Raw genomic sequence first — 56,913 nt, forward strand, 5'->3', positions numbered from 1 at the left:
TGTTTGTCTCGGCCGCGGCCGGCGGTGTGGGCACGGCCATCGGACGGCTCGCCCGGCTGATGGGCGCGGGACGGCTGGTCGGCAGCGCGGGCCGGCCAGCGAAGGCCGCCTACCTGACCGAACACGTCGGCTACGACCAGGTCTTCGACTACCATTCGGGCCCGGCGGCCGAACTGCTCGCCGAGATAGCGCCCGACGGAATCGACCTCTACATGGACAATGTCGGCGGCGAGCACCTCGAAGCGGCGATCTCCTCGCTGCGTGAGTACGGACGGATCGTGCGGATCGGCACGATCGCCCAATACAACAGCACCGGCACGCCCTACGCCCTACGCAACCTTCCTGACATTGTCGAGAAGAGCCTACGCATGGAGGGCTTCTTGGTCCGCAACTACCGTGACGTTCAGGAGGAGTTGTACGAGTTCGTCGTGCCGCACCTGCAGAGCGGGCGTGTCATGCTCGATGAGACCATGGTCGATGGCTTCGGCGGCATCGTGGACGGATTCCTCGGGATGCTGCGAGGCGAGAACCAGGGAAAGATCATCGTGCGGGCGGTCGGGGCAGACGTCTGAGGGACCAGTGTCGTAGACGCGGTTGGTGGTGATGGCCGCGTGCTGACGCGCCACATCCGCGTCGGGAACCTGCCGCTGCCGCAAGCCCTAGCGGGCCAGGCACGTTGGGAGGGACGCCTTCAGTACGAGGACGACGGTGCCCATGCCGTGCGCGCCTGCGATGGCGCGTACCGCGGAGCGGCGCTCGATCTGGCAGTGGGCTCCGTCCACGATCCCCGACCTCCCGACAACGCAGTGACCGTCGCGTTCCGCCCACGCAGCCGCCAGTGCCCGCTCGCCGACCGGTTCGGTGCCGGTGTCGCCGTCGGTGAGGCGCTGGTGGCTGTCGTAGGAGACGACCACGGCGCCGGCCGCCGCGGCGAGCCGTGTGGCGAGGGTGGACTTGCCCGACCCGCTGGCACCCATAAGCAGGACACAGCAGCCCGGCCGCATCTAGCGGACCACGGCGGCTAGTTCCCGGGAGGAGATGCTCATGCCCCGCAGCTTCGCGTGGCCGTGTAGTGCTTGTGTCGCGCGGCAGATGACCAACGCTTCCCGCTCGCTGCCGACCGCTTCCCCGTCGGCCGCACCGCGTTCGTCAAGGAGAGCCGGTCACCACCAGGGCCCCGTCCTTCTCCCGCCGGGTCTCCCTCACGACCAGCTGCGGCGACGGGTAGAACCGCGCGCCATCGCGGGAGCGGTCGTACCGGAACGAGCTGGCCTGCTCCAGGTCACGGCGCTGCTGGGGGTCGGCGCCCGGCAGGGTGAGCTCAACGCATCCGCGGCCGTCGCGCAGGACGCCCTGGGACGTGATCGTCCCGGTGAAGGTCGTCGAGGCCGTGTCAGTCGTGATCCGGACGCTGTCGCCGTGAATCGGGCGAGGTCCGGGAAAGCCGTCGCTCATGCTGCCGCTGCTCCTGTGAGGGAACTTCAGCGATCGGGTTCCACATGATCTGTTCGCCGTCGTGCCACTGTTCCACGAGGTGCAGCCGGTCCACGACCGAGGTCTGGGACAACGGTTGCGCGATGTCGGCCAGTTGGGCCCGTAGTCCGGGCAGTGTGCGGGTCTGCGCCGCTCCTCCGGTCCGGCGCTACGCAGCGGCAGCGGCTGCGTCGGCCGCCCATCCGGTCAGAAGATCGACGGCCGCGGCCGGGTGGCCAGGTGCGATACCGCGGATCATGCCGTCATGACGACGGGTGCGCAGCGAGGGGAGGCCGTCGATGTCGTCGGGTACCGGTGGGGGCCACAGGCGCGTCAGCGACAGCCAGGTGGCGAGCTGAGGATCACCGGCGACCGGGACTCCGGCTTCGAGGTCGGCGTCGATGCTGTGCGGCAGCTGCTCGCCGACCAGGGGCACAGCAAGGTCCGACACATGTGCTGGACCTTGCTCGCAGTGCGAGAAGAGCGCCTCCAGGGGCACATCCTGGGGGCTGTGGCTGGCTTAGTGGGCGAGCGCCTGGAGGACGACGGCGAGGATTCCCCGGATACCGACGTAGTCCCAGTGCCGCTCGGTGCACAGGGCGGGAGGCTGGCGGGACGCCGTGATCGGCCCGGCCCGGGCCAGTGCCTGGGTCCGCCCTTCGTCGGTGTGCGGGGACGCCATGCCCAGGAACGCTACCGGGTCGGCCTCCTGGGCTTGGGCAGAAGGGTAAGGCTGATCTCACCTGCAGTGGTCTTGAGAGTGAAGGTGTTCTCCCTGCGGCCGATAGCGCGGTCGATTTTCTTGATCTCTGTCCAGTTGAATACGCGAGCCCACCAGTATCAACCCCCAGATCCGTAGGCGAGGTCGAGGCCGAGTCGCGTCGGGTGGTGGTGGACCGTCTGGCCGTTCCGGGTGGTGGCAATGAGCCCGGAGTCGCGCAGGACGGACGCGTGTCGTGATGCAGCAGCGGGGGAGACGCCGAGGGTGACCGCGAGCCGGCCGGTGGTCAGGGCGGGTGTCCGGGCCACGGCAACCAGTGCTGCTGCTCGGGTCGGGCCGAGCAGCGACTGCAGCGCCGCATGTGGCGTGTGGAGTTCGGGGTCCCGGGTGAGAGGGGCCGGGGCTGCGGGATAGCTGACGATCACCTCATCGGCTAGGGGGTTGAAGGTGATCCGTGTGGCCAGGGCAGAGGGCTGGAAGACCAAGGGCCGTCCATCGAGGGATTCCACGGCGTCGACCATGGTGTTGAGGCGCAAGTGCTGTCCGTCCCAGCTGACGGACGGGTGCACCGAGCTCAGTAGGCGGTCGGAGCCGCCCAGTTCGGCCTGGGTTTGTGCGTACGCGGCCGCGGTGGCGACGAGGGAGGTGATGCGTCGCCGGTAGGGGTCCAGGGCTGTTGCCCGCAGACCGGCGAGTACCCGGTCGAGGGTGGTGGCCGCGCGGGGGTGGCCCTCGGCGAGCCCGCGTGTGAAGGGGGTCAATGCCTGGGATCGGGCCAGGTCCCGCAGGTGGGCGACCGCCGGTGGAGAGCCCGGGTCGATCGGTGTTGGCGCGGGTTGGGTGGCCGCGTCGAAGAACGCGGGCAGGTAGAGATCCGTGTACAGATCGAACAGTCTGCTGTGGTACGGGTTCCAGGTGGAGGCGACCTCGTGTCGCCAAGTCAACAGCTGGCGGTCCGGAACTGGGCTGGCCAGGTGTGCTCCGCCCAGGGCGAGTTCGTAACCGAAGTCCGGTGTGTCGGCGACCCGCGTCCGTTCGAGGTCGTCGCTGGTCAGACGGATCCGTATCAAGACGGCGTCCCCCCGGCGCGTCCCCTGACGGTGCTGGTCGTGGAGCTTTTGCATGCTCGCGCAAAAGCCTAGCCGCCACATGTCTCCCAGTCCATCGTGTAGTCGCGGCTTGGCCCCGGAACTCCTACCTCTGCTCCCAGCCGCAAGACAAATTCGTGAAACGCCATGCCAGCGCCGTGGAGAGGGCGCAGCCCCCGGCCAGGGGGTCCGGTCCAGCGGGGACGGGCCTTGACCCGTGGCCCGCGATTTCCAGGAGGGGAATTCCTTGAATTTCAAGCTCACGAAAAGACGTTCTATCGCCGCTACGCTCGGCGTGGTCGCCGCACTCGTCGCCGCACCCGTCAGCGCTCACGCCGACAGCTCGCTCGGCACCTTCAAGATCCAAAACTCCGGCTGGACCGGAGGCACTCGCAAGGCCATGTGTCTGTGGGGAGCCGGGGGGAACGGAGCCCGCACCTACATCCAGCAGTGCTCAAGCGACAACCACGACAAGTGGACCTTCTACCCCGAAGGCGGCGGTGGAGCGTCCGGCAGCTGGTACGAGCTGGTGAACGACGCCACCGGCCTGTGCCTGGACGCCGATGCCAACAACCTCACCGGCGGTGCGGTCGTGCAAGCCTGGGGGTGCAACCAGTCCTACCAGCAGCGGTGGCGGTTCACCCCGCGCACCAACTACTACCAGCGGGTCGCGAACCTGGCCGCCGACGCGGCCAACAAGTGGGCTAATGACCGCTTCTACCTGGACATGGACGAGAACTACCAGCGTCTGTGGTCGTCCGACTCCAGCGACAACCAGTTCTGGAGCATGTTCCCGGCGTAGGCGTGAGCTTGACGTCTATGGTCCGGTGCCGACCGCGGCTCGAACTTGATCGGCGCTTTCGCAGTTCAGCGGACATGAAGGCGGCCTTCGTCTGATCCCTTGCTCCGTCACAGAGTGGATCAGCGCGAAGGCCGTGTCGTGAGTCTGGTGCATCAGGGTGTCCTGCGGGATGCGTTCGCGGAAGTGTCAGGCTTCCGGACGGAGTAGTACGCGTGTCCGACCGCGCGGGGCGACGCGCTGTTCGAGTTGTGCGACGCGTTGCTGTGCACGGACGGGCCGGTGCGGACACTGGTCGACCTGGCACTGCTGAGACGACCCGTCCTCAGCACCCTGGCGGTTTCGGTGGCAGCGGCTGAACCACCGTGCCGGTGCCATCGTCCGACGCAGCGCAGTGAGAACTGCGTCCGTAGGCGGCTTGGACTGCGGCGATGGCCTGCTCGTACGTGTCGGTGGCCGTGTCGATCGTCAGCTGCGCACCCGTGCCGTCGGTCCGGTCGATCCGCTCCGCGATCCTGGCTGCCTCAGCACGGCCGACGAGCGGGGACAAGCCGCGGATCCTGCGGTGGAAATCCCTGGTGGCGGTGCGCAGGGCCGGTGCCCCGTTCCACTCGTCGCGGTAGCGGTAGCCGTGCTCGCTCTCGGGTGAGCGCCCCGAGCGCACCAGTTGCCCGGCGACCTCGGCGACCGCCGCGGGGGTGGGCACGACCGCTGCGGAACGGCATGAGGACGCCGTACACGAGGACCTCGCGGTCCGTATCGAGGACGGCATAGGACCAGCCTCTGCGCTCGCTCCAGGACAGCCGGATCTCGTACCGGCCGCCGCCGCGGCTGCGGTCCCACTCCAGCGTCAATGTAGAGGGTGTGGCCGCGCCGCGGGCTGCGGCAGTCGGCCCGAACGATCCCCGGCGCGATCCCCCGCTCGCCGAGCGCCTGGTCGACGGCCTGGACGTAGGGCCAGTGCGGCAGGGACTGGGCGCGACCGGGCATCCCGGCGGATCCCAGCAGCATGAGCCTCGCCTCCCGGCAGAGAGTTCGGAGAGAACAACGGTTGGGTGAGGGTCAGGAGGCGCGGCGGCGCAGTGCGTCGGCGGGGCCGATCACGCGCGCCCCGTACTTCGCCCGGATGCGGTCGCTGACGTGTTCGGCGAGCAGGCGGGCTTCCCGCCCGGTGTCGAAGCTGATCTGCTGCGCAACCCGGCCGGAGTCGACGAGGTCGTCGGCCCTGAGGACCAGGCGGGTCAGCCGGCCGCGCTGGAGGGCGGCGGCGTCCATCAGCTGGTATGCGAGCAGGCGCAGGTCGTCGTCGTGCGCGGAGGGGGCCGTCAGCCGCCGGGTCTTCTCCCAGGTGGCGTCGCCCGCGAACCGCAGGGTCAGGGTGAGGCCGCGCGCGGCCTGCTCGCCGCAGCGCAGCTGCACTCCGAGGCGGACCACCAGGCCGAGGAGGGCGGCACGGACCTCGGCGCCGTCCAGGGTGTGGCGGGGGAAATGGCAGCGGACCGCCGCGGAGGCGGGCAGCGCCCGGGGGATCACGGGGCGGGGGTCGATGCCGCGGGCACGGTCGGCGGCCAGGCGCCCGGCCCTGGCGCCCAGCAGGCGCTGCACGGTGGCCGGCGGGAGGGCGGCCAGCAGACCGACGCAGTGAACGCCGTACTCGACCAGTATCCTGGCCTGGCCCCGGCCGATCCCGTGCAGGGCACCGACAGGCAGCGGCCCCAGCCACTCCTGCATCCGGCCGGGCCCGATGGGTCCGAGGAGACGTGGCTCCACCGGCAGCCACACGGCCAGGGGGAAGCCAAAGAGGACGTACCACAGGGCACGCCGCCACCAGGGGCTGGCGTTCCGCACCCGATCACGCAGACGCGCCAGGGCCTGCAGGGGCCACACGCGCACCGACTGCCGCCGAATCGACTGCCCGTTTCCCGCAGCCCCCGCGTCGCTCATGATCGCTTCAATCTCGGCGCCGAGCGCGGCAACCGCCGCCGTATTGCGATGGCGGATCGTCAAGGACGCGTCGGCCTGCGCCTCCTCGAAGAGGCCCACGGCCGACGCCTACCGCACCAAGAACCACCACATCACCCTGTGCCGTACGCCCGACGGCCAGGTTCGGGGTTGAGGTGTTCGTGGCCGATCGTGGTGCCGTTCTGAGTGACGGTGACCTCGTCGTGCCGTCCCCGAGCTGACTCAGGTCCGTGGGTACCCAATGGGAGGAACACCCACCAAGGGACAACTGCTCGATCGACAAGAGCCACGCACTCTCCGAGGCAAGGTGCGTCCGGATCGTCGCCGACAGGAAATCCTCAAGAACACCGAACGCAAGCAACCGTGGAGGCCCCTCGACTACCTGTGCGAGGGCGCCCCCTCGTCGTTCCATCCCAACGCATCGCCTAGCACAGCTCTGGCCTGGGCATGTACTGCTGGGTCCTGGAAGCAGCGATGGCGCCGCTGTACTGGTTCCGCCGCCTGCGCAACCACTGGGATCCGCGACGGATACCAGTCCCTTGACGCGGAAGGTGACAGTGCAACGCTCTGCGCCCCGTGCTTCCGCAACGTCACACACACTCAGACATGTCTCCAGGTCAACGCACTCGCCCGCACGGTCTCAACCCCACAGGCGGCAACTCCGGCGCGGATCACCGTCGTTCCCCTACACCGCGCCGAACCGCCACCCTTCCGTCCAGTCCAGACGCGTCCGTACGATCTCCCGCTGGGACCGTCCGATCCGTTTCCAGAGCGATCGGATCGGGCTTCACCGCGACCGTCACACAGCTGCCCAGAGGCCAGCGTCAAGGATGAGCGCAGCCTTGCTGATGCTGCCCGGCATTAGGTGCCTATAGGTGCGGTAGGTTTCCTCGATAGACCTATGCCCCATCCATTCCGCCACATCGGTGATCGGTATGCCGTTTCGGAGCGCGTTCGAGGCAAAGTAGTGCCGGAAGCCATACATGGTGAGCCCGTCCTCAGCATGGAGGTTCTTGAAGAGCGCTCCCGCACGGCGGCGCTCCATCGGCTCTGTGTAGTAGCCGCTCGGCCCGCGCAACAAATAGCCTTCCCTCGTAGCGCCGTGTGTCTTCTCGTAGCATTCGATCGCTTCACGCACCGACAGCGGAAGCGGCACCTCCCGAAACTCGCCCACCTTGCGATGCTTCAGCTTCGCCGGCTTGTGCGTGTTGGAGTGGATCTGCTCGTGCACCCTGTAGACGTTGTCGGCCACCAGGTTGTTGATGTTGACGGCCCGGGCCTCGCCGTTACGCAGCCCGCATCCGGCCATCATGACGATCTCCAGCATGAGGTCGTCAGCCGCGAGGGCCAGAGCCCGCTTCAGGCACTCAAGGGTCGGGATGACCACTTTCTCACGGACGTACTCCGGTTCCTGCACACCCTTCACCGGGTCCTCCGCCATCGCCCCCTTGTCATAGGCATCACGCAGAATTGCCTTCAAGGTGCGGAAGATGTTGACCTGGTTCCCCCGTCCGACCCCGTCGGCCTCAAGCTCGTCCAGGAAACGCTCCACCACCACCGGTGTGACGGTGTTCAGCTTCCGTGAACCCACGCGGGGAACGATGTGCACGTTGATGGAGCTGTCGACATGCTCAGCGGTGGAGTACTCGGTCATCTTCCGCTGCCGGGGACGCCACTGCTTCGCATGTTCTTCCACGGTCTTCCGACCCAATTCGCGGCGGGCTTCGGCGACGGAAGACGCCGTGCGCTTCCTCTCCGCGTAGATGAGCGTGAGGCGCTCGATCGCGTCGTCCTGGGTGGAGAAGCCGCTCTCCTCGGTCTGCTTCCCCAGCCCGTTCCGGAAACGGATCGTGTATGCGTGCGGACACTTAGTCGGCTTGGCACAGCCGCAGTCCTTGAAAAACGACCCCATGCCGCGGGCGAGCTGTCGAACCACGAAGTGAAACCTTCCGAACGGGAGCCAGGTATCCGTGCCCAGGCCACACCTCGGCGGTCGCCAGGTCAGCAGGCTGGACGCCTGTGCGTCCGATGCTGACCCTTTGCTGAGCCGGACCTACCCATCATGGGCCTGACCTGCACGGATGACCAAGCGTTAGATCTTGGACTTGAACATGGTGCGCAGCATCGGACACTCCCGGGGATCGGCTCCCTGCCCGCAGGCGCGGGTCAAGGGCGTCCCATCACCGTAGCCGTTGCGGTTGCCGAGCCCCCGGCGGGGGATAAATGTGGCCACAGAGGCTGGATCAGCACCTGGGAGGCACCGTGACCACCGGCTCAGAGCCCCGGGTGTCGGGGCTGGAGATACGTTCCATCGACTACGTCCCCCTCGACGAGCGCCACGGCAAGCTGTGGCATCTAGGCCCCCTGTGGTTCATGTCGAACGCGCAGATCGCCACGCTGGCGGTCGGTCTGATCAGCATCACCGAGGGCGGCAACCTCGTCTGGTCGCTCATCGCGATCGTCGCCGGCACACTGCTCGGCACCTTCTTCATGGCCTTCCACTCGGCGCAGGGCCCCCAGCTGGGTCTGCCGCAGATGATCCAGTCACGCCCCCAATTCGGTTATGTCGGGGCCCTGTTGGTGTGGCTGTTCGCGTATGTCCAGTACGCGGGCTTCAACGTCTTCAACACGATCCTGGCCGGTGAGGCCCTGCACACCACGGTGCACGGCAACACCAAGATGTGGGTGGCCGTGGTCACCGTGGTCGGCTTCGTGATCGCGCTCGTCGGCTACGACGTGATCCACAAGGCGGAGCAGTTCCTGACGTACACCTTCCTGGTCGTCTTCGGGATCTTCACCGTGGGTGTGCTGGCGACCCTGCACTACCCGGCGGGCTCCTTCGACCTCGGCGGCTTCTCCTGGACGCCGTTCCTGGCCCAGTTCGGTGTGGTCGCCGGCTACCAGATCAGCTGGGCGATCTACGTCTCGGACTACTCGCGCTACCTCCCGCCGGACGTGACCGTCCGCAAGACCTTCTACTGGACCTACTTCGGCTCGGCGCTCGGCGGGGTCTGGCTGATGACGCTGGGCGCGCTGCTCGCCGCCTGGGCGGGCAAGGACTTCGACACGATCCGCTCGATCGACGCGGCGGGCGACAAGGTGTTCAGCGGCTTCGGGGCGATCGTGCTGCTCTTCGCCACGCTCGGTCTGGTGTCCGTCACCGCGCTGAACATGTACGGCGGTTCGCTCACCCTGATCAGCGCGATCGACTCGCTCAAGCAGGTCCGGCCGACGGTCGGCGTAAGGGCGTTGACGATCGGGCTGACCGCCGCGCTCTCGCTGGTCGGCGCGTTCGCCGCGACCTCGAACTTCCTCACCAACTTCAACAACTTCCTGCTGCTGGTGCTCTATCTGTTCATCCCGTGGACCGCGGTCAACCTGATGGACTACTACGTGGTGCGCCGCGGCCACTACGCCATCGCGGAGATCTTCAACCCCCGTGGCATCTACGGCCGTTGGGGCTGGCACGGGATCATCTCCTACCTGGTGGGCTTCGGCGTGATGATCCCGTTCTTCTCCGTCGGCACGCTGTACGTGGGCCCCGTCGCGCACGCCATGGACGGCGCCGACCTCTCCCTGTTCGTCGGCCTGCCGGTCGCCGGGCTCCTGTACTGGTGGCTCAGCCGCTCGATCGACGTGGCGGCCGAGATCCGGGTGGCGGAGGCCGAGGCGGCGGAGTTGGAGACGGCGGCGCACGAACATCGTGAGCCGTGACGCCGGCCCCTACCCGATCACGTCCGGTACCGCCTGCTTCTCGAACTGTGTGCGGTACAGCTCGGCGTAGCGCCCCTCGGCGGCGAGGAGTTCGTCGTGCGTGCCGCGTTCCGCGATCAGGCCCGCCTCGACGACGAGGATCTGGTCGGCTGAGCGCACGGTGGACAGCCGGTGGGCGATCACCACGGCCGTCCGGTCCTGCAACGCCTCGGTGAGGGCCTCCTGCACGGCCGCCTCGGAGGTGTTGTCCAGGTGCGCGGTCGCCTCGTCGAGGATGACCACGCGCTGGCGGGCCAGCAACAGGCGGGCGATGGTGAGGCGTTGGCGTTCGCCTCCGGAGAGGCGGTAGCCGCGTTCGCCGACGACCGTGTCCAGGCCGTCGGGCAGGGACCGTACGAGGTCGTCGAGGCGGGAGCGGCGCAGCGCGTCCCACAACTCGTCCTCGGTGGCGGCCGGTTGGGCAAGCAGCAGGTTGGCGCGGACGGAGTCGTGGAAGAGGTGGCCGTCCTGGGTGACCATGCCGAGGGTGGCCCGCAGGGAGGCGAAGGTGAGGTCGCGGACGTCGGTGCCGCCGATGCGGACGGCGCCTTCGTCGACGTCGTAGAGGCGGGGCAGGAGTTGGGCGATGGTGGACTTGCCGGCGCCGGAGGAGCCGACGAGGGCGATGGTCTGGCCGGGTTCGGCGCGGAAGGAGATGCCGTGCAGGACCTCGGCGCCGCCGCGGGTGTCGAGGGAGGCGACCTCTTCGAGTGAGGCGAGGGAGACCTTGTCGGCGGCGGGGTAGCCGAAGCGGACCTCGTCGAACTCGACCGCGACCGGGCCCTCGGGGACCTCGCGGGCGTCCGTTTTCTCCTCGATCAGCGGTTTCAGGTCCAGCACCTCGAAGACGCGCTCGAAGCTGACCAGCGCGCTCATCACCTCGACGCGGGCTCCGGCGAGCGCGGTGAGCGGGGCGTAGAGGCGGGTCAGAAGCAGTGCGAGGGAGACGACGGCGCCGGGTTCGAGGGTGCCGTGCAGGGCGAACCAGCCGCCGAGGCCGTAGACGAGGGCGAGGGCCAGGGCGGAGACAAGGGTCAGGGAAGTGATGAACACCGACTGGGCGGTGGCCGTGCGGACGCCGATGTCGCGGACCCGGCTCGCCCGCTCGGCGAACTCCACGGACTCCTCCTCGGGGCGGCCGAAGAGTTTGACGAGGGTGGCGCCGGGGGCGGAGAAGCGTTCGGTCATCCGGGTGCTCATCGCGGCGTTGAGGGTCGCCGCCTCGCGCTGCATGCGGGCCATGCGGCTGCCCATCCTGCGGGCCGGGATCACGAAGACCGGGAGCAGCACGAGCGCGAGGAGGGTGATCTGCCAGGACAGGGTGAGCATGACGGCCAGCGTGAGGAGCAGGGTGACGACGTTGCTGACCACTCCGGACAGGGTGTTGCTGAAGGCGCGCTGCGCGCCGATGACGTCGTTGTTGAGTCGGGAGACGAGCGCTCCCGTACGGGTACGTGTGAAGAACGCGACCGGCATGCGCTGCACATGATCGAAGACGGCTGTCCGCAGATCGAGGATGAGTCCCTCCCCGAGCGCCGAGGAAAGGCGCCGGCCCAGAATGCCCAGCGCCGCTTCCGCGACCGCGATCAGGGCGATGAGCAGGGCGAGTCGTACGACGGTGCCGTCGTCGCCGCCCGACACGATCGCGTCGACGACGTGCCCGGCCAGTACGGGGGTCGCGACGGCGAGCAGGGCGGTGAGCACCCCGAGCAGGACGAAGCGGGCGATCGGGCGGCGGTGCGGTCGCGCGAACTCCGCGATGCGGCGCAGTGTGGCGCGGGCGAACGGGCGGCGCTCCTGTTCCGCGGTCATGACACTGTGCAGCTGGGTCCAGGCGGTGCTCTCCATGCTCATGGGAGAGACCGTAGGACCTCAAGCGGCGTTGAGGTCAACGGATGCTCCGGTTCGCCGGCCGAGGCCGCGTGTAACGCCCCGCGTAAGGAACTGTCCGTGCTGCCGCAACCCGCAGTTGTCGTGACGCGGAGAACCTCCAGTGATGTGAGACACATCCGCGTCCGGCAGATCCTGTGCCTGCTTCCGCTGCTCCTGGTCGCCGTCGTCGCCGTACAGCACCGGTCCGTTCTCGTCGCTGGCTTCGGCCAGTTGCGGTCGGCGGAGTGGCCCTGGCTGGTGGCGGCGGCCGGTGCCACCTGTCTGACCTGGGTCGCCGCCGCGTTCACCCGGCAGGGTGCCGTGGTCGAACGACTGCCCGCGCGGCGGCTGTTGGCCACGCAGTTCGCGGCGGGCGCCGCGAATCACCTGCTGCCCACGGGACTTGGCGCGGGGGCGGTGAACCTGCGGTTCCTGACCGTGTGCGGGCTGCCGCTGGCCCGTTCGTCGGCGGCGCTGGCCCTGTTCCTGCTCGCCGAGTCGATAGCCCGGCTGACCCTGCTGACCGCTCTGCTGATCGCCTTCCCGGACGCGCTGCGCCTGGGAACTCTCCTTCCGGCGGGGGCACTTGGCCCGCTGCTCATGGTCCTCGGCGGGGTGCTGTGCGTGGCGGTCGTGGTGCTTGTGCTGGTGCGCGCGCTGCGTACGGCGATCCTGTCGTTCCTGCGCACCGCGCTGAGCGAGGCCCGTTCCGTGCACACCCGGCCGGCCCGGGCGCTGGCGCTGTGGGGCGGCTCGCTGGCGTTCCCCGCGCTCCAGGCGGCCGGGCTCGTGGCCGTGGGGCAGGCCCTGGACCTGCCGGTACCGCCCGCGCAGATGGCTCTCGCCTATCTGGCGGCGACGGTGGCCGTCGCGCTGGTGCCCACGCCGGGCGGGATCGGCTCGGTGGAGGCCGCGCTGATCGTGGCACTGGTCGCGGCGGGCGGTCCGGTCGCGGTGGCCACGGCGGTGGTGCTGGCGTACCGGATCATCACGGTCTGGATCCCGATCATTCCGGGCGCGTTGACGCTCGGCGCGCTGGTCCGGCTGAGAGTCATCTGATTCGCGGTCCAGCCACGACAAGCTTGTAAAGCTCCATCAGCCCTGGCCATGGCATTGGCCAGGGCTGATGTGCGTTTGCCTCAACCCCCTTGTTTTACTTTTTACTTGACTACACATGACAGCGCGAGTTGACTGAAGAGCGTTGATTTGTCAGCCGAGGAGGCAGGACTGTCATGGGGGACGAGACGTTAGGCATCATCCTGGCGGGAGGCCGCGGCGAACGCGCCAAGCCGCTCACCCTCGCCTCGTCCGACTACATCCGCAGCAAGGCCCTCATCCCGTTCGTCGGCCGCTCCGTCGTCGAATGGCTCGTCGAGTCCTGCCGCGACCAGGGCATCCGGCGCTTCTACGTGATCGCCCAGGGCGCCGAGAACCACAGCCAGATCAAGCTCGTGCTCGGCCACGGCGAGCGGTTCGGCGTGGAGATCCACTACTCCCGCGCCCGGCTCGACCGCTACAACGTCGGCTCCGGCGCCGCCACCCTGCACAACCTCGAACAGTGGGACCTGACGGGCCGCGCCCTGGTGCTGCCCGTCGACTCCGTCTTCGAGTTCGACCTCGCTGTGCTGCTCGACACGCACGACGCCGCCGACGCCGTCGTGACCGTCGCCTCGGTGGGCCGTACCCCCGAGGAGATCGCCGGAAAGTACGGCGTGATGCAGACCTCCCCGGACGGACTGGTCGCGGGATTCCTGGAGAAGCCCGACCTGGAGCGTGTCCACCGCGTCTTCCCCGAGACCTCGCTGCCCGCCGCCCGCGCCACCCTGCCCACCAACGCCGGGATGTACCTGGTCGACTGCGGCCGGCTGCGGCTGGCCGCGCGCAACCCGGAGATGATCCGGCTCGCCCAGCAGCGCCTGGACTGGGGCGGCGATCTGCTGCCCTGGCTGGTCCGGCGCGGGCTGCCGGTCGCGGTCGCCCCCATCGACCGGCTCGGCGACCTCGGCAGCATCCCCGACTACCTCGCCACCCTCGGCGACGTGCTCGGCGGCCACTACCGCCGGATGAACCGGGCCCTGGGCGAACCGACCAGCACCGACCCGCGCTACTGGATCCACGAGTCCAGCCTGCGCACCAAGGACAGCGCGACCGGCACCACCCTGGCCCAGAAGATCTCCGAGGGCAGTGTCGTCATCGGCCCCGCCGTCCGCATCGGGCGCAACGCCGAGATCGGACCGGGCGTGAAGCTGCGGTTCAGCGACATCGGCGACGGCGTCGACGTGGACGAGGGCGCCCGGCTGAGCCGGACGGCGATCGGCGACGGCGCGGTCGTGGGGCCGTACGCCCGGGTCACCGACTCGTACGTCGGGCCGCTGGCGCGGGTGCACTCCGAACGCGAGAACCCGGTCCGGCTGTTGCACTCCGCGATCGGCGAGGCCGCCGACCTGCGGCCCGGCACCCGGCTGACCGGGGTGAGCGTGTATCCGCGACTGCGGGTGCCCGCCGTCACCGGTCTGCCCACCGGCACCCATCTGACCAGCTCCGACGACATCCTGCACTGGATCTGAGCGCGCCCCGCCCCTCCCCCCTTCCGGCTCTTCCGCAGCCCCGTGGAGATCTCGATGGACAGCCCGATCGCAGTCATAGGAGGAACCGGCCGCGTAGGCCGGCTCGTCGCCCGTCAACTGCTCGCCCGTGGCGAGAGCGTGCGGGTCATCGGCCGCAGCACGCAGCGCGCCCGGCGGCACAATCCGCCCCGGGCCCAGTTCTTCGCGGCCGACGTACGCGCCCCCGCCACCGTCCGCACACCCCTGCACGGCTGTTCGGCGGTCGTCTACATCGTGGAGCCGGGCACCGACGACGCCGGTCCCGACAGCCCCGAGACCACCCTGCACACCGGGGTCCGCCATGTCCTGGACGTCCTGCTCGACGCCGCAGGCAGCCCGCACTTCGTGCTGGTCAGCCAGCGCCATGTGACCCGCCGCGACCACCCGATGAACGCCTACGGCCGGATGCTGGACTGGCGGCTGGCCGGCGAGAACGCGGTCCGCTCCTCCGGGCTGCCATACACGGTGATCCGGCCGGGCTGGCTGACGGACGAGCCCGGTCACGGCCAACTCCACCTGGAACAGGGCGATGTGGGCGACGGCCGGGTGGCCCGCCCGCATGTGGCCGACGCCTGTGTCGAGGCGCTGTACTCGCCGGCCGCGCGCGGCCTGACCTTCGAGATGCGCAGCGAGGCGGGACCGGGCACCGGCTCCCCGTCCTGGGACGAACTCTTCACCGGCCTGCGCGCCGACACTCCGACCGCGGCCCGGGCCGCACTCGCCTGAGGGTGACCACCGATGCGCACACTCCGACCGACCCTGCGACAGACACCATGACAGAACAGATGACCTTACGACCCGACCCGGCCGCCGACAGCCACGACGGCCGCCCATCCGACGTCACCCCCGGCCGCCCGCAGCCGCTGGGGACCACCGTCGACAGCGACGGTGTCAACTTCTCGCTCTTCTCCGAACACGCCACCCGCGTCGATCTGTTGCTCTTCGAGCACTGCGACAGCCCGCGGCCCCACCGCACGATCCCGCTGCTGCCCGACCGCCACCGCAGCTTCCACTTCTGGCACTGCCACGTCAGCGGGATCGGCGCCGGCCAGGTCTACGCCTTCCGCATCGACGGACCGCGCGACCTCAGCACCCTGGGCAGCCGGTTCGACCAGCGCAAGGTGCTGATCGACCCGTACGCGCGGGCCAACGTCAACAGCCGCTGGGAGCGCACCCATGCCATCGGCCCCGGGGACAACGTCGAGCACTGCATGCGCAGTCTGGTCGTCGACCTCGACGACTACGACTGGGAGGGCGACACCCCGCTGCACACCCCGATGGCCCAGACCGTCGTCTACGAGATGCACGTCCGCGGGCTGACCGCCTCCCCGACCTCGGAGTGCGCCCGGCCCGGCACCTTCTCCGCCGTCCTCGACAAGATCCCGCATCTACGTGAACTCGGCGTCACCGCCGTGGAGTTGCTGCCGGTCTTCGACTTCGACGAGACCCAGGTGCTGCGCACCGGACCGGACGGCACCCCGCTGCGCAACTACTGGGGCTACGACCCCTACGGCTTCTTCGCCCCGCACACGGGCTACTGCTCAAGTCCCCATCTCGCCACGCACATCACCGAGTTCCGCGACATGGTGAAGGCGTTCCACAAAGCGGGCATCGAGGTCATCCTCGACGTGGTCTTCAACCACACCAGCGAGGGCAACGAGTTCGGGCCGACGATCAGCTTCCGGGGCGCGGCCAACGAGGCGTACTACCACCTGTGGCCGCAGGACCGCTCGCACTACATGGACTTCACCGGCTGCGGCAACGCTGTCAACGCCAACCATCCGATGGTCACCAAGTTCATCGTGGAGTGCCTTGAGTACTGGGTGACCGAGCACCACGTCGACGGCTTCCGCTTCGACCTCGCCTCCGAACTGTCCCGCGGCCCCCTCGGCTACGAGATGGCGGTACCGCCCGCCCTGTGGGCGATCGAGCTGTCGCAGGTGCTGGCCGAGACGAAGATCATCGCGGAGCCGTGGGACGGCGGCGGCCTGTACCAGGTCGGCCGGTTCCCCGGGAAGCGCTGGGCGCAGTGGAACGGCCCGTTCCGTGACGACGTACGGCGGTTCGTGCGCGGCGACGCCGGCCTGGTCGGCGAGGTCGCCTCCCGGCTCGGCGGCTCCGCCGACCTGTTCGCCGCCCAGGGCGAACTCCCCACCAACAGCATCAACTTCATCACCTGCCACGACGGCTTCACCCTCAACGACCTGGTCAGCTACAACACGAAGCACAACCACGCCAACGGTGAGGCGGGCGCCGACGGAGCGGACGAGAACTACAGCTGGAACTGCGGGGTCGAGGGACCCACCGACGACAGCGACATCGAGGGCCTGCGGGTCCGGCAGATCAAGAACCTGCTCTCGCTGCTCATGCTCAGCCGCGGGGTGCCGATGCTGCTGGCCGGCGACGAGTTCCGCAACAGCCAGTCCGGCAACAACAACGGCTACTGCCAGGACAACCAGACCTCCTGGCTCGACTGGAACCAGGCCAGGAAGGAGAAGGAGACCACCGACTTCACCCGGCGCGTCGTCGAGCTCCGCAGGCGCTACCGCGCCCTGCGCGAACCGCAGTTCTTCTCCGAGCGCCTCAACTCCCGCTCCCGGCCCGACATCACCTGGCACGGCACCCGGCTCCACCAACCCGGCTGGGACGACCCCAACGCCCGGGTGCTGGCCTGCACGTACGGCGGTTTCGACGGTGACCCGGACCTGCATCTGATCCTCAACATGTACCACCTGGGGCTCGACTTCGAACTCCCCGACGCCCCCGGCCACCACTGGCACCGCGTCCTCGACACGGCCCGCCCCGGCCCCTACGACATCCTTCCGCCCGGAGAAGAGGAGCTGGTCGCCGGTCCGACCCACCACGCCCAGGGCCGCAGCGTCGTCCTGCTCGCGGCCCTGCCCGACGAGAAGGGCACCTGAGATGAGCGCATCCACGCAACGACGCATCAACTCCGACACGCTCGCCGGCTACGTCACCTACTACAGCCCGACCGGCCGCCGCTTCGGCCTGCGCACCTCGGACGAACGGGAGTTCACGGTCCACCTGCCCGCGAACGCCGTCTCGCGCATCGTCCGCAACCTCGGCGACGACTACCGCGACACCACCGCCGACACCGTCGACATGCTGGCCGAGGGCCGCTACGTCTTCGCGTACGGCATCCGCTACGAGTGGGAGGGCGGCTCCCGGTTCGAGGCCAAGGAGATCACCTTCCCGGAGGAGACCCGCGGCCAGTACGTCTTCGAGCACCCGAACTGGTGGGTCCAACAGGCCGCCGCCATCGCCGACTTCTATCTGCGCGGGCACTTCCCCGACGGCGTGTACGACTGGCGCGGGTTCCGCACGCATCTCACGCTCAGCGGCACCCATCTGCCGGACTTCGCCGGCGCGGACGTACGCCAGGAGACCGACACCATCTCCCGGCTGGTCTACGGCCTGGCCACCGCGTATCTGCTGACCGGCAAGGACCGCTTCCTGGCGGCGGCCGAGGCCGGTACCGAGTACCTGCGCGAGCACATGCGGGTGGACGACACCGCCGACGGCATCACCTACTGGTACCACGGCATCGACATCACCTCCTCGGGCCACCGCCCGGTGTTCGCCTCGGAGTTCGGCGACGACTTCGACGCGATCCCCATGTACGAGCAGATCTACGCGCTGGCCGGTCCCACCCAGACGTTCCGCGTCACCGGCGACCCGCGGATCCTCCAGGACATCGACCGGACGGTCGCGCTGTTCCAGAAGTACTTCCGCGACCCCGTGCGCGGCGGGTTCTTCTCGCACCTCGACCCGATCACGCTGGACCCGAACGCCGACTCGCTGGGCCGCAACCGGTCCCGCAAGAACTGGAACTCGGTCGGCGACCACGCCCCGGCGTATCTCATCAACGCCTATCTGGCGACCGGCCGTTCGGACTTCGCCGCGCTGCTGGAGGAGACCGCGGACACCATCGTGGAGCGCTTCCCCGACGAGCCGAACAGCCCCTTCGTGCAGGAGCGCTTCCACGCCGACTGGAGTCCGGACCGCACCTGGGGCTGGCAGCAGGACCGGGCGGTCGTCGGCCACAACCTGAAGATCGCCTGGAACCTGACCCGCATCAAGTCCCTGCACGACAAGCCCGAGTACGCCACGACCGCCGAGCGGATCGCCGAGATCATGCCGCCGGTGGGCAGCGACGGGCTGCGCGGCGGCTGGTACGACGTGGTCGAGCGGCAGCCCGACCCGGACAGCGGCATCCACCGCATGGTGTGGCACGACCGCAAGGCCTGGTGGCAGCAGGAGCAGGCGATCCTCGCCTATCTGATCCTGGCCGGCACCACCGGGGACCCGGAGCAGCTGCGGCTGGCCCGCGAGGCGGCGGCGTTCTACAACGCCTTCTTCCTCGACTACCAGGACGGCGGCGTCTACTTCAACGTGCTGGCGAACGGCATCCCGTACCTGCTGGGCACCGAGCGGCTCAAGGGCAGCCACGCGATGGCCGGTTACCACGCGCTGGAGCTGTGCTACCTGTCGGCCGCCTACACCGGGCTGCTACTCAGCGACGACCCGGTCACCCTGCACTTCAAACCGCGCCCCGACGATCTGCCGGGCCGGGTGCTGCGGGTGGCGCCGGACCTGCTGCCGGCCGGCGCGGTGGAGCTGACCCGGGTGTGGGTCGACGACCAGCCCTACCACACCTTCGGCAGCAAGGACCTGACGGTCGTGCTGCCGCCCGGCGACCGGCCGGTGCGTGTGCGGGTCGAGCTGGAGCCCGCCACGATGCGGCTGCGGATGCGCACCTCGTTCGACGGCGGCACCGCCCACGTCAGCTGCCACGGCGTGATCGACGCGACCGAACTGGGCAAGTTCCGCCGCGTCCTGGCCGAGGTCATGGCGGCGGCACCGCAGCGCGTGGAGTTCCATCTGTGCGAGGTCGGGGGCATGTCCCGGCCCGCCATCAACGAGCTGCTGTTCCAGCGCACCAAGGCGGGCCTGGACGTCGACTTCGTCATCGTGGGCTGCGCGCTGCCCGACGTGGCGGACGCCCTGCTCGCGACGGACGCCTTCCTGCTGGCTGGGGGTGACGAGTGCCACCATGACTGACCTCGCGACCATCACCCTGCCCTTACCCGCGATGCGCACCCCGGGGGCACCGCCGGGCGCCGCCGCCGGGCTCCCCGCCTACTGCCGCGAGCTGTTCGGCGACTTCACCCGCGCCGACCAGCGGCGCTGGGGCGAGGTGTACGTACGCGGGCTGCTGGACGTGCCCGGACGCAAGACCCCCGCCCGGATCTCCGAGCAGGTGCTCGGCCGGCGGGCCGTGCAGCAGATCCAGCAGTTCGTGAACCAGAGTCCGTGGGCGTCCGCTCCCGTGCGGGGGCGGCTCGCCCGGCAGGTGGTGCGGGCCTTCCGCGCCGAGGCCTGGTCCGTCGACGAGGTCGTCTTCGCCAAGAACGGCGACCGGTCGGTGGGCGTGGCCCGCCAGTACGCGGCCTCCCAGGAGCGCACGGTGAACTGCCAACTGGCGCTCGCCGCCTCGCTGGTGGGCCAGGCGGGCGGGGTCCCGGTGAACTGGCGGCTGCTGCTGCCGGCCCGCTGGGACCGCGACGAGCGGCTGCGCGGCGCGGCCCATGTACCGGCCCAGGAACGCTGCCGGCCGCGCTGGAGCTACGTGCTCGAAGCACTCGACGAGATGCTCGACGAGTGGTCGCTGGAACCGCTGCCGGTGCTGGCCGACTGGCGCTGCGAGAGCGACCCGGACCCGCTGCTGCGCGGTCTGGAGGCACGCGGCCTGGGCTATCTCGTCCAGGCGGCGCCGCTCACCCCCGTGCTGCTCCCCCGGCGGCAGGCCGCCGCCCCCGGAACGCGCGGCACGCTCGCCGAACTCGCCGCGCACGCGGCCCGCCACGGTGAGCGGGCCTCGGTGACCTGGCACGACCCGGTGACCGAACGCATGCGGCACTCGGAGTTCGTGACCGGCCCGGTGCTGCTGCGCACCGACCCGGCCACGGCCCCCCGGCCGCGCCTGCTGCTCGCCGACTGGCCCTACGGCGGCTCCCGGCCGCGCGCCTACTGGCTGACGAACCTCCCGGCCCGCCGGCTCGCGGAGATCGTGCCGCTGGCGCGGTTGCGGCGGTTCGCGCAGGGGGCGCTGGGCCGGATGCACGAGGAGTTCGGGCTCGGCGACTTCGAGGGCCGCTCCTTCCGGGGCTGGCACCACCATGTGACGCTGGCCTCGGCCGCGCTCGGCTACGACATGGTGCGCCAGCAGGCGGACGAGAGAGCCCTGAGCCACCCGCGTGGCTGACCCCGCACCCCCCGGCGGCCCCGTACGGACACGTCCGTACGGGGCCGCCGTGCGCTCACTTCTGCCAGCCCACCCGGCTGAAGTCGATGTCACCGAGTCCTGGCACCCCGTAGTTGGCCAGGCCCTTGCGGACGGCGAGGATCTGGGGGCGCTGGTAGAGCTCGATGTCGTGGCCGAGCCGCCAGATCTCGGCGTCCGCGCGGTCGTAGAGCCGCTGGGCGGCGCGTTCGTCGAGGGTGCCGACGGCCTGGCCGAGGAGCTGGTCCACGCGCGTCGAACCGACCCGGCCGTAGTTCTGGAAGGGCTGTCCCGCCTCGGGGCGGCGGTAGATGGCGTAGGCGGAGCTGGGGTAGGTGAGGCCGGTGAAGCGGAAGATGGCGAGGTCGAAGTTGCCCTTCTCCAGGTACTGCGGCGCGTAGGAGGAGGCGGGCACCTGCTGGATGTCGACCCGGACGCCGGCCTGGGCGAGCATGTGCTGGACGAGCTGGGCGAGGTCCTCGCCGAGCCGGTTGGTGCCCTCGCTGAGCACGAAGCGGAGGGTGAGGCCGCGGCCGTTCCTGACCCGGGTCCTCCCGGGCCCCGGGCTCTTCCAGCCGGCCGCGTCCAGGGCCTTCTCGGCGGCCTTGAGGTCGTAGGTGCCGTAGGGCCGGGAGTCGTCGGTGTAGCCGGGCTGGTTGGTCATGAAGAAGTGGTTGCCGAGCAACGGCACCTTCACCGGGAGGCCTTCGGCCGCGACCTCGGCCAACGCGGTGCGGTCCACGGCCTGTTGGACCGCGTTGCGGACGGCCCGGTCGGCGAGCGGGCCGCCCGCTCCGTTGAGGGTGATGTGCACCTCGTCCCAGGCGGAACCGATCCGGATCTCGCTGTCGTGGGCGTTCTTCAGCTGTGCGTAGGCCTCGCTGGTGGCCGCGTTGACCACGTCGACCTCGCCGTTCAGATAGGCCTGGAGGGCCGCGTCGGCGTCGAGGACGCGGAAGACGATCCGGTCGAGGCGCGGCTTGCGGCCCCACCAGCGGGGGTCGGGGACGAGGGTGAGGGTCTGCGCGGTCCTGTCGACCGAGGCGAGTCTGAACGGGCCCGCGCTGATGGGCATGCCGTTCTGCCAGCCGGAGTTGAAGCGCTGCGGGGTGTCGTAGGCGGCGGCCGGGAAGAGCGGCGTGAACAGCCTGCGCCAGTCGGCGTACGGCTGCTTGAAGGTGACCCGTACCTCGTGCGCGTCGGCGCCCCGGCGTACGTCGGCGATCCGGTCGTAGCCGCTGGTGTCGGCGACCAGGTAGCGCTGGTCGGTGCCGCCGAGCGCGTGCCACTGGGCGGCGAAGTCCCGCCAGCCCAGGGCCGTTCCGTCGGACCAGCGGGCCTTCGGATTGAGCCGGTAGGTGACGACCTGGGGCGAGGTGGCGGTGACGGACGCCGAGCGCAGGTACTCCGGTACCGCGTGCGGGACGCCCTTGGCGTCGCGGGCGAAGAGCCGGGGCTCGGTCATGCTGTCGATCGTCCATACGTCGTCCAGGGCGCCGTCGACGTGGTCGAAGTTGAACTGCGTGACCATCTGCGCCATCGGCAGGGTCAGCGTGCCGCCCGCGCGCAGCGCGTCCGAGGGGCGGGTGTTCATGTCGTAGGTGCCGTAGGTCGGCAGCGCCGGACGGCGGGGCGGGCCGGGGGAACCGGAGCAGCCGGCGAACGCGAGGAGGACGAGCGCGCACAGCAGCGAGCGTGCGAGCCGGCTCCGTAATCGCTCCACCCAGCGGCCCTCCCAGTACGGACGAACCGTCAACTGCCCGAACTGTCCTGCGCATTGCGGATCCGGAGCTTAACATCACGATGTGTCACCCACATGAAGCGGAACGAGGGCCCATGCTCTCCCTGGTCGTCAGGCGCCTGGTCCACTGCACGATCCTCTTCCTCACCTCCGTCGTCCTCACCTACGCGCTCGCCTCGACCGCGCTCGATCCGCGCGCCTACTTCGAGGGCCGTCAACCGCCGCCGCCCGCCCGGGTCGTGGACGCCGAGCTGTCCCGGCTGGGGATGGACGACCGCGCTCCGCTGCCGGAGCGCTTCGCGCACTGGGCGGGGCGGGCCGTCCGCGGCGACCTGGGGCGGACCATCGACGGGGAGTCCGTGAACGCGGAGTTCGGCCGCCGGGTCGGGGTGTCGGTGCGGCTGCTGCTGATCGGCACCGTGGTGGGGACGGCGGTGGGGGTGCTGGCCGGGGTGTGGGGTGCCGTCCGCCAAGGGCGGCCCGGCGACCGGCTGTTGACGGTGCTCTCGTTCGCGGTGCTGTGCGTGCCCACGTTCGTGCTGGCGCTGCTGCTGAAGACCGGGGCGCTGGCGGTCAACCGGGCCGCCGGACGCCGGGTCGTCCTCTACACGGGCGAGCACACACCCGGTCTGCAAGGCGGCTGGACGGCCCAACTACGCGACACGGCAGCCCACTTGCTGCTCCCGGCGCTCTGTGTGGCGATCCCCGCCGTCGCCTTCTACAGCCGCTACCAGCGCGCCGCCACCCTCGACGTGCTCGGCGCCGACCACCTGCGCACCGCCCGCGCCAAGGGCCTCACCCCGCACCGCGCGCTGCTGCGGCACGGACTGCGGATCTCGCTCGTCCCGGTGTCGGTGTTCTTCTCCTTCGGCATGCTGACCCTGTTCACCGGGGCCGTGTTCACCGAGGCGGTCTTCGGCTGGCCCGGCATGGGCAGTTGGCTCGTCGACTCGGTGCAGAAGGGCGACGTGAACTCGGTGGTGGCCGTCAACATCTTCGCCGCCGCCGTCGTCCTGCTCGCCGGCCTGCTCGCCGACGTCCTGCACGCACTGCTCGACCCCCGGGTACGGCGGCCATGAGGGCGGGCGGACGGGGGCGCGCGGTACTGCGCCGGACGGTACGGCGGCCCGGGGCGCTGTGCGGGCTCGCGATCCTGCTGGTCCTGTTCGCGCTGGCGTTCCTGGGGCCGTATCTCAGCCCGTGGACGCACACGGACGTCGACTACTCGGCGCTGCGGCAGCCGCCGGACGCACGGCACTGGATGGGCACCAACCGGATCGGACAGGACGTCTTCGCCCAGGTGGTGCGGGGACTGCGGAAGTCGCTGCTGATCGGGCTGCTGGTCGCGGTGTTCTCGACCGGGCTCGCGGCGGTGGTGGGCGCCTGCGCGGGCTACTTCGGGGGCTGGACCGACCGGCTGCTGATGTTCGTGGTGGACCTGATGCTCGTCCTGCCCGCCTTCCTCGTGCTGTCCGTGGCCGCGCCCCGGCTGCGCGACCGGAGCTGGCTCGCGCTGGTCGGGCTGCTGGCGCTGCTGGGCTGGATGATCACCGCGCGGGCGGTGCGCGGTCTGACCCGATCCCTGAAAGAGCGTCAGTTCGTGGTGGTGGCACGGCTGATGGGGGTCTCGCCGGTACGGATCCTGTGGCGGCACGTGCTGCCGCACACGGCGTCCTTCCTCATCACGGACGCGACACTGGCCGTGGGCGCGGCGGTGATCAGCGAGACCGGGCTGTCGTACTTCGGCCTGGGCGTCCAGCCCCCGGACGTGTCGCTCGGCACGCTGATCGCGGACGCGACGGATGTGGCGCTGGTGTATCCGTGGATGTTCTTCTTCCCCACGGGGCTGCTGATCGCGTTCGTGCTGGCCGTGAATCTCGTCGGCGGCGCGCTGCGGGACGCGCTCGATCCGACGACCGAGGCGGGCACGGGCTCCCGTACGGCGGTGTCGGGGATGTCCCGGTGAAGCCCGTGCTGGAGGTCCGCGGTCTGACGGTCGCGGTCGGCTCCGGGAGACGGCCGCCGGTGCCCGTGGTCCGGGGCGTCGATCTGACTCTGCGCCGCGGTGAAGTCCTGGGCCTGGTGGGCGAGTCGGGGACGGGCAAGACCCTCACCGCGCTCTCCCTCATGGGGCTGGCGCCGCCGGGCGCGGTGGTGGGCGGCTCGGTACGGCTGCTGGGCGAGGAGCTGCTCGGGCTGGCGGAGCGGGAGTTGGCGCGGGTGCGTGGGCGCCGGATCGCCATGGTCTTCCAGGACCCGCTGCATGCCTTCACCCCGGTGCTGCGGATCGGCGACCAGCTGGCGGAGGCGGTCCGCATCCACCAACGGCCGCGCCCGCGCCGGGAGTCGGCGCTGCGCCGGGCGGTGGAGCTGCTGGACTTCGTGGGGGTGGCGGAGCCGTCGCGGGCGGCGCGGGCCTATCCGCACGAGCTGTCCGGGGGGATGCTGCAACGGGCGATGATCGCGATGGCGATGGCCAACGGCCCCGACGTGCTGGTCGCGGACGAGCCCACCAGCGCGCTCGACGTGACCGTGCAGGCCCAGGTGCTGGACGCGCTGGCCGACGCCCGCCGGGAGACCGGGGCCGCCCTGCTGCTGGTCACGCACGACCTCGGGGTGGTGGCGGGCACGGCGGACCGGGTCGCCGTGCTGTACGCGGGCCGGGTGGTGGAGACGGGCCCGGTCGAGCCGGTGCTCACCCGCCCCCGGATGCCGTACACCGTGGGACTCGTCGGCTCGGTACCGCGAGCCGACGCCCGTGTCCCCCTCGCTCCGATACCGGGGACGGCCCCGCCGCCGGGCGCGCCGGGCCCCGGTTGCGCCTTCGCGCCCCGCTGTCCCCTCTCCCAGCCGGAGTGCGAGACCTCCGACATCCCCCTCCTGGGCGTGGACAGCCTTTCGCGCGCGGGCCTCGCGGGCGCCGCCGCGCACGAAGCGGCGTGCCGCCGGATACCGCTGGTCATCCATCGGGGGGCCACGGGGCTCTTCCCGGCGGGCGGGGCACGGGCCGGCGGGGGCGGGAGACACGCGCTCCCACGCACCCAGGCGCCGGCCCTGTCTCCCCTGTCCCGTCCCGGCCCGCCCGCCCCCGACGTCGTCCTCCGCGTCTCCGGGCTCGCCCGGACCTATGTGCCCGGCACCGGTCGGCGGCGGCGCGAGCGGGCCGTACGGGCGGTCGAGGACGTGGAGTTGGAGGTGCGGCGCGGGGAGACGCTCGCGTTGGTCGGTGAGTCCGGGGCCGGGAAGTCGACGACCCTGATGGAGATCGTGTCGCTCGGTGTCCCGGAGGCGGGCACCGTCGAGATTCTCGGGCAGGACGTCGCGCGGCTGTCCCGGCGGACCGCGCGGCTGCTGCGCGGTGCCGTGCAGATCGTGCCGCAGGACCCCCTGTCGAGTCTCGATCCGCGGATGCCGGTGGGCGACATCGTCGCCGAGCCGCTGTACGCGCGGCGGGTGCCGCGGGACGTCGTGGCGGCGCGGGTCGCGCGGCTGCTCACTCAGGTGGGGCTGGTTCCGGGGGACGCGGAGCGCTATCCGCATCAGTTCTCCGGCGGTCAGCGGCAGCGGGTCGCCATCGCGCGCGCCCTGGCGGTGGAGCCCGCGCTGCTGCTGCTCGACGAGCCGGTGTCCGCGCTGGACGTGTCCGTGCAGGCGCAGATCCTGGACCTGTTGCTGCGGCTGAAGCGGGAGTTGGGGCCGGCGTATCTGCTGGTGTCGCACGATCTGGCGGTGGTCCGGCAGATCGCCGACCGGGTGTGTGTGATGTACGCGGGGCGGGTCGTGGAGACCGGGCCCGTCGCGGAGGTGTTCGACGGGCCCCGCCATCCCTACGCGCGGGCGCTGCTGTCGGCCGTCCCGCTGCCGGACCCGGTCGCCGAGCGCGCCCGGCGCCGGATCGTGCTCCCCGGTGAGCCCCCGCTCGGCGCGCCGCCGGTCTCAGGGTGCCGTTTCCTGGCCCGCTGTCCGGTCGCCGCGGCCCTCCCGGCCGCCGGGCGGACTCGCTGCGCGACCGAGATCCCGCGCCCCGCCCAGGCGACCTCGGCCGGCACCCATACGGTGGCGTGCCACTTCCCGCACCGGGGACTGCCCTGGGAGCGGACACGGACGGACCGGGGGGCGACCGGCCGGCCCTGGAACGAGCCGCCGGACCGTCCTCCGGTCCGCTGAGCCTCGTGTGCCGTGGTCCGCGGGGGCCACCTCAGCAGCAGGCCCCGCTCGCACCGCTCGACTGGGCGATGCCCTCGCGCAGCGGGTGCGTGGCGGCACCCGAACCGTTGAACCAGAGTCCGCTCGTCACAAGCCCACCGACGAAGACGACGATCGCGATGAGCGTGAATATCTTGATGCTCATGAAAATCTCCTCTCCGAGCATTTACGGATGACGCATTGACAAGATGAGTCAACAAGAACTTACTCAATGAGTCAAGTATTAATCTCGCAAAAGACGATCTCGAAAAACGGAATGCCCGCACCCAAATGAAGTTTGAATAAACGCCAATTCCTGAAATCCCAGCCCAGATGACTTCGCGCCAGCGAATAGATCAAGCGGAGCGCATTGGATCGCAGACGACTTACTGGTAACGTTGATCTGTCATCCCGGTGGTCAAAGCCACCTCCTAGGAGCCCCACATGGACCCTCTCGAAAACACGACGACCGCAGGGCTGGGCGACCGCATCCGGCTCCTGCGCGGCAAACGTGGCCTCAAACAGCAGGACCTGGCGTCCAGCGAGATTTCGGCGAGCTACATCTCCTTGATCGAATCCGGCAAGCGCGCACCGTCGGACGCGGTGCTCGCCGCCCTCGCGGAGCGCCTCGGCTGTTCCGCCGAGTACCTGCGCAGCGGACGGGACGACCACGAGCTGGAAGAGGCACGCCTGCGGCTGGCCTTCGGCGAGATGGCCCTGCGCAACGGCAGCAACGGCGAGGCCCTGCAAACTCTCAGCGAACTGCTCGCGAAGCCCACCCTCCTGGACGCGTCCATGACCCGGCGGGCGCGCATGGGGCAGGCCTCCGCGCTGGAGAAGCTCGACCGGACCGAGGCCGCCATCGCGGTCCTGGAGGAGTTGCAGCGCGACCCCGACCTGGCGCCGGGCTCCGCCGAGTGGTGCCAGATCGCGGTGGCCCTGTGCCGCTGCTATCGCAACGCCGGCGACATCACGCTCAGCATCGAGATCGGCGAGCGCGCGATGGCCCGGCTGGACGCCCTCGGACTGGACGTCACGGTCGACCACGTCCAGCTCGGTGCCACGCTCATGGGCTCGTTCCACATGCGCGGCGACCTCATCCACGCCCAGCTGATGGGCGGCAAGCTGCTGGACGCCGCCGAGAAGCAGGGCGCCCGGGCGGCGCGCGGCGCCGTCTACTGGAACGCCGGGCTCGTGGCCCGCTCCCGGGGCCAGCTCAACGAGGCCCTCGCCCTGGTGGAGCGGGCGCTCGCGCTGATGTCGGAGGACGACAACCTGCGCCACCTCGCCATGCTCAAGATGAACTACGGCTCCCTGCTGCTCCAGGTCGACGAGCCCGAGCCGGCGCGCGGCAAGCAGCTGTTGGAGGAGGCGCAGCAGCTCCTGGCCGAGGTGGGCAACGCCCCGGAGCTGGCCCAGTGCGAGATCGGCCTCGCCGACGCCGACGCGATGCTCGGGCAGTGGGACGAGGCCGCGGCGCACGCCGAGCGGGCCCTCGGGCTGACCGGCAGCGAGTCCCGCATCCAGGCCGTCGGCGCGCGCGGCACCCTCGCCGAGATCCAGCTGATGCGCGGCAACTTCGAGCAGGCCGCGCAGTACCTACAGGCCGCCACCCGGCAGCTGCGCCAGTTCCGGCCCTCGCACCAGGTGGCCCTCAACTGGCGTTACCTGGGCGACCTGTGGAAGCGCCAGGGCAACACCACCGAGGCCCTCAAGGCGTACGACCGGGCGCTGTCGGCCGCCGGTATGGCACCGCACCGCGACCCCGGCCAGATCCTCTCCGAGCAGCACCGCGCCTGAACGGCCGCCGCAATTGCCGATTCCGGTACGTACCTTGGGCCGCCGCCCCGGTAAAGGCACGGACCTTTCACCGTCGCGCGGTCCCACGGGGCAGGCGACCCGGTTCCGTTTCCGGCCGGATCCGATCCCTCCGAACCCCCCGCCTGGAAGAGTGTCCGGGGCGGGGGGTTCGCCGTGTCTCCGTTCGACGCGCCGCGTGGAAAGGACGTCCGCCGGTGAATTCCGCCCGGCTTTTCGCCACCGGAATTCGCGTCGCCGTCCCGCGTGAATTCCCTTGTACGGTACGGGAGTTCGCATTCCGTGAAACGGCCGTGAATGCGGCGGAGTTCAGCGGGCGGTGTGCGCGAGCCGGTGCACGGCGGCGAGCGGGATCCGCAGCCGGTCGGGGCGCAGGCGGGACTCGTATACGGCCTCGTACACGGCCTTGTCCGCCTCGAAGGCGCGCAGTGCCACCGGCTGGCAGCGCGGGTCCTCCCGCCCGGCCGAGGCGTAGCCCTCGACGAACGCCCGCCGGTTGCGCACCGCCCAGGCATAGGCGCGGCGGCGCCGGCGCAGCCGCCGCGCGGGCGAGCCGTCCTGGCCGGGATCGCCGGACTCACGCTCGGCCAGCGCGGTGCGGGCCGCGTAGTCGAAGGACCGCAGCATGCCCGCCACGTCCCGCAACACCGGCTGCGGGCGGGCGCGTTCGGCGGCGGGCCGGGCCGGTTCGCCCTCGAAGTCGACGATCCGCCAGCCGTCCGCGGTGCGCAGCGCCTGGCCCAGGTGCAGATCGCCGTGGGTGCGCTGGGCGAAGACGGGGCTGCCGCGCCCGGCGACCCGGGCGTAGTCGTCGAAGAGGGCGCCGAGCCGGGTGGTGTAGCGGGCGAGTGCCGGTACCTCCTCGGCGGCCTCCTTGAGCCGCATGTTCATGCGGGCCGCCTCCTCGGCGACGTCCGGTGCCGCCAGCCGGCCGCGGCCGAACGCCTTGCCCAGCGCGCCGTGCACGTCCGCCACGGCGCGCCCGAGACCGTGCGCGTGCGGGGTGAAGCCGCCGGTGTCCGGGGCGGTACGGCCGGTGCCGTCCATGCAGTCGCCCGCCTGCCGCACCGCCTCCTCCCAGCCGTCCCGGGCGTCGGGCAGGAACTCCTCGATCAGGCCCAGCACCAGCCCCTCCGCGCCGGGGGCGTCGCTGTGCAGCGACCCGTAGAGATGGGGGGTGCGGGCGCAGTGCTGCCGGGTGAGCGCGTGCAGGGCCTCGACCTCCGTGTGCGGTCCCGGTTCGGGGCGGCGGAAGATCTTGAGGAGGATCCGGCCGCCGTACGCCACGGCCGTGTTGCTCATCTCGCCGGACAGCGGGTGGGGTACCAGGCCCACCGGGAGCGGATAGCGGCCGGTGCGTTCCAGACGCGGTCCGGAGTCGGTGCCGGGGCCCGCGAGGGTGCGCAGCAGCAGTCCCAGCAGGGCGCCGTCGGCGAGCGCGTCGTAGACCTGCCAGCCCTGGAAGGGGCCGGCGGGGACGGTGGCGACGGCGGCCGGCGCGAGGCGGGCGGGGAGGTGGGGGCGCAGGCCGAGCAGGAGTTGGTAGTCGAGGACGGAGCGGTCCTCGCGCCGGGCCGAGACCACGGCGTGCAGCAGCAGGGGCGGTTCGGTGCCGAGCACGGTGGCGGCCCTGGCGTGCAGCCGGGCTCCGCCGTAGCGGGCGTCGAACCAGCGGCGGCCCTCCAGCCATGGTGCGAGGGCCGGCAGCAGCGGTTCGAGGATGCCGTCGCTCATGATCCCTCCGCGGGTGTGAGCACATGCGCGACCTGGTGGGCCGGATCGAGGCGTACGTAGGTGGACTCGCCCCAGGAGTAGGTCTCCCCGGTGAGTTCGTCGCGCAGCTTGCGGGTGCCGTCGGCGGGCAGGCCGAGGACGGCCGGGTCGCAGGTGACGGTGGCCTCGTGGGCGTGGTGCGGGTCGAGGTTGACGATCACCAGCACCAAGTCGGTCGTTCCGTCGGGGAGTTCGACGTGTTTGGTGTAGGCGAGGACCTGGTCGCTGTCGGTGTGCTGGAGGCGCAGGTTGCGCAGCTCCTGGAGGGCGGGGTGGAGTCGGCGGAGCCGGTTGAGGAGGGTGATCAGCGGGGTGATGGTGCGGCCCTCGGCCTCCGCCGACGCCCAGTCGCGGGGCCGGAGTTGGTACTTCTCGGAGGCGAGGTAGTCCTCGGTGCCCGGTGCCAGCGGGGTGTTCTCGCAGAGTTCGTAGCCGGCGTAGACGCCCCAGCTCGGCGCGGCGGTCGCGGCGAGCACGGCGCGCACCTCGAAGGCGGGTCTGCCGCCGTGCTGGAGGTAGGCGTGCAGGATGTCGGGGGTGTTCACGAAGAGGTTGGGCCGCAGGAAGTCCGCGCTGTCCCGGGCGAGTTCGGGCAGGTACTGGGTCAACTCCTCCTTGGTGTTCTTCCAGGTGAAGTAGGTGTACGACTGCTGGAAGCCGGCCTGTGCCAGCGCGTGGACCATGGCCCGCCGGGTGAACGCCTCGGCGAGGAACAGCACATCGGGGTCGGTGGCGTCCACCTCGGCGATCAGCCACTCCCAGAACTGCACCGGTTTGGTGTGCGGGTTGTCGACGCGGAAGATCCGCACGCCCAGGTCCGTCCAGTGCCGCACGATCCGCAGCGCCTCGGCGTACAGGCCCTCGGGGTCGCCGTCGAAGTCGAGCGGGTGGATGTCCTCGTAGGTCTTGGGCGGGTTCTCGGCGTAGGCGACGGAGCCGTCGGCGCGGTGGTGGAACCACTCGGGGTGCTCGGTGAGCCAGGGGTGGTCCGGGGAGCACTGGAGGGCGAGGTCCAGGGCGACTTCGAGCCCCGACTCCCTCGCCGCGGACACGAAGTGGCGGAAGTCGTCCTCGGTGCCGAGGCCGGGGTGGAGGGCGTCGTGGCCGCCGTGCCGGGAGCCGATGGCCCAGGGCGAGCCGACGTCGTCGGGGCCGGCGTGGAGGGTGTTGTTCGCGCCCTTGCGGTGGGTGGCGCCGATGGGGTGGACGGGTGGCAGGTAGACGACGTCGAAGCCCATGGCGGCGACGGCGGGCAGCCGTTCGGCGGCCGTCCGCAGGGTGCCGCCGACCGGGCGCCCGTCGGCCCCCGTCGTCGCGCCCTCCGAGCGGGGGAAGAGTTCGTACCAGGACCCGACGAGGGCGCGCCGGCGTTCGACGCGCAGGGGCAGGGGCCGGGAGGCGGTGACGAGGTCACGCAGCGCGTAGCGCCCCAGGGCGGCCGTCACCTCGGGGGCGGTGACGGCGGACAGCCGGGCCGGAGGGGAGCCCAGGGTGTCGCGGAGCGCGGCCACGGCCGCGGTGACCGCCTCCCGGCGGTCCGAGGAGGTGAGGCCGAGCGCCGCCCGCTCGTACAGCAACGCGCCTTCGGTCAGGGTGAGTTCGGTGTCCACGCCGGCCGCCGCCTTGAGCGCGGCGTCGTGCCGCCAGCTCTCCAGCGGGTCGGCCCAGGCCTCGACCCGGAAGGTCCACAGGCCCTCGGTGTCGGGGACGACGCTCGCCCGCCAGCGGTCGGCGTCCTCGTCGACGAGGGTCATCGGGACCCGCTGGGCCGGGCGGCCGGCCGGGTCGTGCAGGACGACGTCCGCGGCGACGACGCCGTGGCCCTCGCGGAAGACGGTGGCCGTGATGTCGAGGTGTTCCCCCGTCACGGCCTTGGCGGGCACCTCCCCGTCCCGTACCCGTGGTCGGACGTCGAGGACGGGGATGCGCCCGGTCACCGGTGTCATGGTCGGCTCCTCCCCGTTCGGATCCCGTCAGCGCGGCCCGGTCGGGGCCGGCGTCCGGGATGCGAGCAGGTCGATGATGGTCCGTGCGAACAGGTGGCAGTGGTTGCCGGTGCGGCCGGTGACCAGATCGTCGTGGACCACGACGTCCTGGTCGACGTACTCGCCGCCCATGTTGCGCAGGTCGCCCAGCAGGTTGTTGTGGACGACCGCGCGCCTGCCGTGCATCAGCCCCGCGATGGGTGCGGCCAGCCACATGCCGTGGCAGATGATGCCCTTGACGATCGCCGGGTCGGCGAACGCCCGGCGCAGGAACTGCGAGGCGGGCGGCAGGAGTTGGGGATCCTCGGTGTAGCGCAGCCGGTCGGCGACCATCCCGGAGGGGACGATCACCGCCGAGTACTCCTTCAGCGCGAACTCGTCGAGGTCCTCGAAGGACTCGTCGACCTCGAAGGGCATGCGGTGCTCGTGCCCCTGGAAGGTGATCGTGTCGTTGCCCCACAGGCGGGACAGGAAGTGGATCTCGGCTCCCTCCTCGGGGAAGCGGTAGCGGTAGTAGAGGATCTCGGGCTCGTAGAAGTCGCTCTCCATCAGGACGGCGATCTTGTGACCGGACAGTCGCACGGCGGCTACCCCTTCCCCTTGGCGGTCACCAGGTCGATGAGGAACGGCCCGCGGTGGGCGAGCGCCTGCGCGACGGCCTCCGCGGCCTGCCCAGGCTTCTCGACCCGTACGGCGGCCACGCCGAGCGAGCCGGCGAGGGAGACGAAGTCGATCGCGGGGCTGCTCAGGTCGAAGATCTCGGGCTGTTCGTGGGCGGGGATCAGCTGCTCCCGCCAGTACTCCTCGATGTTGTTCTCCAGGAGTCTGTAGCTGCCGTTGTTGCAGATGACGAACTTGGTGGGGAGGCCGTAGCGGGCCGCCGTCCACAGCGCCTGGAAGGTGTACATGCTGCCGCCGTCGCCGGTGAAGCCGACCACCGTGCGGTCGGGGTGGGCGAGTTGGGCGCCCAGCGCGCCGGGGATGCCGACGCCGAGGGAGCCGCCGCGGGTCTGCATCCACTGGCCCGGCACGGTCGGCGCGAGCCGGCGGAAGATCTCCGGGGAGGCCGTGAGCGCCTCGTCGAAGAGGATCGCGTCCGGCGGCAGCCGGCGCGCGAACTCCTGGGCGAGCGCGATGGTGGGCAGTTCCAGGGCGGTGGCCGTGGCCTCCTCCCGCGCGTCGGCGGCGGCGAGCGCGGCGGCGCGCTGGGCGGCGCGGCGGCGCAGCCGCTCGACCGCCGCCGTCCGCCGCCCGAGGCCCATCTCCCGGCCGAGCGCGTCGGCGAGCAGGCCGAGGGTGGCCTTCGGGTCGGCGACGATGCCGAGGTCGACGGGGTGGTTCTTGGCTATCGCGCCGGCGTCGAGGTCGATGTGCACGACCGGGACACCGGCCCCGAAGACGCCGTCGAGGGCCGGGTACACCTCGGGCAGCGCATAGGTGCCCACGATCAGGACACCGTCGGCCGCGCCGGTGACCTTCCGGCTCTGCTCGCCGAACATGTGGCCCAACTGGCCCGCGTAGGCGGGGTGTTCGACGGACAGGTTGACCTCGGCCCAGTCGGCGCCGTACACATCGGCGCCCCACACCTCGGCCAGCCGCCCCAACTCGGCCTGGGCACCGGCGAAATGGACGCCGTCACCGGCGACGACGAGCGGGTTGCGGGCGTCGGCGAGCAGCGCGGCGGCCCGCGCCACGGTGTCGGGGGCGGGCAGGCCGCGGGTCTCCGGGTAGGAGACGGGCACCACCGGTTCGGCGGTGTCGCGGTCCATGACGTCGGCGGGCAGCACGACCAGCACCGGGCCGTACGGCGGGGTCGCGGCGACCTTGAAGGCGCGCCGCAGTACGCGCAGCGTGGAGTCCGGATCGACCACGCGGGTGGCCCACTTGGTCACCGGCTTCGCCATGCCGACCAGGTCGGCGGCCATCTGCGCGTCCATGCTGTCGTAGCGCAGCCCGGCCTCGCCGACCAGGGTGACGATCGGGGCGTGGCCGCGCATCGCCTGGTAGAGCATGCCGATGCCGTTGCCGAGCCCCACTCCGGAGTGGAGTTGCAGGACCGCCGGGGTGCGGGTGGCGCGGGCGTGGCCGTCGGCCATGCCCACGGCGACGCACTCCTGGAGGGCCAGGATGTACTGGATCGAGGGGAAGGAGCGCAGTTCGTCGAGGAACCCCTGCTCGACCGTGCCGGGGTTGCCGAACATGAACCGGACCCCTTCGGCCGTCAGTTGTTCGAGCAGCGCGATCCGCGCGGGCCTGCTGTCCATCGTGTGCTCACCTCTCGTCGGGGCGAAGGAGCGTGGGACGGTCGCCGTGGTCAGGCGCCCGCCCTGAACCCCCATTGCCGCAGGCCCTGTTCGAGGACCTCGACGGTCTTCTGTCCGGTCAGGTAGGAGTCGGGCGTCGAACGGCCCGTGATGAACGGGTAGTCGACGATGACGGAGGTCTCCTTGCCGAAGTTCCCGTGGTAGGCGCCGCCGGGTGCGGTGGCGTCGCGCAGGATGTACTCCAGCGGGTAGGGCGGCGGCCCCATCACGAAGTCGGTGCCGAGGAACCCGGTGCCGTCCTTGTAGTCGTACTCGATGCAGTGCCCGGTGACGTGCTTGCCCCGGATCAGGGACTCGCGGGTCTCCTGGTCGCGGGCGAAGGCGAGGCAGGCGACGCCGTAGCACTCGGCGGCGATCGGCCGGTCCAGGGCGTGGAAGGCGAGGATCAGGTCGTGGACCCGCCAGTTGTTGGCGAGGTCGACGATCGGTCCGCTGCCGCCGACGATCAGCAGCGCGTCGTAGCGGTCGGCGATCTGTGAACGCACCTGCTCCAGGCGGGTGTTGTAGGCCTCCCAGTCGCGCAGGAAGTACGGCTTGGAGCGGTAGGGCCGGTCGGGCAGCCAGGACGACAGGTCGAGCGGGTTGTCCAGCCGGTCGGAGTCCTCGACCTTGCGGACCTTGGCGGCGGTCTCGGGGGTGGTGACGGAGCGGCCGAGCGGCGGGTCGACGTACTCGGGGTCCATGCTCGGCGGCAGCGCCTGCGGGCGCTTGCCGGTGGGGGTGGCGAAGGTGAGGTGGTAGCCGGCCTGGTCGAAGGTCTCCAGGGGGCCGATCAACTCCTCGCCCCAGTAGCCGTGTTCGGACAGGACGACCAGAATGCGCCTGCTCATGGGGTTCCTCCCGTTCGGCGGGACGGTGCCAACTGGCGGATTCCTGTCTACGTCGGCGCCGTTCGCCCCGGCCGCCGGCGCCGCCCGGGTCGCGGCACATCCTCAAGTGGCCGAACGCACTACGGCATGTCGTGGCCATCGGTCCCCGCTCTGTGAACCCACCGGCGTACGCCGGGAGTTGCCGCAGCTCGGGCCGCGACTTCGCACAGTGCGGACCGGGCGCGCGCACGAGCGGACCGGGCGGGCGCGGCTGTGGGGTGATCGGACCCGTACCGCCTCCGGACCCCGGGGGCGGAACCCCGATGAGCGGAGACACACATGCCGAGCGAACAGACCGGCTCCGACCGGGAGATCGCCGGGTTCGTGCAGCGCTGGTACGACCTGCTGAGCGAGCACGCGCCGGTCGAGGAGCTGCTGCCCTTCGTCGCCGACCGGGGCCTGGTGATGGCCTTCCCGGAGCGGACCCTGTACGGCCACGCGGACTTCCGCGACTGGTACACGGCCGTCGGCGAGGCCTACAGCGACCAGAGCCACACCGTCGAGGAGGTCACCGCGCACGAGGACGGCACCCGGGTCGACGTCGACGTCACGGTGGTGTGGACCGCCAAGTCGACGGCGGACGGGGCCGTTTCGTCCTTCCGGATCAAGCAGAAGTGGCAGCTGGAGCGGCCCGCGCCGGGCGCCCGTCCGCTGATCGTCGACTACCGGGTCGGCGAACCCGCCGCGATCTGATTCCCCGTCACCTTTTGGAGGCTGTCATGCCGTCGAAGTCGCTGCCCCTCGGGGCCGACCACATCGTCGTCGGCGCCGGCTCCGCGGGCTGCGCGGTCGCGGCCCGGCTGAGCGAGGACCCGTCCACGACCGTGGTGCTGCTGGAGGCGGGCGGCTGGGACGAGCGCCCCGAGATCCACCGGGCCGACGCGGCCTCGGTCCTCTCGCTGCTCACCGCCGAGTGGCGGAGCGAGATCGACTGGGGCTACGTCACCGAGCCCGAGGCGGGCATGGAGGGCCGCCGGGTCCCCGTGGCCCGCGGCAAGGTGGTCGGCGGGTGCAGTTCCGTCAACGCCCTGATGTGGGTGCGCGGCAGCCGCCACGACTACACCCGCTGGGTCGCCGAGGGCGCCACCGGCTGGTCGTACGACGAGGTCCTGCCGTACTTCAAGCTGGCCGAGGACTACTCGGGCGGCGCGGACGCGTTCCGCGGCGCGGGCGGTCCGGTCCGGGTGCGGCAGCTCGACCGGCCCTCCCCGATCGCGCGGGCGTTCGTAGCAGGTGCCGGTGAACTCGGATACGCCGCGGACCCCGACGGCGACTACAACGGCGCCCGGCAGGAGGGCTTCGGCTTTCTGTACCAGACGTTCCGCGACGACGCGGGCGGCCGGTGCAGCACCGCCGACGCCTATCTGCGCCCGGCCCTCCAGCGCCCCAACCTGACCGTGCTCACGGACACCCTGGCCACCCGGCTGCTGCTCGCCGGGACACGGGTCACGGGCGTCGAGTACGTCCGGGACGGCACCCTGCACGAACTGCGCGCCGACCGTGAAGTCATCGTGTGCGCCGGGGCGTTCGAGTCGCCGAAGCTGCTGATGCTGTCCGGGATCGGTCCCGCCGCGCACCTTCGGGAGCACGGCATCCGCTGTGTCCAGGACCTGCCGGGGGTCGGCGCCGGACTCCAGGACCACCTGTTCACGCCCGTCTGCCACCAGTCGCTCCAGGAGCACCCGGACGGGGCGCTGCTGTCCGAGGCGGGGCTGTTCACCCACACCCGCGAGGCCGGTCCGGAGGACTCCCCCGACCTCCAGTTCACCTTCGGTCCCATCAAGTTCCTGCCGCCCGACGCGCCCGCCGACCGCTGGGAGGGCCCCGGCTTCACCTTCGCGCCGATCGCGCTGCGGCCGCGGAGCCGGGGCCGGGTACGGCTGCGCGACGCCGACCCGCGCTCCAACGCCGTCGTCGGCGCCGGCTACCTCACCTCCACCGCCGACCTCGATGTCCTGGTGCGCGGAGTGGAGTTGGCGCGCGAGCTGGCCGCGACCCATGCCTTCGACGCGTTCCGGGGCGACGAGCTGGGCCCCGGCAAGGACGTCACCGGGTCCGCCGAGCTGCGCCGGTACGTCGCCGCGAACGCGACCACCCTGTGGCATCCGGCCGGCACCTGCCGGATGGGCACGGGCCCGGACGCCGTCACCGACCCGCAGCTGCGGGTGCGCGGCTTCGAGGGGCTGCGGGTCGCCGACGCGTCGGTGATGCCGTCGATCACCGCGGGCAACACGCACGCGCCCTCCGTGATGATCGGCGAGCGTGCGGCGGCGTTCGTCCGCGAAGACCCCGTTCCGTCCCTGTCCGACGTCCACCGAAACGAGGGGATGCAGCATGTCCGACCCTGACCAGACACAGCAGGCGAACCTGGCGCTGTACCGGCGCTTCCTCGACGCGTTCAACTCCGGCGACCAGACGGAGATCCCCCGGGTCATCGCCGCCGGTTTCACCGACCACCACCCCGGCTTCGACATCACCGGCATCGACTCCTACCTGGAGGCGCTGCGCGGCGCGTACACCGCCCTCGATCTCAAGGGAGAGCTGACGGAGCTGTCGGCCCTCGGCGCGGACCGGGTCCTGACCCGGGTCAAACTGACCGGCACCCACCTCGGCGAACTGTTCGGCATCCCGCCCACCGGCCGCAAGGTGGAGTGGTCCACCACCGAGATCTGGCGGGTCGAGGGCGGCCTGTTCGTGGAGCGCTGGGCGCAGGACGACATGCTCGGGCTGCGCGAGCAGATCTCCTCGGACGCCTCGAACCTGGCCGTCGTCCAGCAGGTCAGCGACGCCGTGAACCAGCGCCGGCTGGACGACCTCGACGACCTGTTCGGACCGACGTTCCACGACAACAACCCGGCGTGGAGCTGCGAGAGCCTGGCCGAGCTGAAGGACATCATCCAGGGCGCGTACGACGGGCTCGACTTCTCCGTGCACCTCGACGCGCTGTACCCGGCCGCGCCCGACAAGGTGATCATGCACATCACCTTCCACGGCAAGCACATCGCGCCGTTCTTCGGTCAGGAGCCGACCGGCAAGGAGGTCTCCTGGACCAGCCTTGAGGTGTACCGGCTGGAGGACGGCAAGGTCGTCGAGCGCTGGGTGCAGGCCGACACGGCGGGCCTGATGCGCCAGGTCGGCGTCCCCCTCCCCTGAGCGTTCCCGCACCCCAGACAGCAACCGGAAAGGACGGGCGCATGAACACCCGAGAAGTGGTCGACACGTACTACCGGCTGGCCAACTCCGGTGAGTGGGACGCCTGGTGCGACCTGTTCGCCGTCGACCAGACCATGGACGAGCAGCTGGCCGGGCATGTCGAGGGCCGCGAGACCCTCCGGCAGATGATGAAGGGCTTCCCGGAGATGTACGCCTCCTTCGCCAACGTGCCCCGGCACGTGGTCGTGGACGGCGAGCAGGCCGCGGTGGTCTCCGACATCACCGGCACGACCCACGACGGGGTGACCGTCGAGGCGAAGGTGTGCAACTACTTCCGTGTCACCGGCGGTCTCATCGGTTACTTCGCGAACTTCCACGACAGCGCGCCGTTCGCCGCGGTCACCGGGAAGTGAGCGCGATGACGACCGCACCGGCCGACCTGCGCTGGTCGCACATCGGCCTCAACTGCCGTGACCAGCGGGCCACGGAGGACTTCTACACCCGGCACTTCGGGTTCGTCCGGGCCCGGGTGGTGGAGGCCGACGGGGTCCGCGTGGTGTTCCTGCGCAACGGCCCCGTCTGCCTTGAGCTGTTCGCGACCGACGCGGACGCCCTGTTCAGCACGGCGCAGGACGGCCCGGCCAACCCCGGCACGGCACGGCATCTCGCCTTCCAGGTCGACGACGTGGGCGCGTTCCTCGCCGCCGCCGGAGACGAACTGGAGCCGCTGCTCGGCCCGTTGGCCTTCGACGAGGTGATCCCCGGCTGGCGGACGGTATGGGTGTCCGACCCGGACGGCATCGTGCTGGAGATCAGCCAGGGCTACACCGATCAGACCACCGACGAACTGGCCACGTACGCCTGACAGGAGAGTGCACCACCATGAGGCCCGTCCCCGACCAGACCATCCTCCTCACCGGCGCCACCGACGGCATGGGCCGTGAGCTGGCCCGTGAACTCGCCGCGCAGGGAGCGTCGTTGATCCTGCACGGCCGCAACGCGGCCAAGGGCGCGGAGCTGCTGGCCGAACTCCGCGAGTCCACCGGCAACGACCGGCTCAGCTACGAACTGGCCGACTTCTCCTCGCTGGAGGACATCCGCAAGCTCGCCGACCGGATCCTCTCCACGCACGACCGGCTCGACGCGCTGGTGAACAACGCCGGCATCGGGGTCGAACTGGTACGCCACGAGAGCCAGGACGGCCTGGAACTCACCTTCCAGGTCGACTACTTGGCGGCCTACATGCTCAGCTGCCGGCTGGCTCCGCTGCTGGTGCGCTCGGCCCCGGCCCGGATCATCAACGTCAGCTCCGCGGGCCAGGCCCCGATCGACTTCCGCGATGTGATGCTGGAGCGGAACTGGGACGGCGTGCAGGCCTACTGCCAGGCGAAGCTGGCCCAGATCAGCCTGACCCTCGACCTCGCGGAGCGGCTGCGCGGCACCGGGGTGACGGCCAACGCGCTGCACCCGGCGTCGTACATGCCGACCAAGATGGTGGTGAACCTGTTCACCCCGCAGTCCACGGTCGCGGAGGGGGTGCACAGCACCCTGCGCCTGATCACCGACCCGGCGCTCGACGACGTGACGGGCACCTACTTCAACCGTACCCAGCGCGCCCGCGCGGGCGCCCAGGCCTATGACGAGCGGGCCCGCGCCCAACTGCGGGCGCTGAGCGTGTCGTTGACCGGGGTGGCCTTCCCGGCCGACCTGGGCTGAGCGTCCCGCGAAGCACCCCGAGCCCCCGCCTCGTGCACGCGAGGCGGGGGCTTCGTGGTGAGCGGGGGCTTCGTCGTGCGCGGGTGCTAGTGCGCGGTGACGGACAGCTTGTGGTGGAAGACATCGCCCGGGTCCCACGCCGCCTTCACCTGGCGGAGCCTGGCGAGGTTGCCCTTGAAGTAGAGGGTGTCCCAGGGCACGCCGGAGGTGTTCCAGGCCGGGTCGGTGAGGTCGGTGTCGGGGTAGTTGATGTAGGAGCCGTCGTTGGTGTCGTTCGGCACCGGTACCCCGCCGGTGTCCGCGTAGAGGTCGCGGTAGAGGGCGCGCATCCAGGCCACGTGCCGGTCGTCCTGTGCCGGATCGGGCCAGTACGTCGTGAAGTTGGCCTTGAGGACCGAGTCCCGCTGGGCCAGCGCGGTGGCGGTGGACGGCACGGTGTTGACCTTGCCGCCGTAGGAGTAGAGCAGGATGCCGGCGTGTCCGTCGTAGGCGGCGTCGGAGAGACGGCCGTAGAGGATCGTGGCCTGTTCCGGGGACCAACCCCGGCGCAGATAGGCGCCCTTGGACTTCGTGCGGTTGTACAGCCCGGTGTCGTAGGGGTCCTTGAGGGTCGTCTTCAGCCAGGGCCAGGAGGAGCGGGTGTCCGTGTACGGGACTCCGATGCCGTCGGTGACGGCGGCGACGTAGGCGTCGAGAAGGGCTGTGGCGTCCGAACGGGTGCCGTCGATCTGGGTGTTGAGGACGACGCTGCCCTGGATCCGGTTGTAGAGGATCAGGACGCTGTGCAGGCTGTCGTAGGAGGAGCCGGCGACGCTGTTGCGGGTGTGCCAGGTGCCGTGGTTGGCGAGCAGCGTGGTGAACGCCGTCTCGGTGAGGTCGCTCCACTTGAGGGCGACGGTCGACTTCAGGAGTGTCTTCGGCGGTCTGGGCAGAAGGCCTGCGGGGTCGGTGCCGGTGGCGTCGGGGGTGCGGAACCAGTAGCGGGTGACGATGCCGAAGGTGCCTCCGCCGCCGCCCGTGTGGGCCCACCACAGGTCGCGGTGCGGGTCGTCGGCCTCGCGGGTGGCGACGACGGCGCGTGCGGTGCCGGAGGCGTCGACCACGACGACCTCCACGGCGTACAGGTGGTCGACGACCGCGCCGTACTGGCGGCACATCGCGCCGTAGCCGCCGCCGGTGACATGCCCGCCGACGCCGACCGTGGGGCAGGTTCCGCCGGGCAGGGACACGCCCCATTCCAGGTAGAGGGTGCGGTAGACATGGCCGAGGGTGGCGCCGCCCTCGACGAGGAAGGCGCGGCGGGCGGGGTCGTGGCGGACCGCGTCCATCTCCGACATGTCGACGAGGATCCGTACGTCCGGGTCGTCGACGAGTCCGTCGAGGCAGTGCCCGCCGCCGCGCACACCGATGCGGCTGCCCGCGTCGACCGCCTCCTGGACGACGGCCACGACCTGCGCGGTGGTGTGGACGAGGCGTATCGAGTCGGGGGCGGCGGTGAATCTGGCGTTGTAGCCACGGGCGGTGAGGTCGAGATAGCGGAGGTCCGAGGCGTCCACCGTGACGGCTGCGGGGGTGGTGCCCATGGCCGTGTTCTCGGCGGCCCGGGCGCGGGTGGGCAGGACGGCCGCGCCGATCCCCGCGGCGGTGGCGGTGCCGAGGAGTCCGCGCCGGGTGAGGCCGGCGGTCGGGCGCCGGTCGGGTGGTTGTCGCGTCATTGGTGTCTCCTTCGTCTACTGCTGGCAGGAGTTCGTGGTGAGGGGACGAAGAACTGCCGCCCAGGAGGCCGGGAGCCTTCTGGGCGGCAGGAGTTGAGGGGGTGTCAGACGACGTCGTGTCCGCTGACCGTGGTCTCCGGGATCTCGTCGCGGACGTCCCAGTGCTCGACGATGAGTCCGCCTTCGAGCCGGAAGATCTCCACCACCACCGAGCCCCGGTCGGTCGAGGTGGCGCGGAAGTGGGTGTGCACGAACACCAGGTCGCCCGAGCCCGCCGCGCGCTTGATGTCGAAGCGGGCGTCGGGCAGCTGCTTGCGGAAGCCCAGGATGAACTCGACCAGCGGCTCACGTCCGTCGGGGAGGTTCGGGTTGTGCTGGATCAGGTCCGCGGCCAGGTACTTGTCGGCCAGTTCGGTCCGCCCCTGGTTCCAGACGGTCTCCAGGTATTCGCTGACGAAGTGCACCTGGTGACTGCTCATGAGTTCTCCTTGACTGGCTGAGCTAACTGATGTGTACGGGTGAGGCGGGCCGCTCGGCGGACGCCGCCGCCGAGGCCTGCCGGACGGACAGCGCATGGGCGAGCGCGGCGAGGACGAGGACGCCCAGGGCCGCGGCCGGGATGGGGCCGGCGCCCACGCCGGGCAGCAGGGAGCTGCCGATGAAGCTGCCGAGGCTCATGCCGAGGTAGAGCGCGGCGGCGTTCAGGGCGAGGATCAACCCCGGTTGCAGGGGCACGAGTTCCACCAGCCGGGCCTGCTGCGGGGCCTGGTAGAGCTGGCTGAAGAAGGCCCAGAACGCGAAGCAGGCGAGCCCGGCGTGGGAGTGCGGGGCGACCAGCAACAGGGCGAATCCGGCGGCGAGTCCGAGGACGGCGACGCCCACGGTCCGCTCCCCGCCCAGGCGTTCGGCGATCCTCGGTGCCGTCGCGTTGCCCGCGACGCCGATGACGCCGAAGGCGAGCAGGGTCACGGAGATCAGGCCGGAGGAGGCGTCGAAGCGGTCCTTGAGGTAGGCCCCGGCGATGCCGTAGACGGTGAACTGGGCGGCCATGAACAGGAGGGTCGTCGAGACGGTGGCCACGGTGGCGGGGGTGCGCAGCGCGCCCCGGTAGGCGCGCAGGGTGGGCGGTTCGCCGGCCGGGATCTCGGGGACGCACACGAACACCGTCACGAAGGCGACGGCGGAGAGCGCGGCCACCCCGAGGAGGGCCGGGCGCCAGCCGAGGCTGCCGCCGAGGAAGGACGCCAGCGGCACCCCGAGCACGGCGGCGGCCGTCATGCCGCCGAAGACGGTGGCCAGCGCCCGCTGCCGTCGCTCCGGCGGCACGATGAGCGCGCCGGCCGCCGAGGCGCCGGGGCCGAAGACGGCGGCGCCCATCGCGGCGAGCACCCGGGTGACCGTCAGGAAGCCGTAGTTGGGGGCCACCGCGCCGAGGGCGGCGCCGACCGTGAGCAGCCCGATGCCGACGAGGAGGACCCGCTTGCGGTTCCACCGGCGCAGCAGGATGGGGGCGGTGGGCGCGCACACGGCGAAGGTCAGCGCGAAGACGGTGACGAGGATGCCCACCGAGGCGGGCTGGACGTGCAGGTCGTCCCCGATCGGACCGTTCAGGCCGACGACCGCCAGCGAGATCGTCCCCAGGCTGAAGTAGCCCAGTGACAGCGACAGCAAGGCGGGCACGGCGTTGCGGGACGGCATCACGCCACCTCCTCTTCTGGACGTTCCGAACGTTCCGAGGGGGAAAGGTGCATGCGGCGACCGTAGGAGCGCCGGTCAGGGCCTCGCGCGCGTCACGAGGAGGTCGCCGGTACTGCCCGAGGTCCGTGCCCGCACTGCGTCAGGTCGCGCCGAAGGACCGTGCGCGCAGCACCAGCGGCACGCTCCGGTCGGTGCTGATCAGCCAGTGCTCGACGCCGTTGACCAGCAGGAGCAGCAGGGTGGTGAGGGCCAGTACGGCGAGGGGCGGCACGAGCGGCGCGACGACGGCGGCGGCCAGTAGGACCAGTCCGCAGTAGAAGCGGGTGGCGGAGGCGGCGCCGAACATCCGGCGGCGCGTGTAGCAGAACGTCAGCAGGATCAGGGCGGCCCCGGCCGGCAGCAGTCCGGCGGCTCCGGAGTGCGGGGCCCGCAGCGGGTCGTGGACGGTGCGTACGGCGCCGACGGAGACCAGCAACAGGCCCGCGACCAGGGCGAGATGGCCGTAGCTGAGGACGTCTCGGACGACGACGGCGGGGGTGGGGTGGGTGCGCAGGGCGTGGGCGACGGCCGAGGCGGCGAGGTGGAAGTAGAGCCACCACAGGGCGCAGCCGATGAGGAAGGCGAGGGTGAGCGCGGTCAGGCTGACCGGGTCGAGCGGGCCCCTGGCGACTCCGGCGCCGACCGAGAAGATGTTCTCGCCGAGGGCGATGATGATGAACAGGCCGAAGCGTTCGGGGAGATGGTTGACGCCGAAGGCCAGTCGGCGCAGATGGCCGCTGAGCAGGACGGGTGCCACGAGTTCGGCGACGACCGCGACCGCCCAGCACACCGCGCGCCAGGGGGCGGGGAGGGTGGCGGCGGCGAACAGCACCAGGGCGAAGGCGAGTCCGGCGCGGTAGGGGTGGATGGTGTAGAGGGCGCACTCTCTGCGGATGGCCTCGCCGATGAGGAGGCGCAGGGCGAGGTAGCTGCCCGCGTACAGCAGGGCCTGTTCGCGGTCGACGAGCGCCTGGGGCGCGGCGACGGCCATGCCGTAGACGGCGAGTGCGGTCAGCAGGAGGAACACGCGTTGCAGGGTGGTCTCGTGGACGGCGTTCATCGCCATGACGACGTCCACCCAGGCCCACCAGAGCGGGACGAGCACGAGCAGGCACTGTCCCAGGACGGGCCAGGTGGGGTGTCCGGCGAGCAGGTGCGCGATCTGGCCCACGCCGAACGCGAGGACCAGGTCGAAGAAGAGCTCCGCCCAGGTGGCCCGGTCGCGCACCTGAACGGCCGGGAGGGTCGTTGTCGGGGTTGCGTCGGTCATCGTCGTATCGGCGCACGGGCGGGGGCACGTTGGGCGGGGAATGCGCGAAGGGGGCTCCTACTGCGGCGAGTCGGGCCGCTTGCTGCGGCAACTCCGTTACGTCAGGGGTTTGTTGGCCGTGACGGTCAGGCGGGGGCGCGGTCGAGCAGGGCGGTGACCTCTGCCCGGAAGGCGGCGCGGCGTTCCGCGGCCTCGTCGGGGCCGATGCGGGGTTCGTAGACGGCGGAGGGTGCCACGTCGGGCAGCGCGTCGGCGAGGGTCAGTCCGGGTTCGGCGCCGAGGCGGGCGAGCGCGCCGACGCCCAGGGCGGTCGCGTCGGGCAGCACGGACACTTCGACGGGGCGTTGCAGCAGGTCGGCCTGGGTCTGCATGAGGAGGGCGGAGCGGGTGAGGGCACCGTCGGCGCGCAGCACGTCCAGGGGTGTGCCGAGGGCGGTGGCGGCGGCTTCGGCGAGTTCGACGACCTGGGCGGCGAGCCCCTCGCACAGGGCGTGCACCAGGTGCCCGGCCGTGGTGTCGAGGCCGAGTCCGGTGAGGGAGCCGCGCAGGTCGGCGCGCCACCAGGGGGCGGTGAGTCCGGCGAGGGCGGGGACGAAGGTGACGCCTCCGGTGTCGGGGACGGTGCCGCCGACGCGGTCGAGGTCGGCGGGTCCGGTGATGACACCGAGGTCGGTGAGCCAGCGCACGGCGGACGCGGCCGTGTGCACCTGCCCGTCGAGGCAGTAGCCGGTCCGCCCGTCCAGCCGCCAGGTGACACAGCTGGCCAGCCCCGAGTCCCCGCGCCGGGGGGTGTCGCCGGTGTGCGCGAGCAGGAACGCGCCGGTCCCGTAGGTGCACTTGGCGGCGCCCGGTGCGGTGATCCGCTGGGCGAGCAGGGCCGCCTGCTGGTCCACGACGAGTCCGGTGAGCGGGATCTCGGCGCCGAACGCGGTGGTCGTGGCGATGGGCCGGGCGCAGTCGACGACTCCCGGGAGGCGTTCGTCGAGGAGTCCGTAGAGGTCGAGGGCGCGCGGCGACCAGACGGTCCGGTCCAGGTCAAGGAGTTGGGTACGGCCGGCGGTCGCCGCGTCGGTGACATGGGTGCCGGTGAGGCGGTGCACCAGCCAGGAGTCGCTGGTGGTGACCATGCCCTCGCGGGTGAGGTGGCGGCGGATCCAGGCCATCTTGGGCGCGGCGAGGTGCGGGGCCGGCGGCAGCCCGGTCAGTGCGCGCAACTCGTCCGCGTGCTCGGCGAGTTCGGCGCAAAGGTGCTCGGCGCGACGGTCCTGGCGCACCAGTGCGTCGGTGAGCGGCATCCCGGTGTCGGGGTCCCAGGCGAGCACGGTCTCGCCCTGGTTGGCGAGTCCCAGCGCCGTCACGGGTTCGTCGGCCTCGGCGAGCGCGCGGCGCCCGGCGACGATCACCGACTCGTACAGTTCCTCGGGGTCGGCCTCGACCAGGCCGCCCGGCAGCAGGCGGGTCGCCACCGAGACGAACCCGGTGCCGATCACGCCGCGTTCGGGACAGATCACGAGGGCCTTCGTACCGGATGTGCCCTGGTCGACGGCGAGTACCGGACCCGTCATACCACCCCTCCCGTAGATCAACGCCCGACAGCCTGCCGCCGCTGCGCACACCGCGTCAAGCATTTCTGATCTTCAGTCAACTCGTGGATATATCTAAGGAGTTGGGATGCAGCGGGCGGCGGCGGGCAGGCGGGAGTACGAGGCCGCGGCACGGATGCGGCAGGATGAGCGGTCGCGTCGGCGCACGGGCTCCCGCCCGGCCGGCGCGCTCGCACTACCGGCAATGCCCGTACTTCCAGCAGGTGACAACGTGACGACACTGCACATCCGGCCGTCCGCGGCGCTCTTCGCCGCAGTTTCCCCCTCCGGAGGTGACCGATGAACCGCACGCCGACCCTGGACGACTTCATGCTGGCCGGAATCGCCCTGGCCTCGGGCCTGTTGGCGGCCTTCCTGCTGCGCGTCCTGCTGCGCTGGCTCGGCAAGCACGCCGACCGCACCCGCTGGGGCGGCGACGACGTGATCGTCGACGCGCTGCGGACCGTGCTGCCGTGGTCGGCGATCGCCGGTGGCACGGCGGTCGCGGGGGCGGTGCTGCCGTTGACGCGGACCGTTCAGCACCAGGTGAACCAGACCCTTCAGGTACTGGTCATCCTGGCCGTGACGGTGTCGGCGGCCCGGGTGACAGCCGGTCTGGTCCGGGCGGTCGCCAACTCCCGTTCCGGCGTCGCCGGTTCGGCCACGATCTTCGTCAACATCACCCGGATACTGGTCCTGGCCATCGGCTTCCTGGTGATGCTCCAGACGCTCGGCATCTCGATAGCGCCGATGCTCACCGCCCTGGGCGTCGGCGGTCTCGCCGTCGCGCTCGCGCTCCAGGACACCCTCGCGAACCTCTTCGCGGGCATCCACATCCTCGCGTCGAAGACCGTGCAGCCCGGCGACTACATCCGGCTGAGCAGCGGCGAGGAGGGCTATGTCGAGGACATCAACTGGCGTCAGACGACGGTCAGGGCGCTCTCCAACAACCTCGTGGTGATCCCGAACGGCCAGCTCGCCAAGACGAACATGACCAACTTCATGCGTCCCGAGCAGCAGTTGACGATTCTCGTGCAGGTGGGCGTCGGCTACGACAGCGACCTGGACCACGTCGAGAAGGTGACCATGGAGGTCGTCGCCGAGGTCATGACCGACATCACCGGCGCGGTCCCGGAGCACGAACCGGCCATCCGCTTCCACACGTTCGGCGACTCCCGGATCGGCTGCACGGTGATCCTGGGCGTGGGCGAGTTCAGCGACCAGTTCCGCATCAAGCACGAGTTCATCAAGCGTCTGCACAAGCGGTACCGGGACGAGGGCATCCGCATCCCGGCGCCGACCCGGACCGTCGCGCTCCAGCAGGGGTCCCTCACCATTCCGCAGCAGCGGGTCCCCGAGGACGAGCCGGGCGGAGTCCCCTCCACCCGGCTCGACTGACCGATCGGGTCCGGCCGGACCGGCCTCGACGGGTCGACTCGCTCAGAGAGTCGCCGAGTTGTCGCGGGAGCGCCCGCCGGTCCGGCCCTGCGGGACGGTGAGCGACGTCTTCACCGGCGTCACCGTCCAGTCCGGGTGACCGGGCATGCGCGGCGTCGTCGTACCGTAGAGCCAGTCCCGCAGGAAGCCGGACAGGTCCTGGCCGGAGACCTTCGACGCGACGGCGATGTAGTCCTCCGTCGTCGCGGCCGAGTCGCGGTGGCGGGCGAGGAAGGCGCGCTCCACGGCGTGGAAGGTGTCCTCGCCGATCAACTCCCGCAAGGCGTACAGGACGAGGACACCGCCGAGGTAGCGCTGGCTGTCGAAGAGGTTGACCGCGTTGGGGGCGGCCACCGGTCCGGAGTCGTGGCGCCACTGGTCGCCGCGCGCGTAGGTGTCCTTCATCCGGGCCTCCATCGTGGTGAGGCCGAGGGAGTCGGGCCAGCCGCGCTCGTAGCGGTAGAGCAGCCCGTAGAAGTCGGCGTGGCCCTCGTTCAGCCACAGGTCGGCCCAGGTGGCGGGGCTGACGCTGTTGCCGAACCAGGAGTGGACCAGCTCGTGCATCATGTGCGAGCCGATCTTGTTCTCCGCCTGGAGCAGGAAGTTCGGCTTGTACAGGGTGAGGGTCTGGGTCTCAAGTCCCGTGAAGTCGAAGGCGTTCGGGTCGTCGGAGTTGCAGGGCAGCAGCCCGTACGTCTCGAACGGGAAGGCCCCCAGCCGCTGTTCCAGCCACTCCACCTGGCCCGGCGTCAGCGCGAGCGCCGGTTCCAGGGCGGCGGCGCGGGCGGTCGGGACGACGTCCCGCAGCCGCAGACCGTGCGGGCCGCGCCGTTCCCTGACGACGTAGTCGCCGACCGTGAGCTGCACCAGCTCGGTCGCCATCGGCGAGCGCGAGCGGTAGCCGAACGCGGTCCGGCCGTCGTCCAGCCGCTCGGCGCACACCAGTTGGCCGTTCGCGACCCCGCGCAGCCCGTCCGGGACGGTGATCCGGAAGGTGAAGTCGGCCTTGTCGCTGGGGTGGTCGTTGCAGGGGAAGACGGTGTGCGCCAGGTTCGGCTGGCCGCACACCGCGAAACCGTCGGGGGTGAGGACCCAGCCGCCGGTGGGCGCGGCGGCGCGGCTCGGGTCGACGGAGTACGCCACCCGGACGGTGACCCGGGCCCCGGCCGGGAGCGTCCGGGCGGGTGTGATCCGCAGCTTCTCGCCGGCCTGCGCGAACGCGGCGTCGCGGCCCTGGACGCGGACCTCGTGGATGTCGAGGCCGAGGGCGTCGAGGGAGAACCGGGTCAGGGCCTCGGTGGTGCGCAGTTCTATCGTGACGGTGCCGTCGACGAGCCTGGTGGTCGCGTCGTAGGCGAGGTCGAGGTCGTAGGAACGGACGCGGTAGCCGTCGTTGCCGAGGCCCGGGTACACCGGGTCGCCGAGGGTCTCGGCGCCCTCCTCGCCGTAGCCCCGTCCGTTCGTCGCTCCGGTGTTCCCCCGTCCGGCCGCGAAGGCCGGGGAACCCGTGGTCAGCGCTGCGGCCGTACCTATCAGGGCGGCCACCGGGGCCGTCACTCTGGTGCGATTTCTCATGATCCGCTCTCGCTAGGGCGGCCGGGTGGTCAGCTCCGGCCGTCGGTCAGTGAAGGTGATCCACCCTTTACTGACTTCCGGACCGGTCGGTCGGTTGCCCTTGATCGACGTACGGATGTTCGCGCGCTGCGGACGGACCGCTGTCGAGTGGGATCCCATCACGAGATATCTTGATGTCGAGCAATGTTGCAGACGTGGAGCGGAGCACCGGTGACTGACTCGACCATCATCTATACGCACACTGACGAGGCCCCGGCCCTGGCGACGTATTCCTTCCTGCCGGTGGTCCAGGCCTACGCCTCGCAGGCGGGCGTCGCCGTGGACACGCGGGACATCTCGCTGGCCGGGCGCATCATCGCGGTGTTCCCGGAGTACCTCACCGAGGACCAGCGGATCCCGGACGCCCTGCACGAGCTGGGCGAACTGGCGAAGACGCCCGAGGCCAACATCATCAAGCTGCCGAACATCTCGGCGTCCATCCCGCAGCTCAAGGCCGCCGTGGCCGAGCTCCAGGAGCAGGGCTACGCGCTGCCGAACTACCCGGACGACCCGAAGACCGACGAGGAGCGGGACATCCAGTCCCGCTACGACAAGGTCAAGGGCTCCGCCGTGAACCCGGTGCTGCGCGAGGGCAACTCCGACCGGCGCGCCCCCGCCTCGGTCAAGAACTACGCCAAGACCCACCCGCACCGCATGGGCGCCTGGTCGGCCGATTCCAAGACCAATGTCGCCACCATGGGCGAGAACGACTTCCGCTCCACCGAGAAGTCCGTGACGATCGCCGAGGCCGGCGCGCTGCGCATCGAGCTGGTCGCCGAGGACGGCACCACCGCCGTGCTGCGCGAGTCCGTGCCCGTCCAGAAGGACGAGGTCGTCGACGCCTCCGTGCTGCACGTGGCCGAGCTGCGCGAATTCCTCACCGCGCAGATCGCCCGCGCCAAGGCCGAGGACGTCCTCTTCTCGGTGCACCTCAAGGCCACGATGATGAAGGTCTCCGACCCGATCATCTTCGGCCACGTGGTCCGCGCCTTCTTCCCCAAGACCTTCGAGCAGTACGGCGCCACGCTCGCCGCGGCCGGTCTCTCCCCGAACGACGGTCTCGGCGGCATCCTCAAGGGCCTGGCCGCGCTGCCCGAGGGCGACGCGATCAAGGCGTCCTTCGACGCGGAGATCGCCGAGGGCCCCGCGCTCGCGATGGTCGACTCCGACAAGGGCATCACCAACCTGCACGTACCGTCCGACGTGATCGTCGACGCCTCGATGCCGGCCATGATCCGCACCTCCGGCCACATGTGGGGCCCGGACGGCGCGGAGGCGGACACCCTCGCGGTGCTCCCGGACTCCTCCTACTCGGGCGTCTACCAGGCCGTCCTCGACGACTGCCGCGCGCACGGCGCCTACGACCCCTCGACCATGGGCTCGGTGCCCAACGTCGGCCTGATGGCGCAGAAGGCCGAGGAGTACGGCTCCCACGACAAGACCTTCGAGGTCCCGGCCGCCGGTACGGTCCGCCTCGTCGACCAGGCGGGCACCACCGTCCTGGAGCAGTCGGTCGCCAAGGGTGACATCTTCCGCGCCTGCCAGACCAAGGACGCCCCGATCAAGGACTGGGTGAAGCTCGCGGTCACGCGTGCGCGTGCCACCGGCAGCCCGGCGGTGTTCTGGCTGGACGAGACCCGCGCGCACGACGCCCAGCTGATCAAGAAGGTCGAGGCGTACCTCCCGGAGCACGACACCGAGGGCCTGGACATCCGTGTCCTCGCCCCGGTCGAGGCCACCAAGCTGTCGGTGGAGCGCATCCGCCGCGGCGAGGACACCATCTCGGTGACCGGCAACGTGCTGCGCGACTACCTGACCGACCTCTTCCCCATCCTGGAGCTGGGCACCAGCGCCAAGATGCTGTCGGTCGTCCCGCTGATGGCGGGCGGCGGCCTCTTCGAGACGGGCGCCGGCGGCTCCGCGCCCAAGCACGTCCAGCAGCTGGTCAAGGAGGACTACCTGCGCTGGGACTCGCTCGGTGAGTTCTTCGCGCTGGTCCCCTCCCTTGAGCAGTACGCGACGTTCACCGGCAACGCCCGCGCCAAGGTCCTCGCCGACACCCTCGACCGCGCGACGGCGACCTTCCTCAACGAGGACAAGTCGCCGACCCGCCGTGTCGGCGGCATCGACAACCGCGGCAGCCACTTCTACCTCTCCCTGTACTGGGCGCAGGAGCTGGCCGCGCAGACCGACGACGCGGACCTCGCGAAGGCGTTCGCCCCGCTCGCCGAGACCCTCGCGGGCGCCGAGCAGACGATCGTCGAGGAGCTCGGCGCGGTGCAGGGCGGCCCGGCCGACATCGGCGGCTACTACCAGCCCGACCCGGCCAAGGCCGCGAAGGTCATGCGCCCGTCGACCACGTGGAACGAGGCCCTGGCCTCACTGAGCTGACCCGTCCCGTCCGCTCCATGCCCCCGCCCCGGCCGGATCACTCCCGGCCGGGGCGGTGCCATGAGCGCCCCCGTCGCCGCACCACCGCACCGCCGCACCACCGCAACTCACCAGTCCCGTACGGCGATCAGCTCCTCCACGTCCGCCTCGGCGAAGCCGTACGCCTGGGCCACGAACCAGAAGTCCTCGGCTATCTCCTCGCGCGCCACGGTCTCGATGTCGCTGCCGGCCGCCTCGAAGTCGTCCTGGAGGGCGTTGAACTCCTCGGTGGCGACCTCGGTGAGGGCGTACAGCGCGGGCAGGTCGGCGGGCCGCTCGGTCTCGATCCGCTCGCACAGCCGCAGCAGGATCGCCTTGCCGAGGTCCACCACGGGGTCGGGGTAGTAGGCGTCCCGGTACAGCCCGCGCAGGAACGCGTGATCGGTGATCGTCGATGCGGATACCTTGATCCTGCACCACGCCACTGACAACGCCCCGGGAGCCGCCCGTGACCCCCGCCTCCCCTTCCGTGCCGTCCTTCGAGCTGCTGCCCGGTGCCGCCGACTCGCCGGTGATCCTCCATGTCCCGCACTCCGCGCGGGAGATACCGGCCGACGTGCGCGCGGACATCGTGCTGGACGACGCGGCGCTGGCCCGCGAGCTGGACCACATCACCGACAGCCACACGGCCCGGATCGCCGAAGAGGCGGCACGCGCGTGTGCCCGTACGCCGTGGCGGTTCGTGAACCGGCTGTCCCGGCTCGTCGTCGACCCGGAGCGGTTCCCCGACGAGCGCGAGGAGATGCTCGCCGTGGGCATGGGCGCGGTCTACACCCGCACCACCCACCGTGCCGAGCTGCGGGCCGCCGACCACGACCCCGGGCCGCTGCTCGACCGCTGCTTCCGCCCGTACGCCCGTGCCATGACCGAGGCGGTCGCCGGCCGGCTGGCCGCGACCGGCCGTGCCGTCGTGCTCGACCTGCACTCCTACCCGACCGCCCCGCTCCCCTACGAACTGCACGGCACCGGACCCCGCCCGCCCGTCTGCCTCGGCACGGACGCCTTCCACACCCCGCCCACACTGCTGGCGGCGGCGCGCGAGGCGTTCGCGGGGTGCGGGGAGATCGGCGTCGACAGCCCCTTCATCGGCACCTACGTCCCGCTGGAGTTCTACGGCACGGAGCCGGCCGTGAGCGCGCTGATGGTGGAGCTGCGCCGGGACACGTACATGACCGAGCCCGGTGGCCCGCCCGACGGTGTCTCGGTCGCCCGGCTCGCCTCCGCGCTGGCGGCGCTCGTCGCCGCCGTGTCGGGCTGACCTCCGGCTGGAGCACTCCCGCAGGACAGGCGGGCGGGGCCGTACGAGGGTGGACGCATGACCGAGGAGACCACCACGCTGACCAGCCAGACCCCGCAGCCGCCCGTCCGGGACTGGCCCCCGATCGAGCTGACCGGGACCGACTTCGACCCGGTCCTCGCGGAGCTGATGCGCGAGGGCCCGCTGAACCGGATCCGGCTGCCGCATGGTGAGGGCTGGGCGTGGCTGGCCACCCGCTACGACGACGTGAAGATGATCACCAATGACCCGCGGTTCGGGCGGGCGGAGGTGACGACCCGTCAAGTCACGCGCATGGCACCGCACTTCAAGCCCCGCCCGGGATCCCTGGCGTTCGCCGACCAGCCGGACCACAACCGGCTGCGCAAGCCGGTCGCCGGGGCGTTCACGGTCGGCGCGATGAAGCGGCTGCGGCCCCGGGCGCAGGCGCTGCTCGACGCGCTGGTCGACGGGGTCGTGGCGGACGGGCCGCCCGCGGAGCTGATCGAGCGGGTCCTCGAACCGTTCCCGCTCGCGGTGGTCAGCGAGGTCATGGGCGTGCCCGAGGAGGACCGGGAGCAGGTGCACTCCTGGACCCGGCAGATCATCTCCACGTCCGGGGGCGTCGAGGCCGCCGACCGGGCCAAGAACGGGCTGTACGCGTGGATCACCGACACCATCCGGGCCCGGGCCGGCAGCGAGGGCACCGATGTGTACTCGCTGCTAGGCACCGCCGTGGCCCGGGGCGACATCAGCGAGCCGGAGGCGGTGGGGCTCGCCGGTCCGTTGCAGATCGGCGGGGAGGCGGTCACCCACAACTGCGGCCAGATGCTGTACCTGATGCTCACCCGCCCCGAGCTGCTGGAGCGCCTGCGGAGTCAACCGGAGTGCCGGGCAGCCGCGTTGGACGAACTCCTGCGCTTCATCCCGCACCGCTCGTCGGTCGGACTGGCCCGGATCGCGCTGGAGGACGTCGAGTTGCACGGGCAGCGGATCAGCGCGGGGGACCCGGTCTACGTCTCCTATCTCGCCGCCAACCGCGACCCGGACGTCTTCCCGGACCCGGACCGCATCGACGTCGACCGCGATCCCAACCCGCATCTGGCCCTGGGCAACGGCCCGCACTACTGCACGGGCGCGGTGCTGGCCCGGCTCCAGACCGAACTCCTCGTCGACACGCTGCTGGACCGGCTGCCCGGGCTCCGGCTCGCGGTGCCCGCCGAGGAGATCGTCTGGCGCCGCAGGACGATGATCCGGGGGCCGCAGACTCTGCCGGTGACCTGGTAGGCGGCCGGTGCGCGAGGAAGGGGCGTCCCGCTCTCCTTCCTCGCGCACCGGCGCTCACGCACCCACCGGCGACCACGCGAACGCACCGGCGCTCACGCCCGCAGCCACTCCGTGACGACCACCTCCCCGCCGGTCCGCAGCCGTAGCGCGAAGGGGCCGGCCGGGGTCACGTCGCTGGTGAAACGGCCCATGGAGTCGGCCGTGAGGGTGGTGGGGCGCGGTGCCTGCGGACCGCTCAGGACCTCGATGCCGACCGGCTGCGGCGGCATCACCTGGCCCATCAGGCCCTCGCTCGTGACCTCCACGTCGACGCTGAGCCCGCCCGCCGTGAAGGTCAGCATCCGGGGTACGTCCGTGACGCCCCGGACCGGGACGGAGTCGACCAGGGAGTCGAACGTCAGCTCCGCGAGCCGGGCGTCCATGTCGTACAACGCGTAGGCCTCCATGGCGACTTGGCGCAGTTCGGCGGGGAGCGGGTCGAGGATCGCGACCGCCTGCCGCAGCTCCTCCTCCAGCAGGTCGTCGTCGAACTCCGAGCCGTCGCCGTCCGGTTCGCCCTGCGGGTCCTCGAACTCCGCGTCGCCGGACGGGTCCTGGCCGAAGGCGTCGAACGGTCCGACACCGTCGTCGTGCGTGCCGTTCACAGCGCCTCCCCGGCGTCCAGTCGGGCCCGCAGACGGCGCAGGCAACGCTGCCGCATGGGTCCGATGCTGCCCACGGCGATGCCCAGTCCGGCGGACACCTCCTGGTAGCTGGGGGGCGGCGAGGCCATCAGGACCCGCAGCAACTGCCTGCACCGGTCGCCGAGTCCGGCGAACTCCTGCCAGAGCCTGCGGATGCGCTCGGCCTGGGAGGCCGCCTCCTCCGAGTCGAGGAGCGACTGCTCGGGGGTGCGCTCCTCGCTGACGCGGTCGAGGAGTTGGGGGTCGTCCGTGGGCATGAGCCGCCGCAGTCCCTTGATCACCTTCAGGCATTCGTTGCGCGCGGTGCTCGCCAGCCAGGAGCCCGCCTTGTCGGGTTCGCGGATCCGGCCCAGGTGCTGGGCGAAGCGGAACCACACGGTCTGGTACACCTCGGCGGCGTCGGCGTCGGAGAGCCGGTGGGCGCGCACGACCGACCACACCAGTGGGCTGAGGCCCTCCACGAGCGCCTTCCAGGCCGCCGAGTCGCCGTCGACTGCCGACCGGACGAGCACGCCGACTTCTGCACGGTCCACGGTGCATCCCCTCGTGTACGGCATGTCATCGTACGCCGTGGAGGGGAGGGTTCCGGCCCTCATGCCGGTGCGGAGAGCGGCACGACGGGGACCGGGCGCCAGGTGGGCGGGCGCAGCGCCGGTACATGCGCCCCGCGCACTTCGGCGTACTCGGTGTTGGCCGCGAGGAGTTGGGTACGGGCGGCGCGCGCGTCGCTCTCCTTGTTCGCCGTCATGTAGGCGGCGACCAGGCCGGCCGCGACGGGGGCGGCGAACGACGTCCCGCTCCAGTGCGCGAACCCCTCGAACATCACCTGGTCGGGCTTTCCGGCCGAGTTGTCGCCCTGCTGGCTCAACACCCCGGTGTGGCTGGGGTACTGGCAGGTGCAGGAGTAGGTGAAGCCGAACCGGCAGGCGTCGTAGGTGCTGTGCTGGTAGGTGTAGGGGGTGGGTGCGTCGAAGCCGGTGAGGGGGCCGACGAGCCGCTCGCCGGGGGCGTAGGCCTTGACCCAGGCGCCGTGGTTGCTGAAGCAGGCGCCGTACTCGCCGTCGCCGCGCAGTGCGCCGACCGAGAGGACGACGTCCCGGTAGTCGGGCAGGTCGGCGTAGGCGGCGGGCCAGAAGGGGGTGGCGCTGGCGTTGTTGCCGGCCGCCGCGACGAGCAGGGTGCGCTGTCCGCGCAGGGCCTGCATGAAGCCCTCGACGCCCAGGAGTCCGTCGGTACGGCCGTTGCTGGTGCCGGCGGAGAGGCTGATGACGGCGGGCCAGCCGTTCTGGTCGACGGCCGCGAACAGGGCCTCGCCGAAGTCGGATTCGAGGATGGCGCCCGCGTCGTTGAGGGTGTTGCGGACGGTCACCTCGGTGTTGGGCGAGACGGCCGCGACGAGCCCGGCGATGAACGTGCCGTGTCCTACGTACTGTTGGAGGACTCCGGCCGCGTCGGTCTCCGTGATCTGCGGGTCGCCCTGGACGTGGGCCAGCAGCGGGTAGGACCGGTAGTCGTGCATGAGTCCGGTGTCGATGACGAGGACGTCGACGGCGGTGTCCGGGTCGTAACCGGCTTCCGCGGGCGCGGGGTTGGCGCCCTGGGTGAGCGGGGCGGGCACGGGTTCGTCGCCGGGACAGGCGTTCACGGCGATCGACACGACGTGGTTGCGGCTGACCAGCCGGCGTCCGGCGCGGCCCTCCGGTTCGCGCAGGGCGCGCAGCGCGCCCGCGACGGCGCGGTCGCCGCGCCGGTCGCCGTGG

General features: G+C 71.0%; 50 protein-coding genes (1 of these 50 only partly in view). 24 read left to right on the forward strand and 26 right to left on the reverse strand.

The features are described from left to right. Window positions 1-572: zinc-binding dehydrogenase (locus ACIQPR_RS42530; protein WP_403660747.1), on the forward strand; the 572-nt coding region annotated here is incomplete at its 5' end. 87 nt (window positions 573-659) lie between these two features. On the opposite strand, the gene ACIQPR_RS42535 is transcribed toward ACIQPR_RS42530, so the two are convergent. The 5 genes from ACIQPR_RS42535 to ACIQPR_RS42555 all read right to left on the reverse strand — a co-directional run bounded on the left by ACIQPR_RS42535 (window position 660) and on the right by ACIQPR_RS42555 (window position 3,264). Beyond that, the gene (locus ACIQPR_RS42535; RefSeq protein WP_403660750.1) at window positions 660-977 is read right to left on the reverse strand and encodes an AAA family ATPase; all 318 of its coding nucleotides are present in this window, start codon (window positions 975-977) and stop codon (window positions 660-662) included. A gap of 172 nt (window positions 978-1,149) precedes the next feature. Further along, window positions 1,150-1,455, reverse strand: a complete 306-nt coding sequence (locus ACIQPR_RS42540; RefSeq protein WP_403660752.1) for a hypothetical protein — start codon at window positions 1,453-1,455, stop codon at window positions 1,150-1,152. Window positions 1,456-1,642: 187 nt separating this feature from the next. Next, window positions 1,643-1,924 (reverse strand): hypothetical protein, encoded by a 282-nt coding sequence (locus tag ACIQPR_RS42545; protein WP_403660754.1) that lies wholly within the window; start codon window positions 1,922-1,924, stop codon window positions 1,643-1,645. Between the two features lie 69 nt (window positions 1,925-1,993). Beyond that, window positions 1,994-2,155 carry a hypothetical protein gene (locus ACIQPR_RS42550; protein ID WP_403660757.1) on the reverse strand — a complete coding sequence of 54 codons (162 nt, stop codon included), beginning with the start codon at window positions 2,153-2,155 and terminating at the stop codon, window positions 1,994-1,996. Window positions 2,156-2,313: 158 nt separating this feature from the next. Further along, window positions 2,314-3,264, reverse strand: a complete 951-nt coding sequence (locus ACIQPR_RS42555; RefSeq protein WP_403660760.1) for an ArsR/SmtB family transcription factor — start codon at window positions 3,262-3,264, stop codon at window positions 2,314-2,316. A gap of 313 nt (window positions 3,265-3,577) precedes the next feature. Here ACIQPR_RS42555 and ACIQPR_RS42560 point away from each other — a divergent pair, with 313 nt between their 5' ends. After that, window positions 3,578-4,084, forward strand: a complete 507-nt coding sequence (locus ACIQPR_RS42560) for an RICIN domain-containing protein (RefSeq protein WP_403660763.1) — start codon at window positions 3,578-3,580, stop codon at window positions 4,082-4,084. Between the two features lie 322 nt (window positions 4,085-4,406). Here ACIQPR_RS42560 and ACIQPR_RS42565 read toward each other — a convergent pair whose 3' ends face one another. Both ACIQPR_RS42565 and ACIQPR_RS42570 read right to left on the reverse strand, forming a co-directional pair. Beyond that, window positions 4,407-4,787, reverse strand: coding sequence for a hypothetical protein (locus ACIQPR_RS42565; RefSeq protein ID WP_403660766.1), 381 nt, complete (start codon window positions 4,785-4,787; stop codon window positions 4,407-4,409). Between the two features lie 356 nt (window positions 4,788-5,143). Further along, complete coding sequence (locus tag ACIQPR_RS42570) at window positions 5,144-5,929, reverse strand: hypothetical protein (RefSeq protein ID WP_403660769.1); 786 nt, start codon at window positions 5,927-5,929, stop codon at window positions 5,144-5,146. Window positions 5,930-6,023: 94 nt separating this feature from the next. Between ACIQPR_RS42570 and ACIQPR_RS42575 the strand changes: the two genes are divergently transcribed. Then, on the forward strand, window positions 6,024-6,197 hold the full coding sequence (locus ACIQPR_RS42575) for a hypothetical protein (RefSeq protein WP_403660772.1): 174 nt from the start codon (window positions 6,024-6,026) through the stop codon (window positions 6,195-6,197). A 645-nt stretch (window positions 6,198-6,842) separates the two neighbouring features. Here the strand turns inward: ACIQPR_RS42575 and ACIQPR_RS42580 are convergent. Continuing rightward, on the reverse strand, window positions 6,843-7,979 hold the full coding sequence (locus ACIQPR_RS42580) for a tyrosine-type recombinase/integrase (RefSeq protein WP_403660775.1): 1,137 nt from the start codon (window positions 7,977-7,979) through the stop codon (window positions 6,843-6,845). Window positions 7,980-8,305: 326 nt separating this feature from the next. Between ACIQPR_RS42580 and ACIQPR_RS42585 the strand changes: the two genes are divergently transcribed. Continuing rightward, on the forward strand, window positions 8,306-9,757 hold the full coding sequence (locus ACIQPR_RS42585) for a purine-cytosine permease family protein (protein WP_403660778.1): 1,452 nt from the start codon (window positions 8,306-8,308) through the stop codon (window positions 9,755-9,757). 9 nt (window positions 9,758-9,766) lie between these two features. Here ACIQPR_RS42585 and ACIQPR_RS42590 read toward each other — a convergent pair whose 3' ends face one another. Then, window positions 9,767-11,644 (reverse strand): ABC transporter ATP-binding protein, encoded by a 1,878-nt coding sequence (locus ACIQPR_RS42590; RefSeq protein ID WP_403661115.1) that lies wholly within the window; start codon window positions 11,642-11,644, stop codon window positions 9,767-9,769. A gap of 150 nt (window positions 11,645-11,794) precedes the next feature. Here ACIQPR_RS42590 and ACIQPR_RS42595 point away from each other — a divergent pair, with 150 nt between their 5' ends. The 6 genes from ACIQPR_RS42595 (at window position 11,795) to ACIQPR_RS42620 (ending at window position 20,560) form a co-directional block, all read left to right on the forward strand. Further along, complete coding sequence (locus ACIQPR_RS42595) at window positions 11,795-12,727, forward strand: YbhN family protein (protein WP_403660781.1); 933 nt, start codon at window positions 11,795-11,797, stop codon at window positions 12,725-12,727. Between the two features lie 173 nt (window positions 12,728-12,900). Continuing rightward, window positions 12,901-14,235, forward strand: coding sequence for a sugar phosphate nucleotidyltransferase (locus ACIQPR_RS42600; protein ID WP_403660783.1), 1,335 nt, complete (start codon window positions 12,901-12,903; stop codon window positions 14,233-14,235). Window positions 14,236-14,289: 54 nt separating this feature from the next. Then, window positions 14,290-15,000: an NAD(P)H-binding protein gene (locus tag ACIQPR_RS42605; protein ID WP_403660786.1), complete on the forward strand. Its 711-nt coding sequence runs from the start codon at window positions 14,290-14,292 to the stop codon at window positions 14,998-15,000. 59 nt (window positions 15,001-15,059) lie between these two features. Continuing rightward, a complete protein-coding gene (glgX, locus tag ACIQPR_RS42610; protein ID WP_403660789.1) occupies window positions 15,060-17,195 on the forward strand; it encodes a glycogen debranching protein GlgX in 2,136 nt (711 codons plus the stop codon). Window position 17,196: 1 nt separating this feature from the next. After that, window positions 17,197-19,356: an AGE family epimerase/isomerase gene (locus ACIQPR_RS42615; RefSeq protein ID WP_403660792.1), complete on the forward strand. Its 2,160-nt coding sequence runs from the start codon at window positions 17,197-17,199 to the stop codon at window positions 19,354-19,356. Continuing rightward, window positions 19,349-20,560 carry an IS701 family transposase gene (locus tag ACIQPR_RS42620; protein ID WP_403660795.1) on the forward strand — a complete coding sequence of 404 codons (1,212 nt, stop codon included), beginning with the start codon at window positions 19,349-19,351 and terminating at the stop codon, window positions 20,558-20,560. Before ACIQPR_RS42615 ends, ACIQPR_RS42620 begins: the two co-directional genes overlap by 8 nt. Before the next feature lie 55 nt (window positions 20,561-20,615). On the opposite strand, the gene ACIQPR_RS42625 is transcribed toward ACIQPR_RS42620, so the two are convergent. Continuing rightward, window positions 20,616-22,334 (reverse strand): ABC transporter family substrate-binding protein, encoded by a 1,719-nt coding sequence (locus ACIQPR_RS42625; RefSeq protein ID WP_403660798.1) that lies wholly within the window; start codon window positions 22,332-22,334, stop codon window positions 20,616-20,618. 80 nt (window positions 22,335-22,414) lie between these two features. Between ACIQPR_RS42625 and ACIQPR_RS42630 the strand changes: the two genes are divergently transcribed. From ACIQPR_RS42630 to ACIQPR_RS42640, 3 genes are read left to right on the forward strand one after another with little or no spacing between them, the layout of a single operon-like run. Beyond that, window positions 22,415-23,398, forward strand: coding sequence for an ABC transporter permease (locus ACIQPR_RS42630; RefSeq protein WP_403660801.1), 984 nt, complete (start codon window positions 22,415-22,417; stop codon window positions 23,396-23,398). Beyond that, window positions 23,395-24,285, forward strand: a complete 891-nt coding sequence (locus ACIQPR_RS42635) for an ABC transporter permease (protein WP_403660804.1) — start codon at window positions 23,395-23,397, stop codon at window positions 24,283-24,285. Before ACIQPR_RS42630 ends, ACIQPR_RS42635 begins: the two co-directional genes overlap by 4 nt. Continuing rightward, window positions 24,282-26,486 (forward strand): dipeptide ABC transporter ATP-binding protein, encoded by a 2,205-nt coding sequence (locus ACIQPR_RS42640; RefSeq protein ID WP_403660807.1) that lies wholly within the window; start codon window positions 24,282-24,284, stop codon window positions 26,484-26,486. Before ACIQPR_RS42635 ends, ACIQPR_RS42640 begins: the two co-directional genes overlap by 4 nt. A gap of 31 nt (window positions 26,487-26,517) precedes the next feature. Here the strand turns inward: ACIQPR_RS42640 and ACIQPR_RS42645 are convergent, their stop codons facing one another. Further along, entirely contained in the window at window positions 26,518-26,670 is a 153-nt protein-coding gene (locus tag ACIQPR_RS42645; protein ID WP_403660810.1) for a hypothetical protein, read from the reverse strand. Window positions 26,671-26,948: 278 nt separating this feature from the next. Between ACIQPR_RS42645 and ACIQPR_RS42650 the strand changes: the two genes are divergently transcribed. Then, window positions 26,949-28,304, forward strand: a complete 1,356-nt coding sequence (locus ACIQPR_RS42650; RefSeq protein WP_403660813.1) for a helix-turn-helix domain-containing protein — start codon at window positions 26,949-26,951, stop codon at window positions 28,302-28,304. A 327-nt stretch (window positions 28,305-28,631) separates the two neighbouring features. Here the strand turns inward: ACIQPR_RS42650 and ACIQPR_RS42655 are convergent, their stop codons facing one another. The 5 genes from ACIQPR_RS42655 to ACIQPR_RS42675 are packed head-to-tail and all read right to left on the reverse strand — an operon-like array spanning window position 28,632 to window position 35,234. After that, window positions 28,632-30,056, reverse strand: coding sequence for a hypothetical protein (locus ACIQPR_RS42655; RefSeq protein ID WP_403660816.1), 1,425 nt, complete (start codon window positions 30,054-30,056; stop codon window positions 28,632-28,634). Beyond that, window positions 30,053-32,041 carry an alpha-1,4-glucan--maltose-1-phosphate maltosyltransferase gene (locus ACIQPR_RS42660; protein ID WP_403660819.1) on the reverse strand — a complete coding sequence of 663 codons (1,989 nt, stop codon included), beginning with the start codon at window positions 32,039-32,041 and terminating at the stop codon, window positions 30,053-30,055. Before ACIQPR_RS42660 ends, ACIQPR_RS42655 begins: the two co-directional genes overlap by 4 nt. Window positions 32,042-32,068: 27 nt before the next feature. After that, a complete protein-coding gene (locus ACIQPR_RS42665; RefSeq protein ID WP_403660822.1) occupies window positions 32,069-32,662 on the reverse strand; it encodes a DJ-1/PfpI family protein in 594 nt (197 codons plus the stop codon). Window positions 32,663-32,667: 5 nt separating this feature from the next. Next, entirely contained in the window at window positions 32,668-34,344 is a 1,677-nt protein-coding gene (locus tag ACIQPR_RS42670; RefSeq protein WP_403660825.1) for a thiamine pyrophosphate-binding protein, read from the reverse strand. A 50-nt stretch (window positions 34,345-34,394) separates the two neighbouring features. Further along, a complete protein-coding gene (locus tag ACIQPR_RS42675) occupies window positions 34,395-35,234 on the reverse strand; it encodes a type 1 glutamine amidotransferase domain-containing protein (RefSeq protein WP_403660828.1) in 840 nt (279 codons plus the stop codon). Between the two features lie 318 nt (window positions 35,235-35,552). On the opposite strand from ACIQPR_RS42675, the gene ACIQPR_RS42680 reads away from it, so the two are divergent. From ACIQPR_RS42680 to ACIQPR_RS42705, 6 genes are read left to right on the forward strand one after another with little or no spacing between them, the layout of a single operon-like run. Further along, window positions 35,553-35,966, forward strand: coding sequence for a nuclear transport factor 2 family protein (locus ACIQPR_RS42680; RefSeq protein WP_403660831.1), 414 nt, complete (start codon window positions 35,553-35,555; stop codon window positions 35,964-35,966). A 26-nt stretch (window positions 35,967-35,992) separates the two neighbouring features. After that, window positions 35,993-37,621, forward strand: a complete 1,629-nt coding sequence (locus tag ACIQPR_RS42685; RefSeq protein ID WP_403660834.1) for a GMC family oxidoreductase — start codon at window positions 35,993-35,995, stop codon at window positions 37,619-37,621. Further along, window positions 37,608-38,426 carry an ester cyclase gene (locus tag ACIQPR_RS42690; RefSeq protein WP_403660837.1) on the forward strand — a complete coding sequence of 273 codons (819 nt, stop codon included), beginning with the start codon at window positions 37,608-37,610 and terminating at the stop codon, window positions 38,424-38,426. Before ACIQPR_RS42685 ends, ACIQPR_RS42690 begins: the two co-directional genes overlap by 14 nt. 41 nt (window positions 38,427-38,467) lie before the next feature. Further along, window positions 38,468-38,839, forward strand: coding sequence for a nuclear transport factor 2 family protein (locus tag ACIQPR_RS42695; RefSeq protein WP_403660840.1), 372 nt, complete (start codon window positions 38,468-38,470; stop codon window positions 38,837-38,839). 5 nt (window positions 38,840-38,844) lie between these two features. Beyond that, window positions 38,845-39,291, forward strand: coding sequence for a VOC family protein (locus ACIQPR_RS42700; protein ID WP_403660843.1), 447 nt, complete (start codon window positions 38,845-38,847; stop codon window positions 39,289-39,291). Between the two features lie 17 nt (window positions 39,292-39,308). Further along, window positions 39,309-40,142 (forward strand): SDR family NAD(P)-dependent oxidoreductase, encoded by an 834-nt coding sequence (locus ACIQPR_RS42705; protein ID WP_403660846.1) that lies wholly within the window; start codon window positions 39,309-39,311, stop codon window positions 40,140-40,142. An 86-nt stretch (window positions 40,143-40,228) separates the two neighbouring features. Here the strand turns inward: ACIQPR_RS42705 and ACIQPR_RS42710 are convergent, their stop codons facing one another. From ACIQPR_RS42710 to ACIQPR_RS42730, 5 genes are all read right to left on the reverse strand, one after another. Continuing rightward, a complete protein-coding gene (locus tag ACIQPR_RS42710) occupies window positions 40,229-41,857 on the reverse strand; it encodes an FAD-binding oxidoreductase (RefSeq protein WP_403660849.1) in 1,629 nt (542 codons plus the stop codon). Between the two features lie 104 nt (window positions 41,858-41,961). Continuing rightward, a complete protein-coding gene (locus tag ACIQPR_RS42715; protein WP_403660853.1) occupies window positions 41,962-42,336 on the reverse strand; it encodes an ester cyclase in 375 nt (124 codons plus the stop codon). 22 nt (window positions 42,337-42,358) lie between these two features. Then, entirely contained in the window at window positions 42,359-43,555 is a 1,197-nt protein-coding gene (locus tag ACIQPR_RS42720) for an MFS transporter (RefSeq protein ID WP_403660856.1), read from the reverse strand. A 139-nt stretch (window positions 43,556-43,694) separates the two neighbouring features. After that, the gene (locus ACIQPR_RS42725) at window positions 43,695-44,864 is read right to left on the reverse strand and encodes a low temperature requirement protein A (protein ID WP_403660859.1); all 1,170 of its coding nucleotides are present in this window, start codon (window positions 44,862-44,864) and stop codon (window positions 43,695-43,697) included. A gap of 125 nt (window positions 44,865-44,989) precedes the next feature. Next, a complete protein-coding gene (locus ACIQPR_RS42730) occupies window positions 44,990-46,429 on the reverse strand; it encodes an FGGY family carbohydrate kinase (RefSeq protein WP_403660862.1) in 1,440 nt (479 codons plus the stop codon). Window positions 46,430-46,747: 318 nt separating this feature from the next. Between ACIQPR_RS42730 and ACIQPR_RS42735 the strand changes: the two genes are divergently transcribed. Further along, window positions 46,748-47,845, forward strand: coding sequence for a mechanosensitive ion channel family protein (locus ACIQPR_RS42735; RefSeq protein WP_403660865.1), 1,098 nt, complete (start codon window positions 46,748-46,750; stop codon window positions 47,843-47,845). A gap of 42 nt (window positions 47,846-47,887) precedes the next feature. Here the strand turns inward: ACIQPR_RS42735 and ACIQPR_RS42740 are convergent, their stop codons facing one another. Then, entirely contained in the window at window positions 47,888-49,459 is a 1,572-nt protein-coding gene (locus ACIQPR_RS42740) for a M1 family metallopeptidase (RefSeq protein ID WP_403660868.1), read from the reverse strand. 210 nt (window positions 49,460-49,669) lie between these two features. On the opposite strand from ACIQPR_RS42740, the gene ACIQPR_RS42745 reads away from it, so the two are divergent. After that, on the forward strand, window positions 49,670-51,889 hold the full coding sequence (locus tag ACIQPR_RS42745; protein ID WP_403660871.1) for an NADP-dependent isocitrate dehydrogenase: 2,220 nt from the start codon (window positions 49,670-49,672) through the stop codon (window positions 51,887-51,889). Window positions 51,890-51,996: 107 nt separating this feature from the next. Here ACIQPR_RS42745 and ACIQPR_RS42750 read toward each other — a convergent pair whose 3' ends face one another. Further along, a complete protein-coding gene (locus ACIQPR_RS42750) occupies window positions 51,997-52,353 on the reverse strand; it encodes a DUF5713 family protein (protein WP_403660874.1) in 357 nt (118 codons plus the stop codon). 23 nt (window positions 52,354-52,376) lie between these two features. On the opposite strand from ACIQPR_RS42750, the gene ACIQPR_RS42755 reads away from it, so the two are divergent. Together ACIQPR_RS42755 and ACIQPR_RS42760 are read left to right on the forward strand one after the other, a co-directional pair. Next, the gene (locus ACIQPR_RS42755) at window positions 52,377-53,186 is read left to right on the forward strand and encodes an N-formylglutamate amidohydrolase (RefSeq protein WP_403660877.1); all 810 of its coding nucleotides are present in this window, start codon (window positions 52,377-52,379) and stop codon (window positions 53,184-53,186) included. A 57-nt stretch (window positions 53,187-53,243) separates the two neighbouring features. Then, window positions 53,244-54,470 (forward strand): cytochrome P450, encoded by a 1,227-nt coding sequence (locus ACIQPR_RS42760; RefSeq protein ID WP_403660880.1) that lies wholly within the window; start codon window positions 53,244-53,246, stop codon window positions 54,468-54,470. Between the two features lie 92 nt (window positions 54,471-54,562). Here ACIQPR_RS42760 and ACIQPR_RS42765 read toward each other — a convergent pair whose 3' ends face one another. The 3 genes in view from ACIQPR_RS42765 to ACIQPR_RS42775 are tightly spaced (each overlapping or abutting the next) and all read right to left on the reverse strand, a layout consistent with a single transcriptional unit that may run on beyond the window. Continuing rightward, window positions 54,563-55,114, reverse strand: coding sequence for a hypothetical protein (locus tag ACIQPR_RS42765; protein ID WP_403660883.1), 552 nt, complete (start codon window positions 55,112-55,114; stop codon window positions 54,563-54,565). Next, window positions 55,111-55,749, reverse strand: coding sequence for an RNA polymerase sigma factor (locus ACIQPR_RS42770; protein ID WP_403660886.1), 639 nt, complete (start codon window positions 55,747-55,749; stop codon window positions 55,111-55,113). Before ACIQPR_RS42770 ends, ACIQPR_RS42765 begins: the two co-directional genes overlap by 4 nt. Next, window positions 55,746-56,913, reverse strand: partial view of a S8/S53 family peptidase gene (locus ACIQPR_RS42775; protein ID WP_403660889.1) — the 3' portion only. It continues 269 nt past the right edge of the window; only the last 1,168 of its 1,437 coding nucleotides appear in the window; the start codon falls outside the window, past its right edge; the stop codon is at window positions 55,746-55,748. Before ACIQPR_RS42775 ends, ACIQPR_RS42770 begins: the two co-directional genes overlap by 4 nt.

It is taken from the genome of Streptomyces sp. NPDC091280 (genome assembly GCF_044768565.1).
Lineage (GTDB): Bacteria > Actinomycetota > Actinomycetes > Streptomycetales > Streptomycetaceae > Streptomyces.

Coding starts and splice junctions, on each gene's coding strand:
- ACIQPR_RS42645 (WP_403660810.1), bottom strand. CDS start 26,670: ATGAGCATCAAGATATTCACGCTCATCGCGATCGTCGTCTTCGTCGGT.
- ACIQPR_RS42730 (WP_403660862.1), bottom strand. CDS start 46,429: ATGACGGGTCCGGTACTCGCCGTCGACCAGGGCACATCCGGTACGAAG.
- ACIQPR_RS42725 (WP_403660859.1), bottom strand. CDS start 44,864: ATGACCGACGCAACCCCGACAACGACCCTCCCGGCCGTTCAGGTGCGC.
- ACIQPR_RS42695 (WP_403660840.1), top strand. CDS start 38,468: ATGAACACCCGAGAAGTGGTCGACACGTACTACCGGCTGGCCAACTCC.
- ACIQPR_RS42575 (WP_403660772.1), top strand. CDS start 6,024: ATGATCGCTTCAATCTCGGCGCCGAGCGCGGCAACCGCCGCCGTATTG.
- ACIQPR_RS42680 (WP_403660831.1), top strand. CDS start 35,553: ATGCCGAGCGAACAGACCGGCTCCGACCGGGAGATCGCCGGGTTCGTG.
- ACIQPR_RS42535 (WP_403660750.1), bottom strand. CDS start 977: ATGGGTGCCAGCGGGTCGGGCAAGTCCACCCTCGCCACACGGCTCGCC.
- ACIQPR_RS42650 (WP_403660813.1), top strand. CDS start 26,949: ATGGACCCTCTCGAAAACACGACGACCGCAGGGCTGGGCGACCGCATC.
- ACIQPR_RS42700 (WP_403660843.1), top strand. CDS start 38,845: ATGACGACCGCACCGGCCGACCTGCGCTGGTCGCACATCGGCCTCAAC.
- ACIQPR_RS42635 (WP_403660804.1), top strand. CDS start 23,395: ATGAGGGCGGGCGGACGGGGGCGCGCGGTACTGCGCCGGACGGTACGG.
- ACIQPR_RS42715 (WP_403660853.1), bottom strand. CDS start 42,336: ATGAGCAGTCACCAGGTGCACTTCGTCAGCGAATACCTGGAGACCGTC.
- ACIQPR_RS42590 (WP_403661115.1), bottom strand. CDS start 11,644: ATGGAGAGCACCGCCTGGACCCAGCTGCACAGTGTCATGACCGCGGAA.
- ACIQPR_RS42540 (WP_403660752.1), bottom strand. CDS start 1,455: ATGAGCGACGGCTTTCCCGGACCTCGCCCGATTCACGGCGACAGCGTC.
- ACIQPR_RS42550 (WP_403660757.1), bottom strand. CDS start 2,155: ATGGCGTCCCCGCACACCGACGAAGGGCGGACCCAGGCACTGGCCCGG.
- ACIQPR_RS42630 (WP_403660801.1), top strand. CDS start 22,415: ATGCTCTCCCTGGTCGTCAGGCGCCTGGTCCACTGCACGATCCTCTTC.
- ACIQPR_RS42675 (WP_403660828.1), bottom strand. CDS start 35,234: ATGAGCAGGCGCATTCTGGTCGTCCTGTCCGAACACGGCTACTGGGGC.
- ACIQPR_RS42670 (WP_403660825.1), bottom strand. CDS start 34,344: ATGGACAGCAGGCCCGCGCGGATCGCGCTGCTCGAACAACTGACGGCC.
- ACIQPR_RS42660 (WP_403660819.1), bottom strand. CDS start 32,041: ATGACACCGGTGACCGGGCGCATCCCCGTCCTCGACGTCCGACCACGG.
- ACIQPR_RS42720 (WP_403660856.1), bottom strand. CDS start 43,555: ATGCCGTCCCGCAACGCCGTGCCCGCCTTGCTGTCGCTGTCACTGGGC.
- ACIQPR_RS42605 (WP_403660786.1), top strand. CDS start 14,290: ATGGACAGCCCGATCGCAGTCATAGGAGGAACCGGCCGCGTAGGCCGG.
- ACIQPR_RS42710 (WP_403660849.1), bottom strand. CDS start 41,857: ATGACGCGACAACCACCCGACCGGCGCCCGACCGCCGGCCTCACCCGG.
- ACIQPR_RS42600 (WP_403660783.1), top strand. CDS start 12,901: ATGGGGGACGAGACGTTAGGCATCATCCTGGCGGGAGGCCGCGGCGAA.
- ACIQPR_RS42705 (WP_403660846.1), top strand. CDS start 39,309: ATGAGGCCCGTCCCCGACCAGACCATCCTCCTCACCGGCGCCACCGAC.
- glgX (WP_403660789.1), top strand. CDS start 15,060: ATGACCTTACGACCCGACCCGGCCGCCGACAGCCACGACGGCCGCCCA.
- ACIQPR_RS42615 (WP_403660792.1), top strand. CDS start 17,197: ATGAGCGCATCCACGCAACGACGCATCAACTCCGACACGCTCGCCGGC.
- ACIQPR_RS42740 (WP_403660868.1), bottom strand. CDS start 49,459: ATGAGAAATCGCACCAGAGTGACGGCCCCGGTGGCCGCCCTGATAGGT.
- ACIQPR_RS42685 (WP_403660834.1), top strand. CDS start 35,993: ATGCCGTCGAAGTCGCTGCCCCTCGGGGCCGACCACATCGTCGTCGGC.
- ACIQPR_RS42655 (WP_403660816.1), bottom strand. CDS start 30,056: ATGAGCGACGGCATCCTCGAACCGCTGCTGCCGGCCCTCGCACCATGG.
- ACIQPR_RS42690 (WP_403660837.1), top strand. CDS start 37,608: ATGTCCGACCCTGACCAGACACAGCAGGCGAACCTGGCGCTGTACCGG.
- ACIQPR_RS42620 (WP_403660795.1), top strand. CDS start 19,349: ATGACTGACCTCGCGACCATCACCCTGCCCTTACCCGCGATGCGCACC.
- ACIQPR_RS42735 (WP_403660865.1), top strand. CDS start 46,748: ATGAACCGCACGCCGACCCTGGACGACTTCATGCTGGCCGGAATCGCC.
- ACIQPR_RS42770 (WP_403660886.1), bottom strand. CDS start 55,749: ATGAGGGCCGGAACCCTCCCCTCCACGGCGTACGATGACATGCCGTAC.
- ACIQPR_RS42760 (WP_403660880.1), top strand. CDS start 53,244: ATGACCGAGGAGACCACCACGCTGACCAGCCAGACCCCGCAGCCGCCC.